This window comes from Sulfitobacter sp. 1A15299 (assembly GCF_043556915.1).
Lineage (GTDB): Bacteria > Pseudomonadota > Alphaproteobacteria > Rhodobacterales > Rhodobacteraceae > Sulfitobacter.
Window position 1 is genome coordinate 1 of sequence record NZ_JBIFFJ010000013.1, and the last position, 55,340, is coordinate 55,340.

Genomic DNA, 55,340 nt, shown 5'->3' on the forward strand with positions numbered 1-55,340 from the left:
AAAGCCTTGCTTCCGTCGCTCACGCTGGTGACATTTCTACTTTGCAAACCCAGTGACATTTCTGAATGGTGTTTACAGTACCTGTAGCCGGGTGGATTCACAAACGAAGTGCAAATTCTGTACGAATACAGAGAGTTGCATGGAGTATGAAGAATGGGAACCCACTATTGTCACCTGAAGCTGGACGAACGTCGCAAGCTTGCAAAGTGGCTTGAAGCCAAAATGCCGATTTCAGAGATCGCGGATCGACTGGGTCGCGACCCCTCCACGATCTACCAAGACATTAAGCGTAATCGGTACACGGACGGCGAACTGCCTGAGCTAAACGGGTATCACGCGCTCGTCGCTCAGGACAAATATGAGCAGCGCCGCGCGATCCCTCGCAAGATGATCATTCACCCTGATTTGAAAGCCGCCATCGAGGACCGCCTGAAGGCTGGCTGGTCGCCCGAACAGATAGCCGGCAGGATGCGGCTCGAACGGCACCCGATCCGCGTAAGCCACGAGACGATTTATCGCTTTGCCTATTCCAAAGACGGTCGCGAGGAACAGTTCTACCGCCATCTCCCTGAGCATCGCCGCCGCCGTCGGCCGCGTGGTTAACGCAGGCACAACAGACCCCACATATTCGACATTCAAAGCCTGTCACACAGGCCTGAGCGTGTCTCAGAACGCTTAGAATTCGGCCATTGGGAGTGCGACTTGATGATGTTCCGCAAGGAGCATGGGAAGGTAAACGTGACGTCACTGGTGGAGCGCGTCAGCCGCTATGCCGTCGTGATGCGTAATGAAGATCGCCAATCCAAACCGATCATGGAGTCCCTGATAAACGGGCTGGTTCCCCTGCCCGCCGACGCGCGCCAGTCGATCACCTTCGACCGCGGCACCGAGTTCTCGGCCTGGAAATATCTCAAGGCCGAGATCGGAGCGGATGCCTGGTTCTGTGACCCGCAAGCGCCCTATCAGAAAGGCACTGTTGAAAATACGAACAATAGGCTGCGTCGATACCTGCCAAGATCAACCGCACCGACGGCGCGCAAGTGCCTTGGCTACCGGACGCCCGCTGAGGTCTTTGAAAGCAACCTGATGGAAATACAGAACCGGTGGGAGTAAAGCGACATATCAGGAACTGCACTTCAGCGTGAGTTCACACATCTGGCCCTGTTGTTGCGATTTTCTCGCCACAGTAGCACCGCAATGCCACCTGACGCTGGACAGCGCCAGTTTTGCTCCGTTAACACTATCTAGATGATTTAATGTGAGTGATTATGGCGTCTGTAGTTATTTTGAACGGCCCGAACCTAAACCTTTTGGGCACGCGGCAGCCTGAAGTCTATGGCAAGACCACTTTGGCGGATGTTGAGGCACTCTGTGCCGAGGAAACCGCGCGGCTGGGTCTTGAGATGCAGTTTGCGCAGTCGAACCACGAAGGCGCGCTGATTGATATGATCCATGCGGCGCGCGGCCAACATGCCGGTATCATTCTGAATGCCGGCGCCTATACGCACACTTCTATCGCCTTGATGGACGCTATTGCGTCGGTCGAACTGCCTGTGGTCGAAGTGCATCTGAGCAACATTCACGCCCGTGAAAGTTTCCGCCACACGTCCTATATCGCGCCGGTGGCCCTTGGGCAGATTTGCGGCTTTGGCGTCCACGGTTATGTTCTGGCCATTCAAGCCCTTCAACGTCATATCGTAAGCTAATGAATTTGCGCGACTATCTTCATCAGATCGCGCATAGCCCGACAATCGAAGAACTCTGGGATGCCCATACGCGACAGATGGCTGACTATGGGTTCGACCGGCTGATTTACGGCTTTACGCGCTATCGCACACCGACCTCTTTGGGCGACCCGGCGGATTTCGTGATTTTGAGCAATCAAAGCACGGAATACCTCAATGGTTACCTCCACAGCGGGCTCTACTTCAACGCGCCGATGCTGCGTTGGGCGCTGAACAACGAAGGCGCCTGTAGCTGGGGTACTTTGGCGGAGGTGACGGCGCGCGATGGCCTGTCTGAAACCGAGAGACGGGTGATTGATTTCAACGCCAGCATGGGCGTAACCGCGGGCTATACGATCAGTTTCCGATCTATCTCGGCGCGGTCCAAAGGGGCGATCGCGCTGACGGCGCGGCGTGGTCTTTCCCAGGCCGAGGCGGATGCGATTTGGGCCGCTCATGGCACCGACATTCAACTGATGAATGAGATTGCGCATCTGAAGATCCTCTCCCTGCCCTATAGCAGCCCCAATCGCAGCCTTACACGCCGCCAGTTGGAGGTGCTGCAATGGGTCGGAGATGGCAAGACCACGCAGGATATCGCCCTGCTGATGGGTCTGACGGCGCCTACGGTCGAGAAGCACCTGCGCCTCGCGCGGGAGGCTTTGTCGGTCGAGACGACGGCTCAGGCGGTGCTGAAAGCGGCATTTGCGAACCAGATGTTTGTGATGGATTCGTAATATATTAGGGTATGGAATACCTTACTGGCACCTCAGGTAGTAGATGGCCATGGTCCGCCAGTATCGCGGGTGTTCGCACCGGCGGTACGACGGGCCCTTAATCCTTGTAATACCAAGGCGCTTTTTGGCTCGCCGGTCTCAGTCAGGTTTATTTTTCGCCTGGCTGGCCGGATCCTCCCCCTGCCCCTTCCAGACCCCGTTGTGATGTTTCGAGCCGCTGCATCTGTCGCCCATGAAAAAGGGCGGCGCATCGCGATGCACCGCCCCGTATTCATCATGTCGAGAGGGCTTAGCCCTTGGCGGCTTTCGCCACTTCCGCTGCGAAGTCTTCTTTGACGACTTCGATGCCTTCGCCAACTTCCAGACGCACGAAACCTGTGATGGTCGCGCCGGCTTCTTCGGCGGCCTTGCCGACGGTCAGGTCAGGGTTCACGACGAAGGACTGGTTTACCAATGTCACTTCGGACATGTACTTCTGCATACGGCCGGTGATCATTTTCTCGATCACGGCTTCGGGCTTGCCGCTTTCGCGGGCGATGTCCATCTGAACCTGCTTTTCTTTCTCGACCACGGCCGGGTCCAGATCAGCTTCGGAGAGCGACGCGGGGTTCACAGCGGCGATGTGCATCGCGATCTGCTTGCCCAGTTCCTCGTTGCCACCGTTCATGGCGACCAGAACGCCAATCTTGCCCATGCCGGGTGCGGCGGCGTTGTGGACGTAGGAGACCACAGTCTCGCCTTCGATGCTCTGCATGCGACGCAGGGACATGTTCTCGCCGATTTTGGCGATGGCGTCTGTCAGGATGGTTTCCACGGTCTTGCCGTCGATCTCAGCCGCTTTCAGCGCTTCGACATCGTCCACTTTCAGCGCGGCATCGGCGATGTTGCTGACCATGGATTGGAATTCGGCGTTCTTGCCGACGAAGTCGGTTTCGGAGTTCACCTCAACCGCGACACCATGGCCGCCTTCGACCTTAACAGCCACGAGACCTTCGGCAGCTGTACGGCCGGATTTCTTCGCCGCCTTAGCCAGGCCTTTGGTGCGCAGCCAGTCGACAGCGGCTTCCATGTCGCCGTCGTTTTCTGTCAGTGCCTTCTTGGCGTCCATCATGCCTGCGCCGGTGCTGTCGCGCAGTTCCTTGACCATGGATGCTGTGATTGCCATCTCTTGGTTCTCCTTTGGAAATCGGGTGCAGGCCCAAGGCCCGCCTCTGTTGGAAATCGGGGCAGGTTACCCTGCCCCGTGTTTCAGGTCCGTGACGCTTAGCCTTCGGCTTTGGCGACGGTCTCTTTCTTGGATTCGATGTCCAGCGGCGCGTCTTTGCCCATGGCATCGTCGTGCAGAGTCTCTTCGGACGCGTTGCCGATTTCGACGCCGGTGCTTTCTTCGCTCACGGCTTCTTCTTCGGGAGCTTCTTCCATGGCGCCCAGATCAACGCCTGCCGCACCCAGCTGAGCCGACATACCATCGAGAGCAGCGCGCGATGCCAGATCGCAGTAAAGCGCGATGGCGCGGGCCGCGTCGTCGTTGCCAGGGATGATGTAGTCAACGCCGTCGGGCGAGCAGTTGGTGTCGACAACGGCCACGACCGGGATGCCCAGCTTGTTGGCTTCTGCGATGGCCAGCGACTCTTTCTTCACGTCGATGACGAAGAGCAGGTCAGGACGGCCGCCCATTTCGCGGATACCACCCAGCGACGCTTCCAGCTTCGCCTGGTCGCGTTCCATGCCAAGACGCTCTTTCTTGGTCAGGCCTTCAAAGCCACGCTCGGACTGTTCGTCGATGTTTTTCAGACGGTTGATCGACTGCGAAACGGTCTGCCAGTTGGTCAGCGTACCGCCGAGCCAACGGTGGTTCATGTAATACTGTGCGCATTTCTCTGCGGCTTCGGCGATCGGCTGAGCGGCCTGACGCTTGGTGCCGACGAAGAGAACGCTGCCGCCCTTGGCGACGGTGTCACGGATCACTTTCAGCGCTTCGTCCAACATGGGGACGGTCTGCGTGAGGTCCATGATGTGGATGCCGTTGCGTGCGCCGTAGATATACGGGCCCATGCGGGGGTTCCAGCGCTGTGTCTGGTGACCAAAGTGTACGCCTGCTTCGAGCAGTTGGCGCATGGAGAACTCGGGAAGAGCCATGTCTTTATACCTTTCCGGTTTAGCCTCATCGGGGGTATGACAGCCTCATGCTGCCAACCGGCGGACGATCTGGGATTTCTCCCCAAAAGGCCCAACCCCGACTGCGGGTTCAAGTGGGGCGCGTATAGGCCAGCGCGCGGCGCAGCGCAAGGGGCTTATTGCAGGCGCGGCTCGCGGTCGGGCATGACTTTCGCATGGCCTGTGCGCACCATCGCTTCGCAGCGTTGCGCCAGCGCCTTGCGCCCGGTGAATTCGGCCACCGGCAGCGGCGGGTGATAGACCACCTCAACCGCGCCTTGCCGTGCCGCAGCCAATGTCGTCAGCAGATGCGCGCCAAAGGACATATCCCCCCACCAGCCATAAAACCGCGGATCTTCGCCCTCAGGCGCGTTGTAGATCACGCTGACCGGCTGGACCGCTATCTCATCCCGCAAGGCTGGGTCAAAGAAGGCCTCAAACAGCGTTGTCTTGAAGGGCAGCACCTGCAGCCCGTCGGTGCTGGTGCCCTCGGGGAAAAACAGCAGCTTATGCCCGGCCAAGAGCCGCGTCCGAAACACCTCTGTCTGGGTGCGCGCCTCAGCCCGGTCGCGGCGGATAAAGACGGTGCCCGTCGCCCGCGCCAACCAGCCGATGCCAGGCCAGCCCGCCACCTCGGATTTGGAGACGAAATAGATCCGTTTGGCTGCGTTCAGCGCGAAAATATCGAGCCATGAGGTATGGTTGGCCACCACCGCGCCGCGCCCTTCCATCGGGGTGCCGCGGCGGATAAAACGCATGCCCAGCACCCAGAACGCCGCGCGGCATACCGTCTGTGTGATATGCGGGGTAATGGGCCGATGCAGACCAAAGATCGGGCGCTCAATCACGCGCAGCAGCAGCAAGACCAGCAATCCGCCGAAGACCAGCAGCGCCAAGCCCGCACCGCGGAGCAGTACGCGCAGCATCCCGGCGGGCGTCAAACGCCGCTCTGGCGGCGGCTGATCGCTGTCCCACGTCGTGCTCATGCAGCACCCCCGCCATAAAAACGCATCTGCCGCGCGCTCATCTGTTTCGTATCAAGGATCAGGCAGACATCCGTGGTGTTGAAGGCGCGGTCGATATAAGCCCCCTCGCCCACGGTGCCGCCCAGCCGAAGGTAGGCTTTGATCAGGCTCGGCACCGCCAACATGGCTTTACGCCGGTCCAACTCGGCCTCGGGGATCAGGTCCATGGGCACGTATTCGCGCGCGCGGACGCGCAGGTCGGACGGTGCCAAATGCCGGTGGTGCAAAAGCGACAGCGGCCCGGCCAGAGCTGCGGTGTCGGTGCCGTGAAAGCTCGCCACACCAAAGAGAACCTCAATCTCATGTTCGGCGACATAGCCCGCAAGTGCGGCCCAAAGGTGGTGCATCGCCGTGCCGCCACGATAGGCTGGGTCAAGACAAGAACGACCCAATTCCAACAGCTTACGCCCCGACTGGACAAGCGGCGCCAGATCGTATTCCGCCGCCGAATAGAAGCCCCCTGCCCGCGCGGCCATATCGCCCCGCATCACCCGGTAGACACCCGCCAGTTTGCCACTGCGCCGGTCGGTCAAAAGCAGATGGTCGAAGTAGGGATCGAAGCGATCCCGCTCCAACCCGGCGGCGTGATCCACCATCGGCCCGCCGCCGCCCAACTCCCGCACGAAAACGTCGTAGCGCAGCCGCTGCGCCGCCTGCACATCGGCCTCCGTCTGTGCCAAGCTGACCTGAAAATCTGCTGCTACGCCCCGCGGCATCGGCCAATCCTATGCCCGAAATGAAAGTCTCCGCCTGATAGGCAATCGGCTGCGCGGGCGCAACAGTTGCGGGGAAAGCGGAAATCGGCTACTCTCCCTATGGTTGCTTTAAGAAAATTTTCTTCCACCGTTAAGGATTTGGAAAGGGTCATCCCTCATCAAAGACCGGCATTAATTCCAAACGAAAGCTGTCTATGACCACTTTGCCTTGGTCACGAAAGTTGACCGTCACCTTGCCGCCGATATTGCTTTGCACCTGCCCAGTGCCCCATTCGGGATGCTGCGGATGCATCACTAACATGCCCGGCGTCAGCAGCGCGTTCAGATCATCCATGCCGTCTCCAATCATTCTAAGGGGCCACCATGGACCAGCTTAACATCGACCTGCCCGCCCTGATCGGCAGCCGCATTTGCCACGACTTGATATCGCCAATCGGGGCCATCAACAACGGGCTTGAACTGCTTCAGATGTCGGGCACTGGGGCCGCCCCGGGGCCGGAGCTTGCCTTGATCGGCCAAAGCGTCGAAAGCGCCTCGGCCCGGATCCGCTTTTTCCGCATCGCCTTTGGGGCTGCGGGCGATCAGACCATGGGCCAGAACGAGGTGACCTCGATCCTGCGCGACCTCTATGCCGCCTCACGGGTTGAGATTGATTGGCAGATCACGAGCCCGCAATCGCGCAATGGCGTGCGGATGGCCTTCCTCGCGCTGCTCTGCATCGAGACGGCCCTGCACCACGGCGGGCGGATCACCATCGCCGAAGAGGCGGGCCGTTGGTCCCTAAGGGCCGAGGCTGACAAGATCGCGGTAGACCCTGAACTTTGGGCGCTGCTGACGCAGCCCGGGGCGGACAGGCGGCTACAGCCCGCGCAGGTTCAATTCGCACTTTTGCCGATTCTGGCCGAAGCACAGGGGAAAGAAATCACGCTCGACAGCGGCGAAACGGCACTGACCCTCTCGTTCTAAAGGTCAGCCGCGCACCGTCCCCTCGCCACGCACGAGGTATTTGAAGCTCGTCAGTTGCGCCGCACCAACGGGGCCGCGGGCATGAAGCTTGCCCGTGGCGATGCCGATCTCTGCGCCCATGCCGAACTCTCCCCCATCCGCGAACTGGGTCGAGGCGTTATGCATCAGGATCGCCGAATCCAGCCCGTTAAAGAACGCCGCGGCGGTCTCGGCATGCTCGGTCAGGATGCAATCGGTGTGCCCCGATCCATACTGGCGAATATGCGCCATCGCAGCATCCAGATCGGGGACAACCCGCGCCGCCACGATCATATCGAGGTATTCCTGCCCCCAATCCCCATCGCTGGCTGGCACCGTGCCAGGGACATCCTGCAAGGCTGCATCAGCGCGCACTTCGACGCCCGCGTCGATCAGCGCCCGGATCACGCCGTTGCCAATGGTCTTGGCGATATCCTCATGGATCAAAAGACATTCCGCCGCGCCGCAGATGCCGGTCCGCCGCGTCTTGGCGTTCAGCACGACCTTCAGCGCTTTTTCGGGGTCCGCTTCTGCGTCGATATAGATGTGCACGATGCCTTCCAGATGGGCAAAGACCGGCACCCGCGCCTCACGCTGGACCAAGCCGACAAGCCCCTTGCCGCCGCGCGGCACGATCACGTCGATGGTGTCGGTCATCGTCAGCATCTCTCGCACCGCCGCCCGGTCGCGCGTCGGAACCAGTTGCACCGCATCCTCAGGCATCCCCGCATCCCGCAGCCCCTGTTGCAGGCAGCCGTGGATGGCGCGCGATGAATGGAAACTCTCGGACCCGCCGCGCAGGATCACGGCATTGCCCGCTTTGAGACAGAGCGCGCCCGCATCCGCCGTCACATTGGGCCGCGATTCATAGATCACACCGATCACGCCGAGCGGCGTGCGCACGCGCTGAATGTTAAGGCCCGAGGGCTGGTCCCATTCCGCGATCACCTCACCCACCGGATCGACCTGTTCCGCGACCGAGCGCAGCCCGTCGACCATGCCACGAATGCGCTCTTCGTTCAGCATCAGCCGGTCCATCATCGCATCCGACAGCCCTTTGTCGCGGCCAAAGGCGAGGTCTTGCTCATTGGCGGCAATGATCTCGGTGCGGTTTTTCCAGACCGCATCCGCGGCACTGATCAGGGCGGCATGTTTACGCTCGGCCGTCGCGGTCGCCAGCTCGGCTGCCGCTGCACGGGCGCGGGCGCCGATATCGGCCATCAGTTCAGAGATATTCTCGATGTCGTTCATAGCCTTATGCCCCTGTCTTCATCTTTGCCTAAAGCGCCATGTCGTCGCGGTGAATCAAAGCCGCACGCCCCGGATAGCCCAAAAGCGCCTCGATCTCCGCGCTTTTGCGCCCCTTGATCTGGCCGATTTCCTCGGCGGAGTAGCGGCTGAGGCCGTGGCCCACGGCGTGACCGGCGGGGTCATACATGGCGATGCTGTCGCCCCGCTCAAACCGCCCTTCAACAGCGGTTACCCCGGCGGGCAAGAGCGACGTGCCCCGCGCCAAAGCCGCCACGGCTCCGGCGTCCAAGGTCACCGCCCCGCGCGGCTTCATCGCGGCGATCCAGCGCTTGCGCGCGGCCTGCGGATCGCTCTGCGCGCTGAACCAAGTGGCATTCGCCCCCCCTTCGAGCGCGGTGAGCGGTCGCATGACGAACCCATCGGTGATCGCCATCGCGCAGCCTGCCGCCGTCGCCGTGCGTGCGGCCATCAATTTGGTTTTCATGCCACCTTTGGACAGGCCCGACCCGGCATCACCGGCCATCGCCTCGATCTCGGGGGTGATGCTCTCGATCACATCGTAGCGTTTCGCAGTCGGATCCTGCGAGGGGTTGGCACTGTAGAAACCATCCACGTCAGAAAGCAAGATCAACTGATCCGCGCCCACTGTCACTGCGATCTGCGCGGCGAGACGGTCATTGTCTCCAAAGCGGATTTCATCGGTGGCGATCGTGTCATTCTCATTCACAATGGGCACCACGCCAAGCGAGAGCAGCTGCTCCAAGGTCGCGCGGCTGTTGAGGTAGCGGCGGCGGTTGGCGCTGTCTTCCAAGGTCACCAGAACCTGCGCCGTGGTGATCCCATAGGGGGCCAGCACCTCTTCATAGGCCCGGGCAAGGCGGATTTGCCCCACCGCCGCGGCGGCCTGCGCCTGTTCCAGCGCCAAAGCAGTCGGCGGGAGACCCAGAACACCCCGGCCAAGCGCGATTGAGCCCGAGGATACCAGCACAACATCGCAGCCCAAGCCCTTGAGCCACAAGACATCTTGCGCCAATCCGGTCAGCCAGTCCCGGCGCAGATTGCCGCTGTCGCGGTCCACCAAAAGGGCGGAGCCGATCTTGATGACGACGCGGCGCGCGGTGCTTAGGGTTGCCAAGGCGCTTCTTCCTCGGTGCTGCGGAAACGCAGGCGGTCTTCGTCGATGTTCTGGCGCAGGGTGCGCAATACGTCCGTCACGCCTTCGCCAGCCACACTGGACATCATCATCACGCTGCCGCCAGAGGCTTTTTCCAATTCTTTCAAACGACTTGCACGTTCTTCCTCATCCAAAGCGTCAACTTTGTTCAACACAGTGACACGCGGCTTTTCGGCCAGATCGCCGCCATAGGCCTCCAGCTCTCCGATGATGGTGTGGTAATCCTCCGCCACGGTTTCGGAAGTGCCGTCGATGAGGTGCAACAACACCGCGCAACGCTCGACATGGCCAAGGAAAAGATCGCCCAGACCGCGCCCTTCGGAAGCGCCTTCGATGAGGCCGGGAATATCCGCCACCACGAATTCAGTGTTATCCACACCGACCACGCCAAGGTTTGGGTGCAACGTGGTGAAGGGGTAATCAGCAATCTTGGGCCGCGCGTTCGACGTGCTTGCAAGGAACGTCGACTTACCCGCATTCGGCAGGCCCAGCAGGCCGACATCGGCGATCAGCTTGAGCCGCAGCCAGAGGGTCCGCTCAACCCCTTCCTGCCCGGGGTTCGAACGGCGGGGGGCTTGGTTGGTCGCGGATTTGAAATGCAGGTTGCCCCAGCCGCCATTGCCGCCGCGCGCAAGCTGCACGCGCTGGCCAAGCTCGGTCAGGTCGGCGATGACGGTCTCCTGATCTTCGTCGAGGATCTCCGTGCCCACGGGCACCCGCAGGATGATATCCTCACCGTCCTTACCCGTGCGCTGTTTGCCCATACCGGGCTGGCCGTTCTTGGCGAAGAAGTGTTGCTGATAGCGAAAGTCGATCAGCGTGTTCAACCCATCGACCGCTTCGGCCCAGACCGAGCCGCCGGTGCCGCCATCGCCGCCGTCCGGGCCGCCATATTCGATGTATTTCTCACGCCGGAACGATACACAGCCGCCGCCTCCGGCGCCGGATCGGATGTAGACTTTGCACAGGTCGAGAAACTTCATGGTCTTGCCTTTCAGGCACGGGAAACGGAGCTAGAGCTTGCGGCTATAGGTCCATGTGGGTACGGCAGCATCGCGGGCCAAGCAATAGGTTTCTGCGTCGCCAAGATAGACAAAACCCGCATTTGTCAGCACCTTGGCCGAGGCCGGGTTGTCATGGAAAACAGAGGCAAAAAGCGCGTCATTGCCCAAGGGGTTGGCGTTTACCAAAGCCTGCACCGCGTCCGAGGCCAGATGGGTGTTCCAGAACGCCGGGGCCACCCAATAGCCGATTTCGGATTGGTTGCGGTCCAGTCGGGTGAGGGAGATCACGCCCATCACTTCGGAACTGTCCGCCCGAGTGCCATCCATGACCCAAACATCTTCTTCACGGTCATCGGACATGGCGCGGGTGACATAGGCTTCGACACTGCCGGGCGGCAGCGGATGCGGGATCGAAGATGTGGCATTGGCGACCCTCGGGTCGCTGGCATACATCTCGATCATGCCCATGTCGGACCGGCGCACCGGGCGCAGATCAAACCGCTCTGTCTCAATAAGGGGTTGGTTCACAATCGCTTCCAACTGCATCGTCATGTTCCTCCTCCGAACAGACTGGATTGGGGGCCTTTGGCCAAACGGGCCGCCCCTGCCCCGATCACGCGCAGGCCGCGCACCGAGGCGTTGACACATTCGACATATTCCTCCCTGCCGAATGTAACGACTTTATCAAAATTCAGCCGCACCCCGCAAAGAGCGGAAAAACGGCCCGGCAGGCCAATGGGCCCTGAACTGGAAAACAAAAACATTGGGGGGTCTTCCCGAAAAGAAAAAGGGACCGGCGGTATCGCCGATCCCTGATTTTTTCAAACCCTTTGGGGTACGGCTTATTCAGCGGCCTCCGCGCGTGGCAGAACCGAAATGAACGTGCGGTTTTTCAGACCCTTGTGGAAGGTCACAGCGCCGTCGACGGTTGCAAAGATCGTGTGATCCTTGCCCATGCCAACGCCTTCGGCAGGCCAAAACTTGGTGCCGCGCTGACGCACGATGATGTTGCCGGGGATGACGGCTTCGCCGCCGTATTTTTTCACGCCAAGGCGACGACCAGCTGAGTCGCGCCCGTTACGGGATGAACCGCCTGCTTTTTTATGTGCCATCTCGGTCTCTCCTTAGCCTTTGGTCTTTTCTTTGGCCTGTTCGACCCAGCCTTCACGCTGGATACGGCCTTTGAAAGACAGTTTCTCGTCAACTTCAGCGATATCCGCTTCGGTCCATGCTGCGATTTGAGCGAAAGAGGTGATGCCCGCTTCGTGCAGCTTTTTCTCAAGTGCGGGGCCAACGCCGCTCAGCGCCTTCAGATCGTCCGCGCCGGCTTCCGACATTTTGTCGGCTTTCTCGGCTTTCGGAGCGGCCTTGGTGGCTTTCGCCTTCTTGGCCTTCTTGATCTGCGCAGCCTCATCGGTCTTGCCGGTGATCGCGGCCACGGCGGCGGCGCTCACGGAACCGGTGCCGACAGCTTCGGATACGCCCGACTTCTCTGCGCCGGAGGCGAGGATGTCGGTGATCTTGACCAGCGTCAGCTTCTGACGGTGCCCCTTGGTGCGCTTGGAAGAGTGCTTCCGGCGGCGCTTGACGAAGTTGATGACCTTTTCACCTTTGATCTGATCAACGACTTCGGCCTGAACGCCTGCATCTTTGACCGTGGGCGCGCCGAGCACGGGGCTGTCGCCGCCCAGCATCAGAACTTCGTTGAACTGGACTGTTTCGCCAGCATTGGCCGCAATACGTTCAACGCGCAGCATATCGCCTGCTTGAACCTTGTATTGCTTGCCGCCTGTCTTGATGACCGCAAACATGCGTCTTCCTTTTCTGTCATCCGCGTTCTGTGGCCCCCGCCTGGGAGTTTGTAGATGGCTTTCCGGCCGATCCGCCTCGAACAGCGCGCCCATGGGGCGTCATTAAAAAACAATCCCGAAAACGGATTACCCGCCGGGATGCGGGCTTATCTACGGAATGGCGGGGCAAGTCAAGCAGGTTTTCTTGGGCGCTGCCCTTGGACCTGTCAGAGGCTTTCGGCCACCATGTTCAGCGCCAGTGCCCGCCCCAGCCCGTAGGAGATATCCTCATAGGCCCGGCCAAACCCATCGAAAAGCCCGCGATTGAGCGCCCGGCCCGCGCCCGTCTCGGCAAAGGCCGCATATTGCGCGATCTCGGCATTGCTTAAAGGATGGTAGGCCAGCAGCATATAGGCGTGCAACCAGACGGAGGTGTCTTCGGTCACCGCATCCAGATCGCCCCCGACATCGGCCAGGAGGTTTTCGTCACTGTCCTCCAACGCACCGCCATCACGCATGCCGCGCAGGAATTGGAAATTGCTGTTCAGCGTCGTGCCGACATTGCGGTCGATCATATCGGAAGCGTCGATCAAACGGCGGATCAAAGCCACCCGCGGATCACCGTCCCCCGCCAGCACCCCGTAGTTCGCCCGCGCAATCTGCTCGACCTCAGGCTCGGCGATGGCGGCGCGGGCGGCATTCTCCAGCCCGACAATCCGCCGCCCCAGTTCGGTGGCATAGAAGGTGATCGCCTCTTCGACATCGTCCGTCGTCATCGTCTCCTCCATGGCGCGGCGCACCATTTCGACCATACGCTCGGGATCGTGGATGCTTTCGACCTGCATCTGCCAGCCCGGACCGCCCTGCCCGCCCAGCATCTCTTGATTCAGCACCTCCGCATGGGCCTGCCCTTCGTCGCTGAGGATCACCGCCGCTTGGCGAAGCTCCAACAGATCGACCAGCACGGTCATCCGCGCGTCGGCCCAAGCGGGCAGCGCCAGAAGCCATAGAAGCGGCGCGAAAACCCAAGCCCGCATCAGATGTCCTGACTGGGCTGCATGGCCGCAAGCCGTGCCGCCACGGCCTCGAACCGGTTGGCCATGATCTCATATTGAACGGCGTTCATCAGCGTGTAGACCTGCTGCATCTTGGGATGCTCCAACGCCTCGGCATAGGCGGCAAGGTCTTCGTCCGAGAAGGATTGATAGGTATAGGCGGCGTTGGCGAGTGCATTGGCGGCGATCTGCGCGCCCAGTTCATCCGCCTGCGCCCGCATCGCCTCGCGCAGGTCCGGCTCTTCCATCTGCAATTCGATCACCCCGGCCCCCGCGGCGGCCAGAAGGAAGCGGATCTGCACCTCTTGAATGGCCCGGACCGAGATTTCCTCGACATCGCTGGCCACGTTCAAGCGCCGCAGGGTCTCCAACCGGGGGGAGCCGATCCGCTCAAGCCCCGCAATGATGGCGGCACCGCTTTCGGCCTTCAACCCGTCATCCTCAGCCATATGCGCCTTGTTCTCGACCGCCACCAAACGCTGGCCCAGATCGGAGGCATAGAACCCGGCGGCATGATCCAACAGGTCATCGCTGAGCGTCTCGGCAAGGATATCCATCGCCATGTCGTGCATCAACGCAGTGTCAAAGACATCGCGCACCAGACGCGACCACTCCGAGCCGAAATCCTCGCTTTGCAGCCCCAACATTTCAGGCGCGGAATCGGCGGACAGGCGAATGCTCTCCAACGCCACGTCAAAGCCGGTCACTTCCAAGAACCGTTCCAGCGCGCCGCGATCCGCCGCCCGCAGCGGCAGAGCAAGCGCGACGAGCAGCATCAACGCGACAACAAAGGGGGCTGCAATCATTCGGTTTTGGCGAAACATGGGCGGTCCTTTCGCAGAATTCTGCCTTTAAACTTAGGCTCTACCAGCCTCGGCGCAATGAAAATCCCCAAACTTTCATGTATTGCGCAAAACCCCTCTTGCCACTGCCGGAAAAGGCGACTAAACGGACCCCCCAGACCCCCGCGGAGAGGTGCCGGAGTGGTCGAACGGGGCGGTCTCGAAAACCGTTGAGCCTTCACGGGTTCCCAGGGTTCGAATCCCTGTCTCTCCGCCACTCACGCCTTGGGCGTGGTGCCAATTTCCCCGATACGAAGACACAGGTCAGTCGCCGCGCAAGCCGCGACGTCACCTTCCTCCAAACCGATCCGCTTAAAGACTACGCACCTGGGTAGAAATCCAACGGCCCAGCCGACACCGTCCCGCTTTGACCAAATCCGCGCCTTGAACATTTCGGCGGATTGTCGCAACTATCCGCGCAGAGCAAGCAAGCGGTTTCATGAGTCCCAGCCAGCCACGGATTTCTACAAGGGACAATAAAATGAAAACCAACACCGCCAAGCGTGTCGCGCTTTCTTGGCTGATGTGCTCGACCGCTACTTTTGCTCATGCGCAAGACGACACGGCCTTCGATCTCGGCGTGCCGCGCATTCAGACCTCAGCCGCTCAGGCTGTTTTGGGCAATGACGAGATCACCGAAACCGAAATTGAACAGCGCAACCCGGCCACCGTGGCCGATGTCTTTGCCGGCGAATCTGCGATCACCGCCAGCGGCGGCGCCCCGATCGCGCAGAAGGTCTATGTGAACGGGATCGAGGAGAGCCTGCTTTCCGTCACCATCGATGGCGCACGGCAGAACAAATCGGCCTTCCACCATACCGGCAACGTCCTTTTGGATCCGGCCCTGCTGAAATCCGTCGAGGTCAGCGCGGGGCTTGCCCCGGCGGATCAGGGGCCAAACGCGCTGGCCGGCTCCATCGCCTATACCACAAAGGACGCCCGCGATTTGCTGGACGGGGATGATCCCTTTGGGGGCCGCTACACGCTGTCCTATGGCAGCAATGGCCAGGGCTTCCGCAATACCCTGACCCTTTTCGGGCAGAACGACGGTTTCGAATATCTGCTGAGCGGCACCCGGGCGACGGGCGACGATTATGAAGACGGGTCCGGCAGCACCATCACCGGCACGCGGGCGGACCTGACCGACTATATCGCGAAATTCGCCTATACCTCGCAAAGCGGCAAACGTCTGAGCTTTTCGGCCTCCGAGACCACTGACAGTGGCCTGCGCGCGTCTCAGGGTGGCTTCATCCGCCCCGACTTTGCCGATGTGATCGGGCGCGACACGGTGCTCTACGAAGCGCTGTCGCAGCGCACCTCCTATACGCTGACCTATGAGGATGAGAACCCCTCGGGCATCTGGGCGCCCTATGCGCAGCTCAGCTACAACGAGCAGGCGATGGACGTAGGCTCGCTCTATGGCGTGAACAAAAGCCTCAGCGGTGTGCTCAGCAACGACTTCACGCTCCGCAACGGCAGCGTGAATGTCGGTGTCGATTTCTTTGACGAAAGCGCCGAAGGCTATGACAACACGGTCAGCCCGCGCAGGTCGAGCGGCCGCGAAGAGCTTAGCAATATCGGCATCTTCGCACAGGCACGGCAGGATCTGTCAGACCGCATTTCCGTATCCTACGGCGGGCGCTATGATTGGGCATCCTTCGAAGGCGCGGATGGGACCGATTTCGACGCCAGCGGCGCCAGCGTCAACGGCTCGGTCGATTACGTCCTGAACGATCAATGGACCCTCAACGCCGGGGCCGCCTCCAGCTGGGGCGGGTATGAGTTGGGCGAGGCAGCATTGGTCAACTTCCGCACCCCGTGGACTTATGACGGCTTCACCACCTCGCGCGCCAATGCGGTGCGTCTGGGCCTGCGCTATGACAGCGGCCCTTGGGCGGTCAAAGGCGCGCTTTTCGACACTGAGATCGAAGACATCAACGCCGTTCTGCCTTCGAGCGGCGCACGCGGTGCCGTGGACGATCTGACATCGCGCGGCTTCGACGGATCGGTCACCTATACCGGCGCGCGCGGCTTCGCGACCTTGAACTACACCTATGCCGATGTGCAGACCAACGACGCCACCACCGCCACAACTGCCTATTACCTTGGCCGTCCGGTGGGCCATATCTTTGGCTTCGAAGCCGGCTATGACGTGACCGAGGAATGGCGCATTGGGGCGACCGCGCAGATCGCTTTGGAGAACGACGATACCGATGTGTCGCTCGACGGCTATGAGGTGGTCAATCTCTACGCGGAATACAAACCGCGGCGGATGCAGAACCTGAACCTGCGCATGGACGTGCAGAACCTGTTCGACGCGACCTATGCAAGCCGCAGCTCCGATGGGCTTGGGCTTGCCAATGTGGTGCCCTTGACCGAACCGGGCCGCACCGTCAGCCTGACCGCGTCGATCAGCTTTTAACGGACGCAGGTATCGCCCCCCTTTGCGCGGGGGCGATACCACATTCCCGCGCTTGCCGCCTGCCCCGGTTCTTTCCGCAGTCCTCCTCCCGCTTGATCCAGATCAATGCAGCCGCGCCCGGCCCGCCCCATAGTGGCCGTGGTCACATGAGGAGCGTCGCCATGCAAAATGCCACAATCACAGTCGTTCTGGGGGTCGAAGCCCGGCCCAATCAGCTAGAGCCCCTCGCCCGCGCGGCGCAGACCCAGGGCACCCATCTGATCGTTCTTTTGCTCAGCGAAACCCCTGCCCTCCCGGTCTATTCGATGGGGGTGGGCGAACTCAGCACCTATTCACTCCCGGCGGGCTGGCAGGCGGATGTGGACGCGGCCCGCGAGGCGGTCGAGAAACAGCGCGCGGAATTTTCGCAGTATCTCACCGATCAAGGCGCCAGCGCGGATGTGCGCGCGGTTTGTGCCGATGCCTCGGCCTTGCGCAACACGGTGGCGCGGGCGGGTCTGACCTGTGACGCTGTGCTTATCGGCACGGACCTGCGCGAGGACAGCCGCCTGTTCGAGGACATCGTGCATGCCGCGCTCTTCGAGACCGCCGCGCCTGTTCTGCTCAACACCGCGCAGGCCAAGGTGGCCCTGACCCCGCAATCGGTCTTCGTTGCATGGAAAGCAGGCATTCCCGCCACGCGGGCGATCCGCGCCGCTTTGCCGACCCTGCGCAATGCGCGCGAGGTAACGGTGGCGCTTTTCGATCCGATCTCGATCTCGGCCTATGACGGGGAAAACCCCGGCACCGATGTCGCCGCTTGGCTGACCCACCAAGGCTGCAACGTCGCGGTGCAGCAATATGCCAGCGGAGGCGAGGACATTGGCACCGCCATCCTGAAACGCGCCAAAGAAACCGGGGCCGATTTGATCGTCATGGGCGCCTATGACCACTCCCGCCTGCGCGAGATGGTTTTTGGCGGCACGACCCGCAGCCTGATTGAACAAAGCGCCTTTCCTGTGCTTCTGTCGCACTAAAACCCGTCGAAAGGAACCGCCCCTATGCGCCCTCACCTCGCTGCCCTCGCCGGGTTTTCCTGCGCCCTCCTCTCCGCCTGTTCGGAGGGGCCTTCTGAGGATACCGGCCGGCTGCGCGCGGGGCAGCGGGTCTATGCCAAGGAATGCGCCGCCTGCCACGGGGCGCAGGGCGAAGGGGGCGGTCCGATGTCCCTGCATCTGGATGTGGTGCCGCCGGACCTCGCCGGGCTGAAACAACGCAATGACGGCTATTTCCCGCGCGAGTTTGTCAGCCGCTTCGTCATGGGCCAGCTTGCGAAGGACGACCCCTCCTCGCCCATGCCGGACTTTTCCGCCGTCGGCCTGCGCCATGTCTACCCCAATGGCGGTGCGGATGGCGAGGTGCTGGAAACCGATTTCGCCAATCTGCTCGACTATCTCGAAGCGATCCAGTGGTAGGGCCGGCGTGGTCGAGGACGCAGTCCTCGGACACGTGACGCATCGCTCCGCATTGCGCCCCCGCCCCCTCTCACGCTATCGGATGCCCTGCCCCGCAGCCCCTACAGACGGACCCCTCGCATGAAGATCAACGACGAAAGCCCCGTTCTACTGGCCCTTCTGGACGCCGCCGTCGATGCCATGGTGGTGGCCGATCACGCAGGCAATATCCTGCGGGTGAACAAAGCGGCGGCCACGCTTTTCGGCCATCCGGTCGAGGATCTGGTGGGACAAAACGTGCGCATGTTGATGCCCGGGGACATGGCCGTTCAACATGACGGCTTTCTGCGCCACCATCTTGAGACCGGAGAGAAACGCATCATCGGCGTGGGCCGTGATGTGGAAGGGCTGCGCGCCGATGGCAGTGTCTTCCCGCTGCATCTTTCCGTGGGCCGCGCCGATATCGCGGGCGAGGTCGCCTTTGTCGGCATCATGCACGATCTGTCGCGCCGAAAAGCCGCCGAGGAGGCCACCGCCCGCTCGCAACGGATGGACGCCATCGGCCAGATGACCGGCGGCATCGCGCATGATTTCAACAATCTCCTGACGGTCGTGATCGGCAATCTAGAACTGCTGGAGATGTCGGAAACCTCGGCCAAAAGCGGCGCGTTGATCTCGGACGCGCTGGAGGCGGCAGAGATCGGGGCGGATCTGACATCGCGGCTGATGGTCTTTGCCCGCAAAACCACGCTGAACGCGGCGGAGATCGACCTCAATGCCGAAGTCTCAAAAGCCGTGGCGATGCTCAAACGCACCATCGGCGCGCATATCGCGGTCGAGACGGGTTTTGCCGAGGATCTGTGGCAGGCCAAGGTGGATGCCACCCAGCTTCAGACCGCCGTGCTCAACATCGCGCTGAATGCTCAAGACGCCATGCCTGGGGGCGGGAAGATAACGCTGGAGACGCGCAACATGCAGCTTGACGACACCTATGTCGCGCAGGAGATCGGCATCGACATGGGCAACTACATCCGCCTGTCGATCGCGGACACAGGCGAAGGCATGTCCGCCGAGACCCGCACCCGCGCGATGGAGCCGTTCTTTTCGACCAAACCGGTCGGCCAAGGCACGGGGCTGGGCCTGTCGATGGTATACGGTTTCATCAAGCAATCCGGCGGGCATATCGCGATCTACAGCGAGTTGGGCAAGGGCACGACGATCAGCCTCTATTTTCCCGCCCTCGTGGACAGCACCGGCACGCGGGCGGCATCCAGCGACGCGCCAGAGCCGCACGCCCAGATCGGCACCGGCCTGCGCGTTTTGCTGGTCGAGGATGATCCGATGGTCTTGCGCCTGTCAGAGCGACGGCTGGTATCGCTGGGGTTCGACTGCGTCACAGCGACCACCGGCGATGCGGCGTGGGACATCCTGCAAGACCGTGACGACATCGACGTGGTCTTTACCGATCTGGTGATGCCGGGGGAGCTCTCGGGCCATGCGCTGGCCAAACGGGTCGCGGCGGAAATGCCCGACCTGCGGATATTGATCACCTCGGGCTTTTCCGAAAACGTCCTGCGTGGCGAGGAAGAGAGCCACGCCTTCGCCCTCCTGCGCAAACCCTATAGGCAAGCGGATCTGGCCGAGGCGTTTCGCGCCTTGCTACAGGACTAACCCGAGGTGGCGGTGGGGCTTTCGGTCAGCACATAGCCCAGCCCGCGCACCGTTTTGATTAACAGCGGACGCGCCGGATCACGCTCGACCTTCTTGCGCAGCCGCGCCACTTGGTTGTCGATGGTGCGGTCCAGAGGCGCCCAATTCTGCCCGTCGATCAGATCCATCAACCGGTCGCGCGACAAGGGCTTTTTCGCGTGGTTCACGAAGGCGGCCAGAAGTTTGAAATCAGCCGTGGTCAGATCCCCCTCCTGCCCGTCACGGCCCACCAGCAGCATCCGGTCGAGGTTGATCTTCAGCCCATCAAGGGCAAGCCACGGCTCTGCATTTCGCGGTGCGGGCACCTCCGCCTCGCGCTTGCCGCTGCGCCGCAGGACGGATTTTACGCGGGCCAAGACCTCGCGCACATGGAAGGGTTTGGTCAGATAGTCATCCGCGCCCAGCTCCAGCCCGACAACGCGGTCGATCACATCGTCCTTGCCCGTCACCATAAAGATCGGCACGTCATGATCGCGGCGAAGGTCGCGCGCGATGTCCAACCCATCCTCCGCGCCGAGGTTCAGATCCAAGGTCACCAGATCGAAAGCCTCCGCCGCGAAGGCCGCGCGCACGCTCTGCGCGTCATGCGCCTCGGTCACAAGGTAGCCGTCGCTTTCAAGGCAGCGCCTCAGAAGCGTCCGGATCTTGGCATCGTCATCAACAACAAGGATCTTCTTCGCGGTCACGCCCATCACCCCAAAAGTTGCGTTTGTATAGTCCGCAACCCAAGCGAGCACCACCCGCCACGCCATCCCCTGCGACAAAGCGTTACAAACGGATACAAGACCACAGGTCGTTCTGCGACATGCGCCTGAGAATGTGACCGCGCCGCAGAAAGGACGATCGCATGTACGTGACGCTATCCAATGAGTTCACCCCCGCAACCAAAGTGCCCGAGGCGCAGCTTTGCCCCCGTACCCCCGCCGCGCAATCGCCGCGCAAACGGCAGGCGGTCGGCAGCCACCTGTTTCGCGAGGGCGATATCGCCAACCATATCTATGAGATCACCTCGGGCGTGTTTCGCCTGACCCGCGTGCTCGACAACGGGCGGCGGCAGGTCATCGCCTTTGGCCTGCCCGGCGACATCATCGGCTTTCCCAATGGCGCGCTGCATCACAGCGATTGCGAGGCGATCGGGGCGGCAGAGGTGATCGCCCACCGCCGCCATACGCTCGATGATTTCGAGGGGGATCACGAGACCCATAAGCGGCTGTTGAACGCCGCCCTGCGTGAGATTTCGGCGATGCAGGATCACTTCATGATGCTGGCACGCAAATCCGCGCTGGAAAAGGTTGCCTCCTTCCTGATCACCTTGGCGGAGCGGACCGGTAGGCCGATCGGCAATTACACCACCTGCGCCCTCCCGATGACCCGCAGCGACATTGCAGATTTTCTCGGCCTGACGATTGAGACGGTGAGCCGCACCCTGACCCGCCTGCGCAAGCAAGATATCATCGCGCTTGAGACCTCCCAGACCGTGCTGATCAAGGATATGGAGGCGCTGATCTCGGCCTCTCAGGCAACCGACTGAGGGCGGGCTTCCATTCAATTCAGAAAACGCGGGTCTCGGCCCGCGTTTCGCATTTTTAGGTCGCCTTTTCAGTATCCCGCTGGTGGGTCTCACCACTGGGGGCCCCATTCTCCAGCAGAATCCGCGCCGCGTCCCCTTCGAGGTCATCATATTGCCCGTTGCGCAGCGTCCAGAGACAGGCCGCAAGCCCTGCCGCACCCAGACAGACAGAGACGGGGATGAGAACGATCAGGATATTCATCGGCGCACCGCATTCAAAACCACGAGGATAGACGAGGAGGACATCACCGCCGCCGCCATCAGCGGGGTGGCGAAGCCCATGACCGCCACCGGGATCGCGACCGCGTTATAGGCGGCAGCCAGGCCGAGGTTCTGGCGAATGCGGCTGCGCGCCCGGCGGGCCAGCCGCAGGGTATCGGCGACCGCCGAGAGATCACCGCCCAGCATCACCCCGTCCGAGGCGACCCGCGCGGCATCCAGCGCCGTGGCAGGCGCGAGAGAGGCATGCGCCCCGGCAAGCGCCGCCGTGTCATTCAGCCCGTCGCCCACCATGAGCACCCGTCTTCCCCGCGCGGCCATATCGCGGACCAGACCGGCCTTGTGCTCGGGCCGAACGGCGGCATGAACCGTGTCAATCCCGAGGGTTTTGGCCAGCGCTTCTGCACGCTGCGCGGTATCGCCGGTGACCATCGCCACCGCCATCCCACCCCCGCGCAGGGCGCTGACAACTTCCGCCGCCCCGGCGCGGGGTGTTTCGGACAGGGGCAAAGGAATACGGCGATCAGGCAGATGCAGTTCCGGCCCCTCCTGCCCGCGACGCAAAGAGACCAGCGCGCCGTTCCACAGGCCGCAAACGCCCTCGCCCGGCACCTCTTGCAGGTCGTGCAGATCGGCGGGCATCTGCCCCTGCAACGCCGCCGCCAAGGCGCGCGAGGCCGGGTGGTCAGACGCCTGCGCAAGGGCAAGCGCGACCGATGCCACCTCTGCATCGAGCGCGGGCAGCCGCGCGACGCCCTCGGTCAGCGTGCCGGTCTTGTCGAAGAGAACCGTGTCGATCTCGGCCAGACGCTCCAACGCCGTGGGGGATTTCAGCAGCACGCCCGCGCGGAACAAACGCCCAGTCATCGCCGCCGTCACCGCCGGAATGGCCAAGGCCAGCGCGCAGGGGCATGTGATGATCAGCGTCGCCGTGGCCACGGCAATCGCGTGATAAAGGTCTCCCGTCAGCGCCCACCAGACCACGAAAGCCAGCGCCGCCAGCCCATGCACCACCGGCGCGTAAAGCCGCGCGGCGCGGTCCGCGATCCCGCTGTAACGGTGCTTGCCGGTCTCGGCGACCTCGACCAGAGCCGCGAGGCGGCGCAGGGTGCTGTCCTCGGCCCGGCGGGTGACCCTTAGGGTCAGCGGCGTGCCAAGGATCACCTCGCCCGCGCAGATCGGCCCGCCCGCTGCCACCGCGACGGGGTCGGCCTCCCCGGTCAGGGCGGAACGGTCCACCATCACCGCGCCCAAGGCGATGCCGTCCACCGGCGCGCGCGCGCCGGCAGCAAGGGCAATGCGGTCGTCGGGCATCAGGGCGCCCACGTCCACCGTCTCACGCCCCGTCGCGGTCAGCCGCGTCGCGCGGGGCAGTTCCAGCGCCGTCAACTCCGCCGCGGCGGAACGGGCCGTCGCCCGTGCGCGATGCTCAAGATAGCGGCCCACCAGCAGGAAGAAGGTCAGCGAGAGCGCCGCATCGAACCAAGTATGCGCCCCGGTGGCAGCGAAAGTTTCATAAAGCGAGGTCGCCGCCGCCAGCAGGATCGCCAGCGCAATCGGCACGTCCATATTCATCCGGCCCGCCCGCAGGGCGACCCATGCCGAGGCGAAGAACGGCACCGCGGAAAAGGCCAAGGCCGGCAGCGCGATGGCGGCAGAGACCCAGTGAAACATCTCGCGCGTGACATCGCCCGCGCCAGACCAGACCGCGACGGAAACCGCCATCACATTCATCATGGCAAAGCCCGCCACGGCGGCGCGGGCCAACAGACGGCGGCCCGTGTCATCCCCCGCAGGGCGCAGGGCGGTCGCGTCGAGTTCATGCGCCTCGAAGCCCGCGTCGTTCAACGCCTGAAGTGCGGCGCTGGCGTCATACCCGGGGCTGAGCACGATCCGCACCCGCTTGGCCCCAAGGTTTACCCGCGCGGCTTTGACCGAGGGCAAGCGGGCCAAGACCCCCTCGACCCCCGCAATACAGGCCGCACAGCGGATCTGCGGCAGGGCAAGGTGGATGGCCTTGTCGTTCTCCGCGATGTGCTGCGCCGCGGCCTCGGCCAAGGGGGTGCCTGCGATACAGCCGGGACAGGCGGCGACGGTCATCGTCTCACCTGCAACGGAATGCGGCGGCGAAAGAGCGTGCCATCGGCGGCGCGCATCTCCACCCGCAGGTTCCAGTTGCCCGGGCCTGCGGTGACCGGCGCGACCCACGCGCGGCCATCCCAAGCGAAGTCGGGCGTCATGTCATCCGCCACGGTGGTCGCCCGGCCCAATGTCGCCGCGATGATCTTGGGCTGCACCACGCCATTGGTATCCTCTACCGCCAAGCGGAGCGTCTCTCCCGTCAACTCGGTCTGCACCGCCCAGCCAAGCGCTTCCTGCGCCGCGCGGTCGCTGTCGAAATTCTGCGAGGCAACGTAGCTCGATTCGGTTTCCTTGCCCGGGAAGGTGCGCACCGCGTTGAAAGCGAGCGCGAGGTTCACCGCGATGATGATCGAAAACCCGCCCACGAAGATTGCCAGCACATGCCAGCCTGTCAGGGGGCGCTCCGGTTGCAATTGCGCTGCGGTCATTGGCTGTCCTTTCCGTTGAATATCGTGTCACCAAAGGCCCGCTCGCCCGAGCGGAGATCTTCGACCCAGAACCGCAGATCGCTGCGCGGTGCGGTGGCGGCGTCACTCTGCGGCGGGGCGATCACATAGACCCGTTGCAGGCGGGTGGTGTCTGCGGGGACGGAAACCACCGAGCCCGCCGCCCCCTCCGCGCTGAGGTCCAAACGACGGTCTCCGGCGAGAGACAGCCGGAAATCCCGCGCCTCCCCATGTTTGTTGCGCAGACGGATGTCATAGGCGTTGCGGATCGACCCGTCCGAGAGGGTGACGAAGGTCGGGTTGCGCACTGGCGCCACGGTCATGTCAATCTCGGGCCGGATGAAGAGCGCCACGACAAGCGCCACACCGATGGCGGCCCAAGCGGCGGTATAGATCAAGGTGCGCGGGCGGAAGACATGTTGCCAAAGCGGCTTGGGCTGCCATGGTGGCGCAGTGGCCCCGGCGACATCGCCCGCGGGCGCCTCGGCAAGGCCCGCCACGGCGGCGCTTTCTCTGGGCGCGGTGGGCGGCTCATCATCCAGCGCAAGGTAGTCGATCAGCCCGCGCGGGCGTCCGATCTTGGCCATCACATCGTCGCAGGCGTCGATGCAGAGCGCGCAGGTGATACATTCCATCTGCTGGCCTTCGCGAATGTCGATCCCCATCGGGCAGACCGCGACGCAGGCGTTGCAATCAATGCAATCGCCCAAGACCTCGCCCTCCCGCGATTGACGGACGCCCGCGGTATTCTTGTCCAGCGCCGCCCCATAACGCGCCACCGCATCGCCGCTGCCGATCGCCTCTGCCGCCGCTTTCTGGCGCTTGACCCCGCCCTTGCCGCGCGGCTCCCCCCGCCATTTGCGGTAGCCGACGGTCAGCGTGCCCGGGTCCATCATCGCGCCCTGGATGCGGGGCCAGGGGCACATGTAAATGCAGACCTGTTCGCGCATGAAACCGCCGAAGATAAAGGTCGTGGCCGTCAGCACGGCGATGGTGGCATAGGCCACGGGCGCGGCTTGCAGGGTCACGAGGTCGCGCGCGAGGCTTGGCGCATCGGCAAAGTAAAAGACCCAAGCCCCGCCCGTCGCCACCGCGATCAGCAACCAGACCAGCCATTTCGCCCCCCGCAACCGTGCCTTGCGCAGGTTCCACGGCGCATTGTGCAGGCGGATACGCGCATTGCGGTCGCCCTCAATCCAGCGCTCCACGGTCATGAAGAGGTCAGACCAGACGGTCTGCGGGCAGGCATAACCACACCAGACCCGCCCCAGGGCGGAGGTAAACAGGAACAGCCCCAGCCCCGCCATGATCAACAGCCCGGCCACGAAATAGAACTCATGCGGCCAGATCTCGATCCAGAAGAAATGGAAACGCCGGTTCGCAAGATCGACCAGAACCGCCTGATCCGGCAGGTTCGGCCCCCGGTCCCAGCGGATCCACGGGGTCATGTAATAGACCCCAAGCGTGAGGATCAGGATTACCCACTTGAGCCGGCGAAAGAACCCGCTCACCCGGCGGGGGAATATCGGCTCGCGCGCGGCGAAAAGCGGGGGGGCGGCGTTGGACATGGGCAGTAGGCTCCGGTGTTACGTCTTGCGGCCTACACCCGTGGGGCGCAGGCCGCTTTGATCTGCATCAATCCGCAGATTATTTGTCATCCGGTTCAGTCGGCAGCAGCGCCCTCGGCATCGACCGTGGCCTCGCCGCCGCCCAGACCGTGGACATAGGCGGTCACGGCGCGCACCTCGGCCTCGCCCAGACGGGCCTGCCACGGCGGCATCACCCCCATGCGCGGCGCTTTGAGCTGCCGCAGGATCGCCTCATGACTGCCGCCGCGCAGCCAGATCGCATCGGCAAGGTTCGGCGCGCCCATCTCACGGTCGCCAAGGCCACGCTCCCCATGGCAGGCGCTACAGTTGTCGGCATAGACCCCTGCCCCCGCCTGCGCCGCGCCCGCGTCATGCTCAAGCCCCGAGAGGCTGCGCACGAAATGCACGGTGGCGTCGAGGTCGGCCTCCTCCATCCAATCAAACGGCGGCATCTCCGAGAAACGCGCGTCGGGGTCATCCTCGTTGCGGATGCCGTGGCGCACGGTATAGGCGATCTCCTCCATCGTGCCGCCCCAGAGCCAATCGTCGTCCAGAAGGTTCGGATAGCCCGAGGCCACCACACCCCCTGCCCCGGCGCCATGACATTGCGAACAATTGGCCGCAAAGACCGAGCGCCCGGCCTGTGTCGCGAAACGGTGCAGCTCTTCGTTGTCCTTGAGCACTGCCAGATCGACGGTGACGAGGCTTTCGGTCAGATCGGCATTAGACAGGTCCACCCGCGCAATCTCGGCGGCGACTTCGCCCCGGGTGGAATAGCCGAGCAGCCCCGCCGTCGCGCCTGAGACCATCGGCCAGGCGGGATAGAAGATGGTATAGATCACGCCCCAGACGACGGTGGCGTAGAATGTCCAGAGCCACCAACGCGGCAGCGGCGTGTTCAGCTCTTCGATCCCGTCCCAACTGTGGCCTGTGGTCTCGGTCCCGGTGGCGGGGTCGATCTTGCGTTTATCGGTCATGTGCGGGCTCCGTCATTGCGGGCTTGATCGGGGTCGTCGTTGCGAAACGGGACGGCGGCGGCATCGTCGTGCAGGGCGCGCGAGCCGGGGCGAAAAGCCCAAGCGATGACGCCCAGAAAGATCAGCGTCAGGATCAACAGCGCCCAGCTATCCGCCAGTTCCCGCAGGAAGGAATAGGTGTCCATTGCGGGCTCCTCAGCGGCTGGCATCAGGCACGAAGGTCGAGAAATCGACCAGCGTTCCGAGCATTTGCAGATAGGCGATCAGGGCATCCATCTCGCTCACCCCCGGCTGGCCGTCGAAGTTGCGCACCTGCGCGCCGGGGTAGCGGTCCAGCAGCTCGTCGTAATCGCCGAAAGGATCGACCTGTACCCGGAAATCGCCACGGACATTCGCGATCATCTCATCGCTATAGGGCACGCCGACCGTGCGGTGGGTGGCCACCAGATCGGTCACATCCTCAGGCTCAAGCTTGGCCTCCATCAGGAAAGCGTATTTCGGCATGACGCTTTCCGGCACCACCGATTGCGGGTCCATCAGGTGGTCGACATGCCACTCGTCCGAATAGCGCCCGCCCACGCGCGCCAAATCCGGCCCGGTGCGTTTGGAGCCCCATTGAAACGGATGGTCGTACATGGATTCGGCGGCAAGGCTGTAGTGGCCGTAACGCTCCGTCTCGTCGCGCATCGGGCGGATCATCTGGCTGTGGCAGACATAGCAGCCCTCGCGCACATAGATCTCGCGCCCCGCCAGTTCCAGCGGCGAATAGGGGCGCATGCCCTCAACCTCTTCGATGGTATTCTCCAGCCAAAAGAGCGGCGCGATCTCAACGATCCCGCCGATGCTCACCACCCCGAGCGAGGCGATCAGCAGTAGCGTCGCATTGCGTTCAAACCGCTGGTGAAAGGTGATGGCCTCCGTCTCGGGTGGCAGCTCGTTGGGGATTTTGCCCGTCTTCAAGCCTTCGCTGGCGGTCACCACCTTGGGGTCGTCAGCGGGGTCATAGTTGGGGCTGTGGGGGTTCTTGGCCATTGATCTTACTCCGCTGGCAGGGCGACGGTGACGGGGCGGGCTTGCGGGGCGCGGATGGTCATCCACATGTTCCAGACCATCACCGCACCCCCCGCGAGGTAGAGCACCCCGCCCAGACCACGGACCACATACATCAGGAATTTCGCTTCGACGGTGTCGGCAAAGCTGTTGACGAGGAAGCCATTGGCGTCGACCTCGCGCCACATCAGCCCCTCCATGATGCCCGAGACCCACATCGACGCGGCGTAGAGCACGATCCCGAGGGTCGCGAGCCAGAAATGCAGGTTGATCGCCGACAGCGAATGCATCTGCGCCCGGCCCCAGAGCCGCGGGGTCAAAAAGTAGAGCGCCCCGAAGGTGATCAGCCCGTTCCAGCCAAGCGCGCCGGAATGCACATGGCCGATGGTCCAGTCGGTGTAGTGGCTGAGGCTGTTCACCGCCCGGATCGACATCATCGGCCCCTCAAAGGTCGACATGCCGTAGAAGGCGAGCGAGGCCACGAACATGCGGATGATCGGATCGGTGCGGATCTTGTCCCAAGCGCCTTCGAGCGTCATCAGCCCGTTGATCATGCCACCCCATGAGGGCATCCACAGGATAATCGAGAACACCATCCCCAGCGTCGCCGCCCAATCGGGCAAGGCGGTGTAGTGCAAATGGTGCGGACCGGCCCAGATGTAGAGGAAGATCAGCGCCCAGAAGTGGATGATGGACAGCTTGTAGCTATAGACCGGGCGGCCCGCCTGTTTCGGCACGAAGTAATACATCATACCCAGGAACCCGGCGGTCAGGAAAAAGCCCACGGCGTTGTGGCCGTACCACCACTGCGTCATGGCATCCTGCACGCCCGCGAAGACCTGCACCGACTTCGAGCCCCAGATCGACACCGGGATGGCGAGGTTATTGACCACATGCAGCATGGCCACGGTGATGATGAAGGCCAGAAAGAACCAGTTGGCGACATAGATATGACGCTCGCGCCGCTTCAGGATCGTGCCGAAGAAGACGGCGAGGTAGACCAGCCAGACGATGGTGAGCCAGATGTCGACGTACCATTCCGGCTCGGCATATTCCTTGGATTGGGTCGCGCCCAGCAGATAGCCCGTGGCCGCCAGAACGATGAACAGCTGATAGCCCCAGAAGACGAACCAAGCGGCATTACCCCCCCAAAGTCGCGCCGAAGAGGTGCGCTGCACGATGTAGAAAGAGGTGGCGATCAGCGCGTTGCCGCCAAAGGCGAAGATCACCGCACTGGTGTGCAGCGGACGCAGGCGGCCAAAGTTGGCATAGGGCTGCGCCCAGTCGATGTTCAGCGCGGGAAAGGCCAGTTGGAAGGCGATGAAGGTGCCGACCAAAAACCCCACCACGCCCCAAAAGGCGGTGGCGATGACGCCATAGCGAATAGGGCCATCCATATAGCCCTGCGGCGCCACAGCTGCGACAGGCACCGCGCCGTCGACAGGCATCCGGCGCAATTGCCAGAAAAACAACCCTGCGGCCACCAACATGACCAGCAGGGCGTGAACCATATAAGCCGGATCGCGCGCCCAATCCGCCCCGAGTGCTGCAAAGAACACTATAAGCGCAAGCACGATCAACTTGAGCGTATCGAACATATTCCGAATCCCTTCATCTTTGGGAGACGGATCGCATGGGCCCCAAGCCGCCGCTTTGATCTATGTCAAAACTCGGCGGATAAGCCTGCGAAGGGGGCGTTTTTCGTAGGGCGACGGCCTAGCTCTTGGACCGCGCCCCTCTGGGGTCATACATCGGTTTCAGACTGGCCTCGGCCTTGATCCGGCGGCCTGCCACGTCGATCTCATAGGTCGAGGCCAGCAGATCGGCGGGGCTTTCGCCCGCGCAGGGCACATAGCCCAGCCCGATCGCTCCGCCCAAGTGATGGCCATAGTTGCCGGAGGTGAGATAGCCCACGATCACCCCCTCCCGCAGGATCGGTTCGGCGTGGTAGAGCAATGGCTCTGGGTCTGTCAGGCGGAATTGCAGCATCCGCAGCTTCAGCCCCTCCTCCTTTTTGCGCAGCACCGCGTCGCGACCGATGAAATCGGGCTTGTCGGTCTTCACCGCAAAGCCCAAGCCTGCCTCCAGCACATGATCCTCGCAGGTTATGTCATGGCCGAAGTGGCGAAAGCCCTTTTCGATCCGGCAACTGTCCATCGCGTGCAGGCCGCAAAGCTTCAGGCCAAAGGCCGCGCCTGCGTCGATCAGCACCTCAAACACATGGCCCGCCATTTCGGCGCTGACGTAAAGCTCCCAGCCCAACTCGCCCACATAGGACACCCGATGCGCCCGGGCGAGGCCCATGCCGATCTCGATCTCGCGCGCCATGCAGAAGGGATGGCTGTCATTCGAGAAGTCATCGGGAGAGACCGCCTGCAAGACCTCCCGCGCCTTCGGCCCCATGAGGGCGATCACCGCCTCCCCCGCCGTCACATCCGTGATCACCACCATCCGGTCGCCCGTATGGCGGCGCAGCCAAGTCTCATCCGCAAGCCGCGTGGCCGCCGGGGTGACGACGAGGTAGGCCGTCTCGCTCAGCCGGGTCACGGTGACATCCGCCTCGATCCCGCCGCGCGGGTTGAGGAATTGGGTATAGACGATCTTGCCCACCGGCACCGCCATCTGCGCGCCGCAGACGTGGTTCATGAAAGCCTCGACCTCTGGCCCCTCGACGCGGATTTTGCCGAAAGACGACATATCGTAAAGCCCCACGCCCGCGCGAATGGCGGCATGTTCGGCGGCTTGATTGCCGAACCAATTCTGCCGGCCCCAGCTATAGCGATACGCGCGCGTTTGGCCGGGATCGGCGAACCAATTGGCCCGTTCCCAGCCTGCGAATTCACCCATGACCGCGCCATGCTCCAGCAGATGCGCATGGAGCGGGCTGCGCCGGATGCCCCGCGCGGTGGCCTTTTGGCGGTAGGGGAAGTGATCGGCATAGAGCAGCCCCAGCGTTTCGGTCGACCGTTCCGCCAGATAGGTCTTGTTGCCCTGAAACGGCTGCATCCGCGCGATATCCACATCACCCAGATCAAAGGGCCTCTGCCCGTCTTCCATCCATTGCGCCAGCGCCATGCCCGCCCCGCCCGCCGATTGGATGCCGATCGAATTGAACCCGGCGGCGACCCAGACATTATCCATCTCGGGCGCTTGGCCAAGGTGATAGGCATCGTCGGGGGTGAAACTTTCGGGACCGTTGAAGAAGGTATGAATCCCCGCCTCCGCCAGCAACGGCAGCCGTTTGACCGCCATTTCGAGGATCGGCTCGAAATGGTCGAAGTCCTCGGGCAGTTGATCGAACTCGAAACTCTCGGGGATGCCCTCCAGCGCCCATGGTTTGGCCACAGGCTCGAAAGCGCCAAGCAGGATCTTCCCCGCATCCTCTTTGTAATAGGCGTATTCATCGGGGATGCGCAGCACCGGCAACTCGCGCAAAGTGGGCACAGCCTCGGTGACGATATAGAAATGCTCACAGGCTTGCAGCGGCACGTTGCTGCCCAGCATCCGGCCCACGTCTCGCCCCCACATACCCGCGCAATTGATGACATGTTCGGTCTCGATCCGGCCCCTGCTGCCATCCTCCCCGGTCCAATCCACCGCCGTGATCCGACGCCCCGCACGGGCGACCCCCGTCGCCTTGACCCGCTCGGCCACCACCGCGCCACGCGCCCGGGCGCCCTTGGCCAGGGCCAGCGCGATATTGGAGGGATCGCCCTGCCCGTCTTTCGGCAAATAGACCGCGCCGGTCATGCCTTTGGTCTCCACATGGGGGTATTTCGCGCGGACCTCTTCGGGGGTGATCTCTTCGACCTCGACGCCAAAAGCGCGGGCCATGGCGGCCTGACGCAAGATCTCCTCGCGCCGCGCAGGCGTTAGGGCGGCGGTGATCGAGCCCACACGTTTGAAGCCTGTGGCGACCCCGGTTTCCCCCTCCAGCGCGCCGTAGAGTTCTTGGGAGTATTTCGCCAGCCGCGTCATGTTCTGCGTCGCGCGCAGCTGTGCGATCAGCCCCGCCGCGTGCCATGTGGTGCCCGAGGTCAGTTGTTTGCGCTCCAGCAGGACCACATCGGTCCAGCCGAGCTTGGTCAGATGATAGGCAACCGAACAGCCGATCACGCCACCCCCGATAATCACCGCGCGGGCTTGGGAAGGAAGCTGTCCCATCTCAAACCTCCTGCGCGCGGATGCGCGTGTTTTGGCTGTCCCAAAGCGGGGCGTCGGGCTGCACCGTGGCGCGGTAGCTTTGGCCATAGATTTCGACCGTAAGTTCGGTGCCCGGCACGGCAGCATCAGCCCGCACCACGCCGAGGGCGATGGAGGCATCGACCCGGTAGCCATAGCCGCCGCTGGTCACCTCGCCCACGGCATCTCCGTTCAGGCGCAGCGTGGCCATCGGCGGCGCGTCTTGCGGGTTGCCTTCGACCACCAGTGTCACGAAGCGGCGCTGCGGCCCTCGCGCCTGCTCTGCGATCAGCGCTGCTTTGCCGGGGAAATCCTTAGGCTTATCCAGACGCAGGAAACGGTCCAATCCGGCCTCAAGCAACGTATACTCCTGCAAGAGATCGCCCTTCCAGGTTCGATACCCCTTTTCCAGACGCATGGAATTGAGCGCGAACATCCCGAAAGGCGTGGCACCGCCCGCAATCACCGCGTCATAGATTGCAGGCATGTCTTCGGGGGCCGCGTGGATCTCCCAGCCCAACTCGCCCGCGAAACAGACCCGGGCGAGCAGCGCAGGCGCGCCCTCTACCGACGCCTCCTGATGGCTGAGCCACGGCAGCGTCAGATCGGCCTCCGGGGCCAGCGGCGAGAGCAACGCGCGGGATTTGGGGCCGCAAAGGATCAGGGTCGAGACCGCGTCGGTTCGGTCCGTCAGGCTGATCTCACCCCCTTGGGGCAGCGCATCGCGCAGCAGTTCAAAGTCATGCCATTGCGCCGGGGCGGCGGTGATCAGGGTGAAGTCATCTTCTGCATGGCGCAGGATCGACATCTCGGTCAGCACCCGGCCCCGGCTGTCGGGGAAATAGCCCAGCGTCATCCGCCCGACATTGGGAAGCGCCCCCGCAATCCGGCCCCGCAGCCATTCCGCCGCACCCGGCCCCGCAAGCCCAAAACGCGAGAACCCCGGCAGATCGAGCACGCCCGCATGATCACGCACCGCCGCGACCTCCTCACGAACCCGCGCCGCCCATGGCCCCTCGCGGTCCCATGTCTGGGTCGCGGCCTTCGAGGTGTCATCACCGGGTTTGGCAAACCAATTCGCCCGCTCCCACCCGTTGTAAGCGCCCATCTGACCGCCCGCGTCGCACAGACGGTCGTGCAGCGGCGACAGCTTTTTGTCGCGCCCGGCGGGCCATGCGTGATACGGGAAATGCATCGCGTATTCATGGCCATAGGTCTCAAGCGCCTTGGCGAGGGTGTAGTCGTGATCGGCATGGGCGGTGTAGCGGCGCGGGTCGACATCCCACATGTCCCATTCCGTTTCACCTTGCGTGATCCATTCGGCCATGACCTTGCCCGCGCCGCCGCCCTGCGCGATGCCAAAGGTAAAGCTATGCGCCTCAAAGGCGTTCGGGACGCCGGGCATCGGGCCCAGCATCGGCAGCCCATCGGGCGCATAGGGGATCGGCCCGTTGATCACCCGGCCGACACCGCTCTGGCCTAACAGCGGCATCCGCGCCATGGCGTCTTCGATATACCATTCCAGCCGATCCAGATCGTCGGGATAAAGCTGAAAGCTGAAATCCTCGGGCATGGGATCGTCGGGGGTGATCCAATGCGCCTTGCAGTTGCGCTCATAGGGGCCGAGGTTCAGCCCGTTCTTGTCCTGCCGCAGGTAGTAGGAACTGTCCACATCGCGGACCATCGGCATCTTATGGCCCTTCTCGGCGGTCCAAGCGGCAAGCTCGGGGATTTCCTCGGTCAGGAAATACTGATGGCTCATAACCACCGCGGGCACGCAGCGGCCCCCATGGGGGCGGAACCATTCGCCCACCCGCTGCGCATAGTATCCGGCGGCATTAACCACCTTCTCACAGCGGATCGCGCCCTTGTCGGTATGGACAATCCATTCATTCCCTTCACGATCAATGCCGGTCGCGGGGGTGAAACGGTGTATCGCCGCGCCCGCCTCCCGCGCCCCTTTGGCGAGGGCTTGGGTCAGCTGCGCCGGGTCGATGTCACCGTCCAAGGGATCCCACAGACCGCCCGCCAGATCGTGCAGCTCTATGAAAGGGTTGTGATCCTTCAATTCGGCGGGGGTGCACATCTCCATCCCCAGCCCCTGCGCGCGGGCCATGGAGGCGACATGCTCAAACTCCTGCATCCGCTCGCGGCTATGCGCCAGACGCAGCGCACCGGTGACATGGTAATTGATCGGATAGCCCACCGCCTCACCCAAACCGCGGTACATCTCAAGCCCGTAGCGCTGCATGTTCATCACCGCCCATGAGTTCGAGAAATTCGGACAGTTGCCCGCCGCATGCCAAGTGGAGCCTGCGGTGAGTTCGTTCTTTTCCAGCAGAACGCAATCGGTCCACCCCGCGCGGGCGAGGTGATAGAGGGTCGAGACCCCAACCACACCGCCGCCGATGATCACCACCCGTGCCGTTGTCGGAAAATCAGCCACATGCCCCTCCTATCGCCATGCATCACCAAGGGGCTGGCCAGAGGCACCCCCGGTCAGTTTGGCATTGTTTAAATTGATAAAAATTCGGCTCAGTAAACCGGGGGAGAGATCACCCAGACCACCACGGCGGGCGTGTCGTAGGGATTGTCCCAAGTATAGTAGTCGCCCCGAATGCGAAAGCTGTCGCCGGGGCCAACGGAAAAGCGGCGCTCCGCGATGGTGAGGTTCAACCGGCCCGAGATGACAAAGCCGACCTCCTGCGTTTCGCGTCTGACCGGCGCTTCCAACCCCGAATAGGCGGCAAAGGTCGAGTGGATCACTTCGAAACTGTCGGTGAGATCCGGGGAAAGCAGCTCTTCCGTCAAGCCATTGGCCGCGCTTCCCATGGCACGCCGCGCCCCGGCCCGCACGACATAGCCACGTTCTTCGGGGCTTACCGTCGCTTCGCCAAAAAGCAGCGAGATCGGCACCTCCAAGATCTCGGCGATGCGGCGCAGGTCGGCGATGGAGGGGGTCGAGATGTCGCGTTCGATCTGACTGACCCAGCCGACAGACCGGCCCAAAGCCTCGGCCAAATCCGTCAGAGTCAGTTTGCGCCCCTTGCGGATCGCCCGTAGGTCGGCCCCCAGAGAGCGTGGCCCCATGGCCTCCGCCCCGGGCCTTTTCGCTCGGGTCATGTGAAAATTTCCTCCATTTTTTCACTATGGCGCGGAATTCGGCGTCTGGCAAGGGGGGCTCCTTTTAAACAGAAGGGGATGGCGGGCGGGGTTAAGACCGCCCTTTCCAAGGCACCAGCAACCGCTCCGCCTTGCGCATTAGCATGTCGATGCCAAAGCCGATGATGCCGATCAGGATGATCCCCATGAGCACGATATCAGTCAGCTGAAATTTGGAAGCGACCATGATCATCATCCCCGCCCCCTTCTCGGCCGCGACCAGTTCGGCGGCGACCACCGTGCCCCAGCAGACCCCCATCGCGACCCGCGCGCCGGTAAAGATCTCGGGCAATGAGTTCGGCACAATGACATGGCGCATGATCTGCGCCTTGGACGCGCCCAGCGAATAGGCCGCATGGACCTTGGTGATATTCACCCCCGACACGCCCGACCGCGCGGCGATGGCCATGATCCACAGCGCCGCGAGGAACAGCAGGATGATCTTGCCCAGCTCACCGATCCCCGCCCAGATGATCACCAGCGGGATCAGCGCGAGCGGCGGCACCGGGCGCATGAATTCGACAATCGGATCGAACCAGCCGCGAAACCAGCCCGATAGCCCCATGGCATAGCCCAGCGGAATGCCCACCAGCGCTCCGAGGGCGAACCCCACGACCACGCGGAACAGCGAATAGCCCAGATGCTCCCACAGGGTGCTGTCGCGGTAGCCTTGGCTTGAAATTTCAGCAAGGCGCGACACCACGGCTTCGGGAGGCGGTAGCCAGATCGGCTCCATCTGCCAGCCTTTTGCAGGCTCGAAGTTCAGCGTGCCCTTGGGTGACATGCCGACGCGGCCAAACTCGGTCTGGACCTCACCCCCGGGCGCGATCTCTTGCCCGTTCACGGCGATGACCCGGTGCCCGAGATCGCGGCCCTTCTCGTCATTCTTATCAACACGCAACAGCCCCGAGCGCCAAGCGCCGATGGTGAAAGCGTCATTCTTGGCCCAGCCATCGCCCGGGTCGACCTGCGGCGTCTCGGCGTCTTCGCCCACCGGATGCACCAGCACCGTGATCGTGCCGTCATCGCGGGAGCCATCATCGGCCTCAGCGGTATAGGTCAGCTCGGCCAGCCCCTCGAACGGGCCGGGCGCGTGTAAAAATCGAGGCAGCAGGGACGAGCCGGTGAAAGCCCCCCACAGCAAGAAGATCGTCAGGATCGAGATCACGCTGGCGGTGCGGTTCGAGGTTACCGCGCTTTCGTCGCCGAAGGTTACCGTCTTGCGCGCCGCAAAGCCGCTGGCTGTCTGATCGACCACCAGACGAACAAGAAAGAAAGAAAGCGCGAAGATGACGATATAAATCAACAGGATCAGCATCATGCCCCCTCCGTCCGGCCCATGATCTCTTCCTCCATGTCCCAGATCATGCCGAGTATTTCCTCGCGCCTTTCGGCGAATTCCGGGTGTTTCTTGACCTCACGCAGGTCTTGGCCCACGCCCAGATCGGCAAAGGGCAGACGGTATTCGCGGTGAATGCGCCCCGGACGCGGCGCCATGACCAAAAGCCGCTCGCCGAGCAGCAGCGCCTCTTCGACCGAATGGGTGATCAGGATGATGGTCTTGCCGGTCTCTTTCCACAGTTTCAGCACGAGGCTTTGCATCTTTTCGCGGGTCAGCGCGTCCAGCGCGCCCAAGGGTTCGTCCATCAAGATCACATCAGGATCATTCGCCAAACAGCGCGCCAGCGCCACCCGCTGCTGCATCCCGCCCGAGAGCTCATAGATCGCCTTTTCCTTGAAATCGCCCAGCCCGACGATATCGAGCAGATGGTCGACCTCGGCCCCATATTGCTTTTCGCCCTGCCCCTTCATGCGCGGACCAAAGCTCACGTTTTCGCGCACCGACATCCACTCGAACAGTGCGCCCTGTTGAAAGACCATGCCACGCTCGGCATCCGGCCCCGTGACGCTATGGCCGTTCAGGACGATCTCGCCGGAACTCGGGGCAAGGAAACCGGCAACGATGTTGAGCAACGTCGTCTTGCCGCAGCCCGAGGGACCAAGCACCGACATCAACTCCCCCGCCGCGAGGTCAAGCGATACGTCCTCAAGCGCCTGCACATGACTGCCATTGGGCAAATCAAACCGCATCGACAGGTTTTCGATTTTCAATCCCGACATGCCGCCCCGCTGCTTTTTCGTTATCGGCGTGCCCCTGCTGCCCGGCGCCTCGCAATCAGGCACCGGGCTGCGGCGGGGCGGCCTATTTTTATGCCGCTCGGCTTACATATCGCTCGCGGCTTGCAGCGGGCCGGTGTTTACCGCGTCTTCATAGCTGTCGAGTGCGCCGTCGATCGCGCCGGCTTCGACAAAGACATCGGCCACGCCTTTCATGAACTCCTGCGCGCCCCCGCCGAGCCATTTCTCTCCCATCTGCTCATCGACCGACGGGAAGGAGAAGGTGGCGATGGTTTCCATCGTGGCGTCTTCGTCCATGCCCGCGTCCTTGGCGATGACGGGCAGCATCTTGTCGCGGTTGGCCTCATCCGCCCACATCGCATTTGCCTTGGCCGTCACGCTTAGGAAGGCGGCGACCGTGTCGGAGTTCTCGGCCACCCAAGAGGCTGGGCCGGAGGTCACGTCGAAGACCAGAATGCCCAGTTCTTCCTTCTCGGCACCGGTCAACAGAATATTGCCATGTTCCATCATCCGGCGCAGCGACCCGCCCCAGCCGCATGCCATATCGACCGATCCCTGCGCGATGGCCGCGGCCCCATCGGGTGGTGCCATATCCACCACGTCGAGCGATCCAACATCGACACCGAAGTGATTCATTTGCTTAAGAAAACCGTAATGCGCAGCCGTACCGAGCGGCACCGCGACCTTCTTGCCCGTCAATTCCTCGGCAGAGGATTTGTCGATCTCCAGCGCCTCGCGCACGACGCAATTGTCATTCTCGGAATAGCTGACCGCGACATCAAGAATTTGCAGGTCTTGCCCTGCCGAAGTGGCGACCACAAAGGGCGGCACGCCTTGGCTCAGCGACATCTGCACATCCCCCGAGGCCATCGCCGCCGACATGGCGGTGCCGGAATCGAAGCTTACCCAATTCACCGTCGTGCCGAGCGCTTCGTCATACATCCCTTCCGCTTTCGCGTATTGGAACGGCATCGGCCATTCGAGGAAATACCCAACGGTCAGATCCTGCGCGGCGGATTGACTGACCCCCAGCACAAGCAGGCTGGCGGCGGTGCCCATCAGTTTCACGGTCTTCATGATAGTCTCCCTTGGTTTGTTATGGTCGCGTCTTGCAGTCGAACTCCCGTTCACATGGATCGCGACCATCGGCCCAGTCAGAGATCAGGAAGGGCAAGCCCCGGGTCATGTGAAAAAATCCCTCACGATTTCACGATACGGGCGAAATCGAACTTTTCAACAATTTTCTCACGCCGCAGCGCAACATAATTTCAAAGTTAAGAGGTATACGTAAAAATGCATTAAAACGCGTGTTATCTGTGAGACATACGCGGAATTTCTAAACAGAAATTTAATGTTTCTGGCTGACCGTCAGCCTCAACCCAACGATTTGGGGAGTCTTAACCAGCAGGAATGCCCCGGCCCGTGCCTTGGGCGATCTTGACCCGCGCGAACGCGGGTCAAGTCTATCAATACCCCTTTAGAACAAGCGCTTACCAGGAGGTGATTACCGTGCCCTGATAGCTTTCTTCGATAAAGGCTTTGATCTCATCGGAGTGATAGGCCTTGAGCAATGTCTCAACCCATGCCGCTTCCTCGTCGCCTTTGCGGACGGCGATGACGTTCACATAGGGGTTTTCGGCACTTTCCATCGCGATGGAATCTTCCTTGGGGCTGAGGCCCGAAGCAATCGCGTAGTTGGTGTTGATCAAAGCCGCATCCAGATCGGCCAGCGAACGCGGCAGTTGCGCGGCGTCGAGTTCTTTAAAGGACAAGTCTTTGGGGTTTTCGGTAATATCGAGGACGGTCGGCACCAGACCTGCGGCCTCATCGACCTTGATCAGCCCAAGTTCCTGCAGAACCAACAGCGCGCGGCCACCGTTCGTGGGATCGTTCGGAATGCCGAATGTCGCACCGTCTTCGAGGTCGGCAAGATCGGTGATCTTGTCGGAATAGACGCCCATCGGGGTGGTGATCGTGTTGCCGACCACGCTCAGCTCAAAGCCGCGGTCCTTCATCTGCGCTTCGAGGTAAGGCACATGCTGGAAGGAGTTCGCCTGAATGTCGCCATCGGCCAGCGCTTGATTCGGCACCACATAGTCAGAGAATTCGACCACGTCGATTTCGAGCCCCATAGGCTCCGCGATGCGGGCAACTTCTTCCATGATTTCAGCGTGTTCGCCGGGCGAAACGCCGACTTTGATTTCCTCGGCGGCAAGGCCAGTGGCCATCAGCGCCAGAACGGAGGTGAGTGTTGTAAAACGAAGCATATTAGTCTCCTTATTTTGAGAGAGCGGATGGAAGGCGCGGCCTATTGGCCGCCACTTTTGGTGGCCCGTTTGTCCACGGCGCTGGCGATACGCTCGCCGATGGATTGCACAAGCTGCACCAGAACGATGAGGATGATCACGACAATCGCCATGACATCGGGCATAAAGCGCTGATATCCATAGCGGATACCCAGATCCCCCAAACCTTCGCCACCCACTGCGCCGACCATGGCGGAGTAGCCGATGAGGCTCACGATGGCGAGGGTGAGGCCCAGAGTGATGCCGGGCAGCGCCTCGGGCAGCAGCACCTTGCGGATGATTTGCAGCGGTGTCGCCCCCATGGCACGGGCGGCTTCGATCAGCCCGGAATCGACCTCGCGGATGGCGTTTTCCACCAGCCGGGCGATGAAAGGCACCGTGGCGATGGTCAGCGGCACGATTGCCGCCGTGGTGCCGATCGAAGTGCCTGCGATCATGCGGGTGAAGGGAATGATGGCCACGACCAGAATGATGAAGGGCACAGAGCGCGTGGCGTTCACGACCAGCCCCAGCACCTTGTTTACCCATGGGGACGACAGCAGTTCCCCGCGCTGCGATGTGGCCAGAAACAGCCCCAGCGGCAGGCCGAAGAGCGTGCCGAGGATGGCCGAAATCGCCACCATATAAAGCGTTTGACCGGTCGCTTCGATCAATAGGTTAATCAGATTAGCCGACATAGCCCAGCACCTCCGTCAGAAGCCCGTGTTGTTCCAAAAAGGCCCGCGCTTGGGCGGCCTGCGCGACGGGCATCGATACCAGCAGGTTGCCGAAGGGCCGCGTGCCGATCTCTTCCACCGCACCGGCAAGGATATTGACCGGGATGCCCATCTCTTGCGTCAGCCGCGCCAGCATCGGATCGGTGGCATGGGTGCCCGCGAATGTGACGCGGATGACCTCTTCGCCCCCCGCCGCGGGCGGGGTTTGGGTCAGGCGGTCTTTGACGAAGGCCGGCAGGGTGACGCCCGTCACACCCGACAGGAAGGACCGCGTCGTCGCATGTTGCGGCGCGGTAAAGATGTCATAGGTCTCCCCATGCTCGACGATGCGGCCCGCGTCGATCACCGCCACATGGCTCGCGATGTCGCGCACCACGGCCATCTCATGGGTGATCAGCAGAATCGTCAGCCCCAGATCGCGGTTAATGTCCTTCAAAAGCGCCAGAACCGTTTGCGTGGTTTCAGGGTCGAGCGCCGATGTCGCCTCATCCGAGAGCAGCACCTTCGGCCCGGTGGCCAAGGCCCGCGCGATGCCGATACGCTGTTTCTGCCCGCCCGAAAGCTCCGCCGGATAGCGCCCCGCCTGCGCGCTGAGACCCACACGGTCGATCAGGTCCGCCACCCGCGGCTTGATCTGCGCACTCGGCATTCCCGCCACTTCGAGCGGCAGCGCGATATTGCCCGCCACAGTGCGTGAAGACAGCAGGTTAAAGTGTTGAAAAATCATGCCAACATCCCGGCGGATCGCGCGCAGCTTGCCGCCTTTGGCAGTGCCGACATCCTCCCCCCCGACCAGCACCTTGCCGGTCGTCGGACGCTCCAACCCGTTGACCATACGCAGCAAGGTCGACTTGCCCGCCCCCGACCGCCCGATGATCCCGGTGATGGATCCGGGCGCCACATCTAGGGAGATCCCTTCAAGCGCGGTTACGGTCGCACCGCCCGCTTTGGTATAGGCCTTGCCGACCTTGTCAAAGCCGATCGAGGCGCCTTCTGTAGTGATATCAGTCATTTTCCGTCCGGATCGGGCTGGGTTTGGGGTGGTGCCCCCGTAGATAGAACCCCGGCGGGCGATGCAAGGCATGATCGTGCATAGCTGCCTTGTTTCTCGGGCCTATCTCGCGCAGCCGCATTCGGCCCTTGTGCCGCAAACCAATGGGGAAGATTATATTCACGAATCGGAATAAATACTGGGAGGGGAACGGATGAAGATTAACAGACGGATGGTGTTGGCCGGAATGGGGGCTGCCGCTCTCGCCCAAACGCCGCTGCGCGCTTTCGCGATGACCTCGGCCCAGATCGGCGGCTATGAGTTCATCAGCGTGAGCGACGGCAATCTGGTGCTGCCGCGCAGCTTTTTCTTTGAGGGTTTGCCGCAAGACGCGCTGGCGGAGGCTTTGGCGCCCTTCGACCTGCCCCAAGACCAGTTGAAGCCGCCCTGCAACCTGACGCTTTTGCGCAATGATGAGCGTGTGATCCTCTTCGACGCGGGCGCGGGCCCTGCCTTCATGCCCTCCGCCGGGGGTCTGCTCGACAGCCTTGATGCCGCAGGCGTCGCGCCGGAGGCGGTGACCGATGTGGTCTTTACCCATGGCCATCCCGACCACCTGTGGGGCGTGCTGGATGATTTCGACGACCTGGTCTTTCCCAATGCGCGCTACCATATGGGCCAAGTCGAATGGGACTATTGGCGCGATCCGGCGACGGTGGACCGGATTGGTGCGGCCCGCGCCGCCTTTGCCGTGGGGGCCGCGCGGCGGCTGGCCGCGATCGAGGGTCGGGTGAGCCATTTTGCCGATGGGGACGAAGTGCTGCCGGGCATCACGGCGCAGGCGAGTTTCGGCCATACGCCCGGGCATATGTCCTTCCTTTTGGGCACGGGCGATGATGCGTTGTTGATCGGCGGCGATGCCATTGGCAACCACCACCTTGCCTTTGCCCGCCCCGGCTGGGCCAGCGGATCGGACCAAGACCCCGAGCAAGGCGCGAAGACCCGGCAGCGCTTGCTGGATCGGCTGGCGCAGGAGCGGATCTGGCTGATGGGGTTCCACCTGCCGCAAGGCGGATTGGGCCGTGTCGAGCGCAATGGCGAGAGCTATCGCTTTCTGGGGGGCGCGCAATGAAACACTTGATTTGCGCTACCGCTCCTTGTTCGGCTCGCACGCTATGGCCAATGGGGCATTACCGGTAAATACCCCCGGCGCTCTGCGGCACGACAACGCCGGGGCCAAGGGGTTTATCGCTGAAGGATTGTTCGGGGATATTTGACAATCCTAACCCCGCTTTAGGGCGAATGACAGACCGCCCCGCCTGCCGGGACCGCTCTGCAAGGGCGGCCTCAAAAGAAAGCCGCCGCTTCCAGCTCAACCGTGATCACCCCGATGATCGCGCCGTTCGAAGGCTCCGTGATCGGCATGGAAACGCGACTTTGATGCGCTTTCGATGTCTCATCTATGGCCACCTGATCGACCACGAAAATCCCCGAGGGCGGCAAAAAACGGTTGCTGTTCTTGGGCTTGCCGCCCTTGAAATAGACCGAGGCGCTGCCGCTGGTGACAACGGTCAGCCCATAGGCATCCAGCAAAGTCACCTCGGCAATCTGACCCTCGGCGCGGGCGATCTGCGATTTGAGAAAGGCCGCGGCAATCGGCGCTTTCGACTGGGGCACCTCGGCGCCTGGCCCTGTAACTGCCGCCGGTGTGACCGCCAGCGCATTCATTTCGCGGTGCCGCGCGTTCTGCTGTGCGATCGCATCGACGATACGGGCGTCATTGACCCAAGACAGCAAGTCACGGTCGATGTAATCGTTCACGGCCCAAGGCACTTCGGAGGCGGAAACCTTGAGCCCGGAACAGAGGATGAAGATGAGCGATACAAGTGGCAGGTGTCGTAGCATCGGGGAGCCCTCATGAGGTAGGCGGCACAATACCGCGGGAGAGCTACACCCTAATCCTTGACTGGTTTACGCCCCATGAACGGCGATGGCGGGTTAGGCTTCTTCGCCCTTAAACCCTGTGGCCACCACGAATTTTTCCGACGAATCCGGGCGGCTGGCAGGTGGTTTGATATTGGCAACTTTGGCAAAACGGCGCTTGAGCAGCTTTTGCAACTCACCTTCCGCGCCGCCCGCCAGCACCTTGGCCACGAATGTGCCGCCCTCTTCCAGCACATCGAAAGCGAAATAGGCCGCCGCCTCGCAAAGCGCGATGATGCGCAGGTGGTCGGTCTGCTTATGCCCGGATGAGGCCGCGGCCATATCCGACATCACCACATCCGCCTTCCCGCCAAGCCACTCCTTGACCTTGAGGTCGGCGTCATCCTCCATGAAGTCGAGCTGGTGCAACTCGCAACCCGCAATCGGCTCCATCTCTTGCAGGTCGATGCCCAGAATGGTGCCCTGTGCCTTGCCCTTCTTCTCGCCCAATACGTTGCAGCGTTTGACGGCGACCTGACACCAACCGCCCGGTGCGGCACCAAGGTCAACCACCCGCGCGCCGGGGACGAGGAAGCGATATTTATCGTCCAACTCCATGATCTTATAAGCCGCCCGCCCGCGATAGCCCTCGGCCTGCGCGCGTTTGACATAAGGATCGTTCAACTGCCGCTGCAACCAGCGGGTCGAGCTAAGCTTGCGCCCGCGTGCGGATTTCACCTTGACCTTGAGGTCACGCTGACCGCGCCCCGAGGTGTTCTTTCCATCCGGTGTCTTGGCCATTAAAAGACCCCTTCTTCTAATACGCCATCGGCGCTCATCTGTGCATATAGCAGGCCTTCGCGCAGACCGCGATCCGCAACTGACAGCCTGTCGGTCGGCCAGCAGCGCATCAAGGCTTGCAAGATCGCGGCCCCCGACATGATCAGCGCTGCCCGGTCTTGCCCGATGCGCGGATCGGCGCGCCGCCCGCCCGGTCCCATGGCGATATAGGAATGGATCACCTTGTCGATCTGCGCGCTGGTCATGCTGAGGCCGTCGACCTTTGTCCGGTCATAGCGCTTCAGGTTCAGGTGGCTCGCCGCCACGGTGGTCACGGTGCCGGAGGTGCCGACGATCTGGAACCGCTTTTGCGATTGGATCGTCTGATAGGGCGTGAAATCGGTGAGGTTCTCTTCGAAAAACCAGCTCATCAGCGCAAAGCGCGCGGCATCGTCTTCGACGTCTGAGAATTGATCGCGCAGGGTCGCGACCCCCAATGGCACGCTGATCCAATCCACCACCCGTGCGGCGGGGACATCGGATTTCGCCTGATAGAACCCGCCCTGAAGCCGCATGATCGAGCGAGCGCGGTCGGCACGCGGCACCTTGGAGATGTCGATCCAGACCAACTCGGTCGAGCCGCCACCGATATCGACCACCAACAGATTTTCCGTCTTGCGGCTGACCAGCGGCGCGCAGGAAATCACGGCAAGCTGGGCCTCTTCCTCGGGGCGGATGATGTCGAGTTTAAGACCGGTCTCGCGCTGGATACGGCGCATGAATTCCGCCCCGTTCTGCGCACGGCGGCAGGCTTCGGTCGCTACAAGACGCATGTTCTGCACCTTGTTGCGCCGCAACTTTTGCTGACAGATGCGCAATGCCTGAATGGTGCGCGCCATCGAGCCGCGCGAGAGCCGCCCGGTCTTTTCCAAACCGGCACCCAATTGCACCGATTTCGAGAAACTGTCCACCACATGGAAACCGCTGCCCCGAGGCTGGGCGATCAACATGCGGCAGCTATTTGTACCCAGATCTAGGGCCGCATATAGCTCATTAGATCTGGGCGGAACTGGCGCGGGGCTCAGAGCCGGAATGTCTTTGTCGAGCGCACCCGCACCTTTGGGACGCTGTGGCGCCATGGTTACGCGCCTTTCATATCGAGTTGCCCCCAAGGTATTCCCTGCGCCCAGCCGGTGCAAGTGGTCGCGGTGCCTTGGGCCAATTTCCGCGGCGTCCGCGCGCCGTGCTCGCTCCGCCACCCGGACCGCCTCACAATCATCTTGAGAATAATGGGGGCGCCGCCCCCTCGTGATGGCAGGGCCAATGCGCTATCACCTCTCCCAAGTCGCGGATGGGTCGTGTTTCGTCGAAAAACGGCCCTGTCCTGACCGCGACGCTCGTTAGACAGGTTTAAACCGGAGGAATCGTCCCATGCCCGCAGTCACCATCGTTTACTGGCGCGACATTCCCGCTCAGGTGATCGTCGGCAAGGGCCGTCGCGGGTCAAAACGCCCCCTGCCCGAACGCTTTGAACAGGCGATCGACCGCGCGGCGATGAAGGTGGGGGCCGCCGATACCGACGCCTATCTCGCGGAATGGCGCAAGGCAGAGCCTTTTGAGGTTGAGGGTGATTCCGACAGCATCGCTGATGCCGAAGCCGCCCGCATCGACGCGGAATACGACCGCGACCGGATTAAGCAACTGATTGACAACGACGGCTGGGCATAGCCTGCCAGCCCTATGATCAAGGACACGCTCATGGCACTTTTGAACTTCCGCAAAAAGGAAACACCGGCCCCAGAGGCGCCGGTGGCCGAAGTCGAGGCGCTGTTGAAAGATTATTCGATCGAGGTGATGCCCCGCACCGCCGAAAAGGTCGAGGATTTCCGCGCGCTGCTGCCAGAGGGCACCCGTGTCTATATCGCCCATATCGACGGCACCCCGATCGAAGATATGGTCGCCACCGCCGCGCGGCTGAACGCCGATGGCTTCAAGGTCATGCCGCATTTCCCGGCCCGCATCATCAAAGACCGCGCCACGTTGGCCGATTGGATCGCCCGTTATCAGGGCGAGGCCGATGTGCGCCAAGCGCTGCTGCTGGCGGGCGGTGTCACCACCCCGGCGGGGGATTTCAGCGACTCGATGCAGTTGATGGAAACGGGGCTGTTCGACAAGGCGGGCTTTACCCGCCTGCATGTCGCCGGCCACCCCGAAGGCAACCGCGATATCGACGCTGACGGGGGCCGCCTGAATGTCGATGCGGCACTGAAATGGAAGAACGATTTCCAGACCCGCACCGACGCCGAAATGGCCATCGCCACGCAATTTGCCTTTGAGGCGCAGCCGATCATCGAATGGGCCGACAGCCTCAAGGCCGCTGGCATCACCCTGCCCATCCACATCGGCATCGCCGGCCCCGCCAAACTGCAAACGCTGATCAAATTCGCCATCGCCTGCGGCGTCGGCCCCTCGCTCAAGGTGCTGCAAAAGCGGGCGATGGATGTCACCAAGCTGCTGTTGCCCTACGAGCCGACAGATGTGATCAGCGAACTAGCCGCCCACAAAGCGGCGCACCCGGATTTTAACATCACCCATGTGCATCTGTTCCCGCTGGGCGGGATCAAGACCAGCGCCACATGGGTCCAAGAGAATGGCGGCGCCTCTGGGGTGCCCGCCGACGCAGCCTAAAGGAAATTACATGACCAGAACCGTCATCGAATCCAAGACCAAGACCGCCGTCATCGGCTTTGACGAGCCGTTTTGCGTGATCGGAGAGCGGATCAACCCCACGGGCCGCAAGATCCTCAGCCAAGAGCTTGAGCAAGGCGATTTTTCGCGGGTCGCGGCGGATGCCATCGCGCAGGTCGCCGCAGGCGCCAGGGTGCTCGATGTGAACTCGGGCGCGGTCTTCTCCAACAAAATGGCTGAAGACCCGCGCTATGCCGACAACAACTTTGTCGAGCCGATGCTGATGCCGGACCTGATCAAGGTCGTGCAAAACGCCGTCGATGTGCCGATCTGCATCGACAGTTCGGTCCCCGGCGCGCTGCAGGCGGGGCTTGAAGCCTGCGAAGGCCGCCCGCTGCTGAACTCCGTCACCGGAGAGGAAGAGCGGCTGGAGGTCGTGCTGCCACTGGTCAAGAAATATAACGTCCCCGTCGTGGCGATCTCGAATGACGACACAGGGATCTCCGAAGACCCGGATGTGCGCTTTGCCGTGGCGAAAAAGATCGTCGAACGCGCCGCCGATTTCGGCATCCCCGCCCATGACATCGTCGTCGACCCGCTGGTCATGCCCATCGGCGCCATGGCGACGGCGGGGCATCAGGTCTTTACCCTTGTTCGCCGTTTGCGCGAGGAGTTGGGCGTGAATACCACCTGCGGCGCCTCCAACATCTCTTTCGGGCTGCCCAACCGCCATGGCATCAACAATGCCTTCCTCCCCATGGCGATGGGTGCGGGCATGACGAGCGCGATCATGAACCCAGTGGCCGTGCCGCTGAGCGCCACCAAGATCGCCGAGAAACGCGCCGAGATTGCCGCCGCGGGGATCATCCTGCCCGAGGATATGGATGACGAGACCTTTGCGACGCTCTTCAACCTCGGCTCGACCAAACCCCGCCCAGGCAAGGAGATGGAGGCCATCCGCGCCGCCAACTTCCTCTTCGACCGTGACCCTCACGGCAGCGCTTGGATCGAGTTCAACAAAAGCGCGCCCAAAGCAGGGCAAGAAGGCCGTGGCCGCGCAGGCCGTTCCGGCGGTCGCCGCCGCCGCTAAGGTACCGCTTTAGAAATCGGAAAGCCCCGCCAGCATCGCTGTGCGGGGCTTTTTCTCGCGCAGGCGGATGATCGACGCATCGCGCGGCAGCAAATTTAACGATTGGGGAAAATGGCGGACCCTAGAGGATTCGAACCTCTGGCCTCTGCCTTCGGAGGGCAGCGCTCTATCCAGCTGAGCTAAGGGTCCACTGAGGGGCGGTATAGCCAGAGCGCGCCGCCCCTGCAATGGGAAATCCGGGGGCAAGGGCGGCGAAATTCACCTTAGGCGAAAAGATCATGCGCCAATTCGAGGGCGTCGACCAATGCGTCGACCTCGGCCCGGGTGTTATACATGCCAAAGGACGCCCGGCAGGTGGCCGACAGCCCGAGGTGGTTCATCAGAGGCCCCGCGCAGTGATGGCCCGCGCGCACCGCCACGCCCTTCTTGTCAAGCACGGTCGAAATGTCATGCGCATGGGCGGCGCCCTCCAGCGTGAAGCTAAAGATCGCCGCTTTGTCCGGGGTCGTGCCTTGCAGATTGAGCCAATTCAAACCGCCGAGCCGGGAGACCGCGTAGTCGCGCAGATCGTCCTCATGGGCGGCGATATTCTCCATCCCGAGGTCCATCATGAACTCCAGCGCCACGCCCAAGCCGATGGTGCCCACGATCCCGGGGGTGCCGGCTTCGAACATCATCGGCGGGTCGTTGTAGCTCACCGCGTCCTTGCTGACTTCGCGGATCATGTCACCGCCGCCGAGGAAGGGGCGCATTTCGGCCATGCGCTCGGACTTGATATAGATCGCACCGGAGCCGGAGGGGCCATAGAGTTTATGCCCGGTAACGGCGTAGAAATCACAGCCGAGATCGCGGACGTCGACCGGCATATGCACCGCCGCCTGAGAGCCGTCGACCAAGACCGGGACGCCCTTCTCATGGGCGGCTTCGGTGATCGTTTTTATATCAACTTTGGTTCCCAAGACGTTGGAAAGGTGGGATATTGCAACCAGTTTTGTCTTCGGCCCAATGGCGTCGATCACCGCCTGAGGGTCAAGCGCGCCGGTCGCGTCCACATCGACCCATTTCAGCACCACGCCCTGACGTTCGCGCAGGAAATGCCATGGCACGATATTGGCGTGATGCTCCATCACCGAAAGGACAATCTCATCGCCCGCTTGCATTCGGGGCATAGCCCAACCATAGGCCACGGTGTTGATGCCCATGGTGGCGCCGGTGTTGAGCACGATCTCATCTTCCGACCCGGCGTTGAGAAAGCGCGCCACGGTCCCGCGCACGCTTTCGTATTTGTCGGTCGCAAGATTAGAAAGGTAGTGCAAGCCCCTGTGAACGTTTGAATATTCATGCGCATAGGCTTGAGTGATCGCGTCGATCACCACCTGCGGCTTCTGGGCAGAAGCGCCATTGTCGAGGTAGACCAGCGGCTTGCCGTTCACCTCGCGGCCAAGGATCGGAAACTGCGCCCGGACGGCTTCAACGTCGAACATGACTTAAACTCCCTGGGCGGTTAGCCCGATCAAAGACAGCAGAAGGCCAAGCCCCAGCAAGACCCCAAGCGCGGCCCCCGCGAGCACCGCAGCGGCGTGGAACAGCCCCGGCAGATGCAAGAGTTCGGCCACGAAATTCAGCAGGATCCAAAGACCCCAAAAGGTAACGACAAATGAGGCCAGCAGCGCCACCGGCGGCAGGGCCAAGGTCAGCAGCAGGATACCCAATTGCGCACAAAGGCGAAGCGCCTGCAGCCACACCACGGCAGCTAAAAGCGGGGTTACCGCGCCCTGCCCGCCCAGTGCCCGGCCAACCCAAGTCAGCGCATGCACATAGAGCACCATCAACCCGGCCAGCAGCGCGAAAAGCACCAGCGGCGACTGGAAATAGCTCGGCAGCGCCATGGCGGGCGGCGCGATCACGAAGGTGGCCGAGATAACCAGCGCGTTCAGCGCGGCGACCAAAGCAAGAGACGTCCAGATGACATCATTGCCTAAGGGCAACTCCGCAATCTGGCGCGCCGCCACGCGGGGACTGCGCAGAGTGGTCTGCGCAAGCTGGATCAGGGCGCTGCTCATTTCAGCCCCGCTGCGCGGCGACAAGGCCCGCAATCCAGAACCAAAAGAACACGGCCAACCAGATCCCCCCGACGATCTGCGCCTGAACGCCCGGCCCGATAAACCCAAGCGCGAGGCCCAGCAACAAAAGGATCGGCGCAGAGGCAAGAAGCGACCAGACCAGGGTCAGCCGCACCGCATAACCGCTGAGCCGTTGCCCCGCGAGACGGCTGATGCCCCAAACCATCGCGGCCAAGCCATAAAGTAGGAAGGGCATCACGAAGATCCAGAAAAACGCGCTCCAATACTGGCGCACCGCGAGCGGCCCGTCCGGATCAAGATGCGCCGCGCGGGCTTGATACGGCGACAGGGCCACGAAGATCAGCAGCCCCGCCATCAGCGCGAACATGAGCACGCGCACCTCGTTGCGGCCCTGCGCAAGCAGCCCCGACATCACTTTGCCGGGGCCGCGGTAGGTTGCCACGATATCGCTGGTAACAGCCATCAGGCGCTACGACGCTCCAACCACGAGCTGAGGCGCCCGGTGATTTCCTCGCGCAGGCCCTCGGCCTCGATCTCCTCGACCGCTTCGGCAAGGAAGGCCAGCGTCAGAAGGTCGGTCGCTTCGGCGTGCGAGACACCGCGGGCGCGGAGGTAGAACAGCGCCTCCTCGTCGATCGCGCCCGAGGTGGAGCCATGCGAACAGGCCACGTCGTCGGCGTAGATCTCAAGCTCCGGCTTGGCGAGGAACTGGCTGTCGCCGTCCAGAAGAAGCGACTGGCTGATCTGGTAGCCATCGGTCTTCTGCGCGCCTTCCTTGACGAGGATCTTACCCTGGAACACGCCGGTCGCGCCATTGCGCAGCACCTTCTTGAAGACCTGACGGCTTTCGCAGTTCACCGCGTCATGGGTGATGAAGACCGTGTCATCGTGATGGAAGTCCCCATCGCCGACGCAGGCGCCCGCGACATGAGCCGAAGCATCGTCACCGGTCAATTCGATCACGCATTCGTTGCGCGTGAGCGCACCGTTGACGGTGACGGTGAAGCTCTTGAACAGCGACTCGGTCCCGAGACGGGTGAAGACATGGGTCGCGGCGCGGCGCTCGTGGTCGCGGCCCTGGGCGCGGACATGGTGGAAGCGCGCGGTGTCGGCGACCTCGACCTCCATCACGGTGTTGAAGCGCGCAGCGGCGGGGCCGTTTTCCAGAAGCGTCACCTCGGCGCCTTTGTCGAGCTTCACCACATGGTGCAACATCGCGTCAGAAGTCTCTGATTTATGGGTATAAACCAGATTGATCGGTTTGCTTGGCGTGCCAGTGACATGGATCAAGACACCATCGGTCGCGAAAGCGGTGTTCAGCGCGGCGAGCGGGCGCTGCACTGGGGTCTGGCCGTTCTTCTCCAACGTGCCGTAAAGGTCGCGCGCCCAGTGCAGGTCGCTGTCCGCAGTCGCCAGACGCTCGATGCTGACACCTTCCAGCGTGAGATCATCCGAGGCCTCCGCGTCGAAGACACCATCGACAAATAGGATGCGCAGACGGTCGGTGCCATCGAAGAGCGGCGCGTCGCCATGATCGAAGATCGCGGCGGGCTGCGCTTCGGGCTGGGTCAGCGTGTCGGGGCGGGTGAACTTCCAATATTCATCCCGGCGCTGCGGCAGGCCCATGGCGCGAAGCCGCGCCAGCGCGTCTTCCCGCGCCGGCAGTGCCCAGCCACCCTGCGGCAGGCTGTGACGTGCGATCATCGCCTCGGTCGGCGTTTCTTTCAGCTGTGCTTCGGCCATTATGCCACCTCGGCGAGGATGTCTGCGTAGCCGTTGTTCTCGACTTCGAGCGCCAGCTCGGGGCCACCGGTCTTGATGATGCGGCCATCATGCATGATGTGCACGACGTCGGGTTTGATGTGGTCCAGAAGACGCTGGTAGTGGGTGATGACGAGGAAACCACGGCCCTCGGTGCGCAGGGCGTTCACGCCTTCGGCCACCAGTTTCATCGCATCGACATCAAGGCCCGAGTCGGTCTCGTCGAGGATGCACATCTTGGGCTCGAGCATCGCCATCTGCAGGATTTCATTGCGCTTTTTCTCACCGCCGGAGAAGCCCATGTTGACGGGGCGCTTCAGCATTTCGGCGTCGATCTTGAGGTCTTTCGCCTTGGCGCGGATTTCCTTGAGGAAGTCGGCGGCCGAGATTTCCTCTTCACCGCGCGCCTTGCGCTGTGCGTTCACCGCGGTGCGCAGGAAGGTCATGTTGCCGACGCCGGGGATTTCCACCGGGTATTGGAAGGCAAGGAAGAGGCCCGCCGCGGCGCGCTCTTCCGGCTCGAGTTCTAGGATGTCCTCGCCCTCAAGCGTGGCGGAGCCGTCGGTGACCTCGTAGCCGTCCTTGCCCGAGAGCACGTAGCTCAGCGTGGACTTGCCCGAGCCGTTCGGCCCCATGATCGCGTGCACCTTACCGGCTTCGACTTCCAGATCGACGCCCTTGAGGATCTGCTTGTCCTCTTCTTCCAGTTTCACGTGCAGGTTCTTGATGCTCAGCATTTGGGTCTCCTTCTGGCGCGCCTTGCGCCGCATTCGTTTATTTCAGTTCTACGTCAGGGGTTTGCCCCTGTGTGTTAAAGTTCATGCCGCCCCCTGACGGGCGCAGAGCGCGGCGGGAAAACTGTCTTTCAGCGCGGCGCGGCAGGCATCGATGCCGTCCTGATAGGCGAGCGGCGCATCGGGCTTCGGCGCCTTGGGCACATCGGCCAAGGCAATCGGCGCGCGCATGTCGCGGCCTACAGAAGCGGCGTAGTCGTGAAACTTGAGCCGCCCCTGCCCCTCGGGCGCCACCCATGTGCTGGCCACGCCGTAAGCATCCGCAGTGATCAGCCCATGCAGTGACGAGGCAAAGACATGGGCACAGGCCCCGATGGCGGCGCAGACATGCTCCACCGGATCACGCGGGTCGATCAACACATAGGCGCTGTCCGAAGCCACGAGATCCAGCAGTTCCGGGTCGTCCGCCAGCGTGTGATGCGGCACGATGCCGATCTTGTCGCCGCGCGGTGCGTCGCTCGGCAGCACCTCGTTCACCAAAAGCCCCGGATCACCGAAAACGTCTGTCTCCACCCCCAGAAGCGCCGCCGTCACCGGCCCGCGCAGCAGGGCGATCTCGATGTTCTTGAGGAACGCACGCCCGCCGGCAGGACGCAGCAGACCGCTGCCCCAGATCACCGGTTTCGCGCCCGCTCGCGGGCTGTCGAAGTTGCGCCGCACGACCTGCAACAGCGAGCCAAGGCCGAAGACCTCGGCCTCATCCACCGACGCATGTTCCACCCGCCGCCCCGAGACATGGCTCAGGACCAGCGGGCTCAGCGCATCGCCGAAATTCGGCTGCGCCTTCCACCAATGCAGGCGGAGGGGGGTATGCGCCGCATCAAAGCTCATCAGCCGACGGAGCCTTCCAGCGAGATCGCCACCAGCGCCTGCGCTTCCATGGCGAACTCCATCGGCAGCGCCTGCAGCACGTCCTTGCAGAAGCCGTTCACGACCAGCGCCACGGCCTCTTCCTCGTCCATGCCACGCGAGCGGCAGTAGAACATCTGGTCGTCGTCCACTTTGGAGGTCGTCGCCTCATGCTCCACCCGGCTCGAGTTGTTCTTCACCTCGATGTAAGGCACCGTATGCGCCCCGCATTCCGAGCCGATCAACAGGCTATCGCACTGGGTGTAATTGCGCGATTCCCTGGCCTTGGGGTGCATCGAGACAAGGCCGCGGTAGGTGTTCTGCGCCTTGCCCGCCGAGATGCCCTTGGACACGATCCGCGACTTCGTGCGCTTGCCAAGGTGCACCATCTTGGTGCCGGTATCGGCCTGCTGCATGTTGTTGGCGATGGCGATGGAGTAGAACTCGCCCTGGCTGTCATCGCCGCGCAGGATGCAGGAGGGGTATTTCCAGGTCACGGCGGAGCCGGTCTCGACCTGCGTCCACATCACCTTGGCACGGTCGCCGCGGCAGTCGGCACGCTTGGTCACGAAGTTGTAGATCCCGCCCTTGCCGTTCTCGTCGCCCGGATACCAGTTCTGGACGGTGGAGTATTTCACTTCCGCGTCCTCTTCGATGATGATCTCGACCACGGCGGCATGCAACTGGCTCTCATCGCGCTGCGGGGCTGTGCAGCCTTCAAGGTAGCTCACGTAGGAGCCCTTGTCGGCGATGATCAGCGTCCGCTCGAACTGGCCGGTGTTCTCGGCGTTAATGCGGAAATAGGTCGAGAGTTCCATCGGACAGCGCACGCCCGGCGGCACGTAGACGAAGGAGCCGTCGGAGAAGACGGCAGAGTTCAGCGTGGCGTAGAAGTTGTCCGACACCGGCACGACCGAGCCGAGGTATTTCTTCACCAGATCGGGATATTCGCGGATCGCCTCGGAGATCGAGCAAAAAATCACGCCCGCCTTCTTCAACTCTTCCTGAAAAGTGGTGCCGACGGAGACGGAATCGAATACCGCGTCGACGGCCACCTTGCGGCCTTCGGCGGGCGCCTCCTCGGCGCCTTCGACACCGGCAAGGATCATCTGCTCTTTCAGCGGGATGCCGAGCTTTTCATAGGTCGCCAGCAGCTTGGGGTCGACCTCGTCGAGCGACTTGGGTTTTTGCGCCATGCTCTTGGGACGGGCATAATAATACTGCTCCTGAAAGTCGATTTCAGGATAGTCGACCATGGCCCAATCGGGTTCTTCCTTGGTGAGCCAGCGGTTATAGGCTTCCAGCCGCCATTCGGTCATCCACTCGGGCTCACCGTTCTTTTCCGAGATCAACTTCACGATCTCCGGCGTCAGCCCCTTGGGGGCATATTCCATCTCGATATCGGTGGACCAACCGTATTTGTACTTGCCGCCGACTTCGCGCACGGCATCCACGGTTTCCTGATCAACGCCTTCCTTGACGCCATCATTCTCTTTCAGGGTCATATTTTCCAAGGTCAAGTTCCTTTCCGTGGCGGCGCTCAGGCGGCCCGCGTTTCGTGCTTTTTCAATTTGGCGGTCCAGCTCGTGGCGAACCGCAGGATATCTTCCCGGGTGGTGTCAAGGCCCAGCGACACCCGGATCGCGCTGGCGGCCTGTGTTTCATCAAAGCCCATGGCGCGCAATACGGCACTGGCGCGCACCTTGCCGCTGGAACAGGCCGACCCCGCCGAAATGGCAAAACCGGCAAGGTCCATCTGCATCACTTGGGTCTCGCCCTTCCAGCCGGGCGTGACGATACAAGAGGTGTTGGGCAGGCGTTGAGCGCCTTTTCCTACAAAAATAGTCAGACTTGCAGC

The 55,340-nt window shown here is 62.4% G+C and carries 55 protein-coding genes, 2 tRNA genes and 1 pseudogene (1 of these 58 running past the window's edge); 14 read left to right on the forward strand and 44 right to left on the reverse strand.

What is annotated here, in order from left to right; translation table 11 throughout:
* Window positions 1-153 precede the first annotated feature (153 nt).
* From ACGYK7_RS12870 to ACGYK7_RS12880, 3 genes and pseudogenes are all read left to right on the forward strand, one after another.
* Window positions 154-1,113, forward strand: a pseudogene (locus tag ACGYK7_RS12870) (IS30 family transposase).
* Between the two features lie 155 nt (window positions 1,114-1,268).
* The gene (aroQ, locus tag ACGYK7_RS12875) at window positions 1,269-1,706 is read left to right on the forward strand and encodes a type II 3-dehydroquinate dehydratase (RefSeq protein ID WP_394402703.1); all 438 of its coding nucleotides are present in this window, start codon (window positions 1,269-1,271) and stop codon (window positions 1,704-1,706) included.
* A complete protein-coding gene (locus tag ACGYK7_RS12880; protein ID WP_394402705.1) occupies window positions 1,706-2,461 on the forward strand; it encodes a LuxR family transcriptional regulator in 756 nt (251 codons plus the stop codon). The genes aroQ and ACGYK7_RS12880 overlap by 1 nt, the downstream gene beginning before the upstream one ends.
* A gap of 289 nt (window positions 2,462-2,750) precedes the next feature.
* Here the strand turns inward: ACGYK7_RS12880 and tsf are convergent, their stop codons facing one another.
* The 5 genes from tsf to ACGYK7_RS12905 all read right to left on the reverse strand — a co-directional run bounded on the left by tsf (window position 2,751) and on the right by ACGYK7_RS12905 (window position 6,693).
* Window positions 2,751-3,626 carry a translation elongation factor Ts gene (tsf, locus tag ACGYK7_RS12885; protein ID WP_394402707.1) on the reverse strand — a complete coding sequence of 292 codons (876 nt, stop codon included), beginning with the start codon at window positions 3,624-3,626 and terminating at the stop codon, window positions 2,751-2,753.
* Window positions 3,627-3,724: 98 nt separating this feature from the next.
* A complete protein-coding gene (rpsB, locus tag ACGYK7_RS12890; RefSeq protein ID WP_394402709.1) occupies window positions 3,725-4,600 on the reverse strand; it encodes a 30S ribosomal protein S2 in 876 nt (291 codons plus the stop codon).
* Window positions 4,601-4,755: 155 nt separating this feature from the next.
* The gene (locus tag ACGYK7_RS12895; RefSeq protein WP_394402711.1) at window positions 4,756-5,604 is read right to left on the reverse strand and encodes a lysophospholipid acyltransferase family protein; all 849 of its coding nucleotides are present in this window, start codon (window positions 5,602-5,604) and stop codon (window positions 4,756-4,758) included.
* Complete coding sequence (locus tag ACGYK7_RS12900; RefSeq protein ID WP_394402712.1) at window positions 5,601-6,359, reverse strand: GNAT family N-acetyltransferase; 759 nt, start codon at window positions 6,357-6,359, stop codon at window positions 5,601-5,603. The genes ACGYK7_RS12895 and ACGYK7_RS12900 overlap by 4 nt, the downstream gene beginning before the upstream one ends.
* A gap of 148 nt (window positions 6,360-6,507) precedes the next feature.
* Window positions 6,508-6,693, reverse strand: coding sequence for a DUF3553 domain-containing protein (locus ACGYK7_RS12905; RefSeq protein WP_067262087.1), 186 nt, complete (start codon window positions 6,691-6,693; stop codon window positions 6,508-6,510).
* Window positions 6,694-6,722: 29 nt separating this feature from the next.
* Here ACGYK7_RS12905 and ACGYK7_RS12910 point away from each other — a divergent pair, with 29 nt between their 5' ends.
* The gene (locus ACGYK7_RS12910; protein WP_394402714.1) at window positions 6,723-7,325 is read left to right on the forward strand and encodes a histidine phosphotransferase family protein; all 603 of its coding nucleotides are present in this window, start codon (window positions 6,723-6,725) and stop codon (window positions 7,323-7,325) included.
* 3 nt (window positions 7,326-7,328) lie between these two features.
* Here the strand turns inward: ACGYK7_RS12910 and ACGYK7_RS12915 are convergent, their stop codons facing one another.
* The 9 genes from ACGYK7_RS12915 to ACGYK7_RS12955 all read right to left on the reverse strand — a co-directional run bounded on the left by ACGYK7_RS12915 (window position 7,329) and on the right by ACGYK7_RS12955 (window position 14,441).
* A complete protein-coding gene (locus ACGYK7_RS12915; protein ID WP_394402715.1) occupies window positions 7,329-8,594 on the reverse strand; it encodes a glutamate-5-semialdehyde dehydrogenase in 1,266 nt (421 codons plus the stop codon).
* A 28-nt stretch (window positions 8,595-8,622) separates the two neighbouring features.
* Window positions 8,623-9,729, reverse strand: coding sequence for a glutamate 5-kinase (gene proB, locus ACGYK7_RS12920; RefSeq protein WP_394402716.1), 1,107 nt, complete (start codon window positions 9,727-9,729; stop codon window positions 8,623-8,625).
* Window positions 9,717-10,751 carry a GTPase ObgE gene (obgE, locus tag ACGYK7_RS12925; protein WP_394402718.1) on the reverse strand — a complete coding sequence of 345 codons (1,035 nt, stop codon included), beginning with the start codon at window positions 10,749-10,751 and terminating at the stop codon, window positions 9,717-9,719. Before obgE ends, proB begins: the two co-directional genes overlap by 13 nt.
* A gap of 30 nt (window positions 10,752-10,781) precedes the next feature.
* Window positions 10,782-11,318 carry a GNAT family N-acetyltransferase gene (locus ACGYK7_RS12930; RefSeq protein ID WP_067262104.1) on the reverse strand — a complete coding sequence of 179 codons (537 nt, stop codon included), beginning with the start codon at window positions 11,316-11,318 and terminating at the stop codon, window positions 10,782-10,784.
* A gap of 2 nt (window positions 11,319-11,320) precedes the next feature.
* A complete protein-coding gene (locus ACGYK7_RS12935) occupies window positions 11,321-11,536 on the reverse strand; it encodes a hypothetical protein (protein ID WP_394402720.1) in 216 nt (71 codons plus the stop codon).
* 78 nt (window positions 11,537-11,614) lie between these two features.
* Window positions 11,615-11,884 (reverse strand): 50S ribosomal protein L27, encoded by a 270-nt coding sequence (gene rpmA / locus ACGYK7_RS12940; protein WP_067262095.1) that lies wholly within the window; start codon window positions 11,882-11,884, stop codon window positions 11,615-11,617.
* 12 nt (window positions 11,885-11,896) lie between these two features.
* The gene (locus ACGYK7_RS12945) at window positions 11,897-12,583 is read right to left on the reverse strand and encodes a 50S ribosomal protein L21 (RefSeq protein WP_394402721.1); all 687 of its coding nucleotides are present in this window, start codon (window positions 12,581-12,583) and stop codon (window positions 11,897-11,899) included.
* A 206-nt stretch (window positions 12,584-12,789) separates the two neighbouring features.
* Window positions 12,790-13,599, reverse strand: a complete 810-nt coding sequence (locus ACGYK7_RS12950; RefSeq protein WP_394402722.1) for a DUF2059 domain-containing protein — start codon at window positions 13,597-13,599, stop codon at window positions 12,790-12,792.
* Entirely contained in the window at window positions 13,599-14,441 is an 843-nt protein-coding gene (locus ACGYK7_RS12955; protein WP_394402724.1) for a DUF2059 domain-containing protein, read from the reverse strand. The genes ACGYK7_RS12950 and ACGYK7_RS12955 overlap by 1 nt, the downstream gene beginning before the upstream one ends.
* Before the next feature lie 145 nt (window positions 14,442-14,586).
* Here ACGYK7_RS12955 and ACGYK7_RS12960 point away from each other — a divergent pair.
* The 5 genes from ACGYK7_RS12960 (at window position 14,587) to ACGYK7_RS12980 (ending at window position 19,985) form a co-directional block, all read left to right on the forward strand.
* Window positions 14,587-14,676, forward strand: a tRNA-Ser gene (locus ACGYK7_RS12960).
* 264 nt (window positions 14,677-14,940) lie between these two features.
* Entirely contained in the window at window positions 14,941-16,881 is a 1,941-nt protein-coding gene (locus ACGYK7_RS12965; protein WP_394402726.1) for a TonB-dependent receptor domain-containing protein, read from the forward strand.
* Between the two features lie 161 nt (window positions 16,882-17,042).
* Complete coding sequence (locus ACGYK7_RS12970) at window positions 17,043-17,897, forward strand: universal stress protein (RefSeq protein ID WP_394402728.1); 855 nt, start codon at window positions 17,043-17,045, stop codon at window positions 17,895-17,897.
* A 24-nt stretch (window positions 17,898-17,921) separates the two neighbouring features.
* Window positions 17,922-18,335 (forward strand): c-type cytochrome, encoded by a 414-nt coding sequence (locus tag ACGYK7_RS12975; protein WP_394402730.1) that lies wholly within the window; start codon window positions 17,922-17,924, stop codon window positions 18,333-18,335.
* A 120-nt stretch (window positions 18,336-18,455) separates the two neighbouring features.
* Entirely contained in the window at window positions 18,456-19,985 is a 1,530-nt protein-coding gene (locus ACGYK7_RS12980) for a PAS domain S-box protein (protein ID WP_394402732.1), read from the forward strand.
* Here the strand turns inward: ACGYK7_RS12980 and ACGYK7_RS12985 are convergent.
* A complete protein-coding gene (locus ACGYK7_RS12985; RefSeq protein WP_394402733.1) occupies window positions 19,982-20,716 on the reverse strand; it encodes a response regulator in 735 nt (244 codons plus the stop codon). The two genes, ACGYK7_RS12980 and ACGYK7_RS12985, sit on opposite strands and share 4 nt — an antisense overlap.
* A 155-nt stretch (window positions 20,717-20,871) precedes the next feature.
* On the opposite strand from ACGYK7_RS12985, the gene ACGYK7_RS12990 reads away from it, so the two are divergent.
* Window positions 20,872-21,555, forward strand: a complete 684-nt coding sequence (locus ACGYK7_RS12990; RefSeq protein ID WP_394402734.1) for a helix-turn-helix domain-containing protein — start codon at window positions 20,872-20,874, stop codon at window positions 21,553-21,555.
* 55 nt (window positions 21,556-21,610) lie between these two features.
* On the opposite strand, the gene ccoS is transcribed toward ACGYK7_RS12990, so the two are convergent.
* The 17 genes from ccoS to ACGYK7_RS13075 all read right to left on the reverse strand — a co-directional run bounded on the left by ccoS (window position 21,611) and on the right by ACGYK7_RS13075 (window position 41,534).
* Window positions 21,611-21,796, reverse strand: coding sequence for a cbb3-type cytochrome oxidase assembly protein CcoS (gene ccoS / locus ACGYK7_RS12995; RefSeq protein WP_394402735.1), 186 nt, complete (start codon window positions 21,794-21,796; stop codon window positions 21,611-21,613).
* Window positions 21,793-23,913, reverse strand: a complete 2,121-nt coding sequence (locus ACGYK7_RS13000) for a heavy metal translocating P-type ATPase (protein WP_394402737.1) — start codon at window positions 23,911-23,913, stop codon at window positions 21,793-21,795. The genes ccoS and ACGYK7_RS13000 overlap by 4 nt, the downstream gene beginning before the upstream one ends.
* Window positions 23,910-24,383, reverse strand: a complete 474-nt coding sequence (locus tag ACGYK7_RS13005) for a FixH family protein (RefSeq protein WP_394402739.1) — start codon at window positions 24,381-24,383, stop codon at window positions 23,910-23,912. Before ACGYK7_RS13005 ends, ACGYK7_RS13000 begins: the two co-directional genes overlap by 4 nt.
* Entirely contained in the window at window positions 24,380-25,969 is a 1,590-nt protein-coding gene (gene ccoG, locus ACGYK7_RS13010) for a cytochrome c oxidase accessory protein CcoG (protein WP_394402740.1), read from the reverse strand. Before ccoG ends, ACGYK7_RS13005 begins: the two co-directional genes overlap by 4 nt.
* A gap of 95 nt (window positions 25,970-26,064) precedes the next feature.
* Complete coding sequence (gene ccoP / locus ACGYK7_RS13015) at window positions 26,065-26,967, reverse strand: cytochrome-c oxidase, cbb3-type subunit III (RefSeq protein ID WP_394402742.1); 903 nt, start codon at window positions 26,965-26,967, stop codon at window positions 26,065-26,067.
* The gene (locus ACGYK7_RS13020) at window positions 26,964-27,152 is read right to left on the reverse strand and encodes a cbb3-type cytochrome c oxidase subunit 3 (RefSeq protein ID WP_136720504.1); all 189 of its coding nucleotides are present in this window, start codon (window positions 27,150-27,152) and stop codon (window positions 26,964-26,966) included. The genes ccoP and ACGYK7_RS13020 overlap by 4 nt, the downstream gene beginning before the upstream one ends.
* A 10-nt stretch (window positions 27,153-27,162) precedes the next feature.
* The gene (gene ccoO, locus ACGYK7_RS13025) at window positions 27,163-27,999 is read right to left on the reverse strand and encodes a cytochrome-c oxidase, cbb3-type subunit II (protein WP_394402744.1); all 837 of its coding nucleotides are present in this window, start codon (window positions 27,997-27,999) and stop codon (window positions 27,163-27,165) included.
* A gap of 5 nt (window positions 28,000-28,004) precedes the next feature.
* Window positions 28,005-29,615 (reverse strand): cytochrome-c oxidase, cbb3-type subunit I, encoded by a 1,611-nt coding sequence (ccoN, locus tag ACGYK7_RS13030; RefSeq protein WP_394402746.1) that lies wholly within the window; start codon window positions 29,613-29,615, stop codon window positions 28,005-28,007.
* Window positions 29,616-29,733: 118 nt separating this feature from the next.
* Complete coding sequence (locus ACGYK7_RS13035) at window positions 29,734-32,181, reverse strand: FAD-dependent oxidoreductase (RefSeq protein WP_394402747.1); 2,448 nt, start codon at window positions 32,179-32,181, stop codon at window positions 29,734-29,736.
* Between the two features lies 1 nt (window position 32,182).
* The gene (locus ACGYK7_RS13040; RefSeq protein ID WP_394402748.1) at window positions 32,183-34,645 is read right to left on the reverse strand and encodes an FAD-dependent oxidoreductase; all 2,463 of its coding nucleotides are present in this window, start codon (window positions 34,643-34,645) and stop codon (window positions 32,183-32,185) included.
* Between the two features lie 89 nt (window positions 34,646-34,734).
* Window positions 34,735-35,322: a helix-turn-helix domain-containing protein gene (locus ACGYK7_RS13045; protein ID WP_394402750.1), complete on the reverse strand. Its 588-nt coding sequence runs from the start codon at window positions 35,320-35,322 to the stop codon at window positions 34,735-34,737.
* A 91-nt stretch (window positions 35,323-35,413) separates the two neighbouring features.
* Complete coding sequence (locus tag ACGYK7_RS13050; RefSeq protein ID WP_394402790.1) at window positions 35,414-36,679, reverse strand: ABC transporter permease; 1,266 nt, start codon at window positions 36,677-36,679, stop codon at window positions 35,414-35,416.
* Entirely contained in the window at window positions 36,679-37,482 is an 804-nt protein-coding gene (locus tag ACGYK7_RS13055; RefSeq protein ID WP_394402751.1) for a taurine ABC transporter ATP-binding protein, read from the reverse strand. Before ACGYK7_RS13055 ends, ACGYK7_RS13050 begins: the two co-directional genes overlap by 1 nt.
* A gap of 102 nt (window positions 37,483-37,584) precedes the next feature.
* The gene (locus tag ACGYK7_RS13060; protein ID WP_394402752.1) at window positions 37,585-38,577 is read right to left on the reverse strand and encodes an ABC transporter substrate-binding protein; all 993 of its coding nucleotides are present in this window, start codon (window positions 38,575-38,577) and stop codon (window positions 37,585-37,587) included.
* A gap of 413 nt (window positions 38,578-38,990) precedes the next feature.
* Window positions 38,991-39,767, reverse strand: a complete 777-nt coding sequence (locus ACGYK7_RS13065; protein ID WP_394402754.1) for a MetQ/NlpA family ABC transporter substrate-binding protein — start codon at window positions 39,765-39,767, stop codon at window positions 38,991-38,993.
* 41 nt (window positions 39,768-39,808) lie between these two features.
* Window positions 39,809-40,483 (reverse strand): methionine ABC transporter permease, encoded by a 675-nt coding sequence (locus ACGYK7_RS13070; protein WP_067266255.1) that lies wholly within the window; start codon window positions 40,481-40,483, stop codon window positions 39,809-39,811.
* The gene (locus ACGYK7_RS13075; protein WP_394402755.1) at window positions 40,473-41,534 is read right to left on the reverse strand and encodes a methionine ABC transporter ATP-binding protein; all 1,062 of its coding nucleotides are present in this window, start codon (window positions 41,532-41,534) and stop codon (window positions 40,473-40,475) included. The genes ACGYK7_RS13070 and ACGYK7_RS13075 overlap by 11 nt, the downstream gene beginning before the upstream one ends.
* Window positions 41,535-41,727: 193 nt before the next feature.
* On the opposite strand from ACGYK7_RS13075, the gene ACGYK7_RS13080 reads away from it, so the two are divergent.
* Complete coding sequence (locus tag ACGYK7_RS13080) at window positions 41,728-42,645, forward strand: MBL fold metallo-hydrolase (protein ID WP_394402756.1); 918 nt, start codon at window positions 41,728-41,730, stop codon at window positions 42,643-42,645.
* Window positions 42,646-42,860: 215 nt separating this feature from the next.
* Here ACGYK7_RS13080 and ACGYK7_RS13085 read toward each other — a convergent pair whose 3' ends face one another.
* From ACGYK7_RS13085 to ACGYK7_RS13095, 3 genes are all read right to left on the reverse strand, one after another.
* Window positions 42,861-43,418, reverse strand: coding sequence for a hypothetical protein (locus ACGYK7_RS13085; protein WP_394402757.1), 558 nt, complete (start codon window positions 43,416-43,418; stop codon window positions 42,861-42,863).
* Window positions 43,419-43,511: 93 nt separating this feature from the next.
* Window positions 43,512-44,237, reverse strand: coding sequence for an RlmE family RNA methyltransferase (locus ACGYK7_RS13090; protein WP_394402758.1), 726 nt, complete (start codon window positions 44,235-44,237; stop codon window positions 43,512-43,514).
* Entirely contained in the window at window positions 44,237-45,355 is a 1,119-nt protein-coding gene (locus ACGYK7_RS13095; protein ID WP_067266266.1) for a Ppx/GppA phosphatase family protein, read from the reverse strand. The genes ACGYK7_RS13090 and ACGYK7_RS13095 overlap by 1 nt, the downstream gene beginning before the upstream one ends.
* Window positions 45,356-45,647: 292 nt before the next feature.
* Here ACGYK7_RS13095 and ACGYK7_RS13100 point away from each other — a divergent pair, with 292 nt between their 5' ends.
* The 3 genes from ACGYK7_RS13100 to ACGYK7_RS13110 are packed head-to-tail and all read left to right on the forward strand — an operon-like array spanning window position 45,648 to window position 47,994.
* Entirely contained in the window at window positions 45,648-45,944 is a 297-nt protein-coding gene (locus ACGYK7_RS13100; RefSeq protein ID WP_394402759.1) for a virulence factor, read from the forward strand.
* Between the two features lie 12 nt (window positions 45,945-45,956).
* A complete protein-coding gene (locus ACGYK7_RS13105) occupies window positions 45,957-46,904 on the forward strand; it encodes a methylenetetrahydrofolate reductase (RefSeq protein WP_394402761.1) in 948 nt (315 codons plus the stop codon).
* A gap of 10 nt (window positions 46,905-46,914) precedes the next feature.
* On the forward strand, window positions 46,915-47,994 hold the full coding sequence (locus ACGYK7_RS13110; RefSeq protein WP_394402762.1) for a dihydropteroate synthase: 1,080 nt from the start codon (window positions 46,915-46,917) through the stop codon (window positions 47,992-47,994).
* Between the two features lie 112 nt (window positions 47,995-48,106).
* Here ACGYK7_RS13110 and ACGYK7_RS13115 read toward each other — a convergent pair.
* The 9 genes from ACGYK7_RS13115 to ACGYK7_RS13155 form a co-directional block, all read right to left on the reverse strand.
* Window positions 48,107-48,183 (reverse strand) — tRNA-Arg (locus tag ACGYK7_RS13115).
* Between the two features lie 74 nt (window positions 48,184-48,257).
* A complete protein-coding gene (locus tag ACGYK7_RS13120; RefSeq protein ID WP_394402763.1) occupies window positions 48,258-49,478 on the reverse strand; it encodes a cysteine desulfurase in 1,221 nt (406 codons plus the stop codon).
* 3 nt (window positions 49,479-49,481) lie between these two features.
* Entirely contained in the window at window positions 49,482-50,057 is a 576-nt protein-coding gene (locus ACGYK7_RS13125; RefSeq protein WP_394402764.1) for a YIP1 family protein, read from the reverse strand.
* Window position 50,058: 1 nt separating this feature from the next.
* Complete coding sequence (locus ACGYK7_RS13130) at window positions 50,059-50,541, reverse strand: YIP1 family protein (protein ID WP_394402765.1); 483 nt, start codon at window positions 50,539-50,541, stop codon at window positions 50,059-50,061.
* Entirely contained in the window at window positions 50,541-51,821 is a 1,281-nt protein-coding gene (gene sufD / locus ACGYK7_RS13135; RefSeq protein ID WP_394402766.1) for a Fe-S cluster assembly protein SufD, read from the reverse strand. Before sufD ends, ACGYK7_RS13130 begins: the two co-directional genes overlap by 1 nt.
* Window positions 51,821-52,576 carry a Fe-S cluster assembly ATPase SufC gene (gene sufC / locus ACGYK7_RS13140; RefSeq protein WP_394402768.1) on the reverse strand — a complete coding sequence of 252 codons (756 nt, stop codon included), beginning with the start codon at window positions 52,574-52,576 and terminating at the stop codon, window positions 51,821-51,823. The genes sufD and sufC overlap by 1 nt, the downstream gene beginning before the upstream one ends.
* An 81-nt stretch (window positions 52,577-52,657) precedes the next feature.
* Window positions 52,658-53,464, reverse strand: coding sequence for a polysaccharide pyruvyl transferase family protein (locus ACGYK7_RS13145; protein WP_394402770.1), 807 nt, complete (start codon window positions 53,462-53,464; stop codon window positions 52,658-52,660).
* Window positions 53,464-54,987: a Fe-S cluster assembly protein SufB gene (gene sufB / locus ACGYK7_RS13150; RefSeq protein ID WP_394402791.1), complete on the reverse strand. Its 1,524-nt coding sequence runs from the start codon at window positions 54,985-54,987 to the stop codon at window positions 53,464-53,466. The genes ACGYK7_RS13145 and sufB overlap by 1 nt, the downstream gene beginning before the upstream one ends.
* A 35-nt stretch (window positions 54,988-55,022) precedes the next feature.
* Window positions 55,023-55,340, reverse strand: partial view of a cysteine desulfurase family protein gene (locus ACGYK7_RS13155; protein ID WP_394402771.1) — the end only. The gene runs 783 nt beyond the window's last position; only the last 318 of its 1,101 coding nucleotides appear in the window; the start codon falls outside the window, past its right edge; its stop codon occupies window positions 55,023-55,025.

Excerpts from the sequence above, each read along its gene's own strand:
- aroQ (WP_394402703.1), top strand. The coding sequence starts at position 1,269 with ATGGCGTCTGTAGTTATTTTGAACGGCCCGAACCTAAACCTTTTGGGC.
- ACGYK7_RS12880 (WP_394402705.1), top strand. The coding sequence starts at position 1,706 with ATGAATTTGCGCGACTATCTTCATCAGATCGCGCATAGCCCGACAATC.
- tsf (WP_394402707.1), bottom strand. The coding sequence starts at position 3,626 with ATGGCAATCACAGCATCCATGGTCAAGGAACTGCGCGACAGCACCGGC.
- rpsB (WP_394402709.1), bottom strand. The coding sequence starts at position 4,600 with ATGGCTCTTCCCGAGTTCTCCATGCGCCAACTGCTCGAAGCAGGCGTA.
- ACGYK7_RS12895 (WP_394402711.1), bottom strand. The coding sequence starts at position 5,604 with ATGAGCACGACGTGGGACAGCGATCAGCCGCCGCCAGAGCGGCGTTTG.
- ACGYK7_RS12900 (WP_394402712.1), bottom strand. The coding sequence starts at position 6,359 with ATGCCGCGGGGCGTAGCAGCAGATTTTCAGGTCAGCTTGGCACAGACG.
- ACGYK7_RS12905 (WP_067262087.1), bottom strand. The coding sequence starts at position 6,693 with ATGGATGATCTGAACGCGCTGCTGACGCCGGGCATGTTAGTGATGCAT.
- ACGYK7_RS12910 (WP_394402714.1), top strand. The coding sequence starts at position 6,723 with ATGGACCAGCTTAACATCGACCTGCCCGCCCTGATCGGCAGCCGCATT.
- ACGYK7_RS12915 (WP_394402715.1), bottom strand. The coding sequence starts at position 8,594 with ATGAACGACATCGAGAATATCTCTGAACTGATGGCCGATATCGGCGCC.
- obgE (WP_394402718.1), bottom strand. The coding sequence starts at position 10,751 with ATGAAGTTTCTCGACCTGTGCAAAGTCTACATCCGATCCGGCGCCGGA.
- ACGYK7_RS12930 (WP_067262104.1), bottom strand. The coding sequence starts at position 11,318 with ATGCAGTTGGAAGCGATTGTGAACCAACCCCTTATTGAGACAGAGCGG.
- ACGYK7_RS12935 (WP_394402720.1), bottom strand. The coding sequence starts at position 11,536 with ATGTTTTTGTTTTCCAGTTCAGGGCCCATTGGCCTGCCGGGCCGTTTT.
- rpmA (WP_067262095.1), bottom strand. The coding sequence starts at position 11,884 with ATGGCACATAAAAAAGCAGGCGGTTCATCCCGTAACGGGCGCGACTCA.
- ACGYK7_RS12945 (WP_394402721.1), bottom strand. The coding sequence starts at position 12,583 with ATGTTTGCGGTCATCAAGACAGGCGGCAAGCAATACAAGGTTCAAGCA.
- ACGYK7_RS12950 (WP_394402722.1), bottom strand. The coding sequence starts at position 13,599 with ATGCGGGCTTGGGTTTTCGCGCCGCTTCTATGGCTTCTGGCGCTGCCC.
- ACGYK7_RS12955 (WP_394402724.1), bottom strand. The coding sequence starts at position 14,441 with ATGTTTCGCCAAAACCGAATGATTGCAGCCCCCTTTGTTGTCGCGTTG.
- ACGYK7_RS12965 (WP_394402726.1), top strand. The coding sequence starts at position 14,941 with ATGAAAACCAACACCGCCAAGCGTGTCGCGCTTTCTTGGCTGATGTGC.
- ACGYK7_RS12970 (WP_394402728.1), top strand. The coding sequence starts at position 17,043 with ATGCAAAATGCCACAATCACAGTCGTTCTGGGGGTCGAAGCCCGGCCC.
- ACGYK7_RS12975 (WP_394402730.1), top strand. The coding sequence starts at position 17,922 with ATGCGCCCTCACCTCGCTGCCCTCGCCGGGTTTTCCTGCGCCCTCCTC.
- ACGYK7_RS12980 (WP_394402732.1), top strand. The coding sequence starts at position 18,456 with ATGAAGATCAACGACGAAAGCCCCGTTCTACTGGCCCTTCTGGACGCC.
- ACGYK7_RS12985 (WP_394402733.1), bottom strand. The coding sequence starts at position 20,716 with ATGGGCGTGACCGCGAAGAAGATCCTTGTTGTTGATGACGATGCCAAG.
- ACGYK7_RS12990 (WP_394402734.1), top strand. The coding sequence starts at position 20,872 with ATGTACGTGACGCTATCCAATGAGTTCACCCCCGCAACCAAAGTGCCC.
- ccoS (WP_394402735.1), bottom strand. The coding sequence starts at position 21,796 with ATGAATATCCTGATCGTTCTCATCCCCGTCTCTGTCTGTCTGGGTGCG.
- ACGYK7_RS13000 (WP_394402737.1), bottom strand. The coding sequence starts at position 23,913 with ATGACCGTCGCCGCCTGTCCCGGCTGTATCGCAGGCACCCCCTTGGCC.
- ACGYK7_RS13005 (WP_394402739.1), bottom strand. The coding sequence starts at position 24,383 with ATGACCGCAGCGCAATTGCAACCGGAGCGCCCCCTGACAGGCTGGCAT.
- ccoG (WP_394402740.1), bottom strand. The coding sequence starts at position 25,969 with ATGTCCAACGCCGCCCCCCCGCTTTTCGCCGCGCGCGAGCCGATATTC.
- ccoP (WP_394402742.1), bottom strand. The coding sequence starts at position 26,967 with ATGACCGATAAACGCAAGATCGACCCCGCCACCGGGACCGAGACCACA.
- ACGYK7_RS13020 (WP_136720504.1), bottom strand. The coding sequence starts at position 27,152 with ATGGACACCTATTCCTTCCTGCGGGAACTGGCGGATAGCTGGGCGCTG.
- ccoO (WP_394402744.1), bottom strand. The coding sequence starts at position 27,999 with ATGGCCAAGAACCCCCACAGCCCCAACTATGACCCCGCTGACGACCCC.
- ccoN (WP_394402746.1), bottom strand. The coding sequence starts at position 29,615 with ATGTTCGATACGCTCAAGTTGATCGTGCTTGCGCTTATAGTGTTCTTT.
- ACGYK7_RS13035 (WP_394402747.1), bottom strand. The coding sequence starts at position 32,181 with ATGGGACAGCTTCCTTCCCAAGCCCGCGCGGTGATTATCGGGGGTGGC.
- ACGYK7_RS13045 (WP_394402750.1), bottom strand. The coding sequence starts at position 35,322 with ATGACCCGAGCGAAAAGGCCCGGGGCGGAGGCCATGGGGCCACGCTCT.
- ACGYK7_RS13050 (WP_394402790.1), bottom strand. The coding sequence starts at position 36,679 with ATGCTGATCCTGTTGATTTATATCGTCATCTTCGCGCTTTCTTTCTTT.
- ACGYK7_RS13055 (WP_394402751.1), bottom strand. The coding sequence starts at position 37,482 with ATGTCGGGATTGAAAATCGAAAACCTGTCGATGCGGTTTGATTTGCCC.
- ACGYK7_RS13060 (WP_394402752.1), bottom strand. The coding sequence starts at position 38,577 with ATGAAGACCGTGAAACTGATGGGCACCGCCGCCAGCCTGCTTGTGCTG.
- ACGYK7_RS13065 (WP_394402754.1), bottom strand. The coding sequence starts at position 39,767 with ATGCTTCGTTTTACAACACTCACCTCCGTTCTGGCGCTGATGGCCACT.
- ACGYK7_RS13070 (WP_067266255.1), bottom strand. The coding sequence starts at position 40,483 with ATGTCGGCTAATCTGATTAACCTATTGATCGAAGCGACCGGTCAAACG.
- ACGYK7_RS13075 (WP_394402755.1), bottom strand. The coding sequence starts at position 41,534 with ATGACTGATATCACTACAGAAGGCGCCTCGATCGGCTTTGACAAGGTC.
- ACGYK7_RS13080 (WP_394402756.1), top strand. The coding sequence starts at position 41,728 with ATGAAGATTAACAGACGGATGGTGTTGGCCGGAATGGGGGCTGCCGCT.
- ACGYK7_RS13085 (WP_394402757.1), bottom strand. The coding sequence starts at position 43,418 with ATGCTACGACACCTGCCACTTGTATCGCTCATCTTCATCCTCTGTTCC.
- ACGYK7_RS13090 (WP_394402758.1), bottom strand. The coding sequence starts at position 44,237 with ATGGCCAAGACACCGGATGGAAAGAACACCTCGGGGCGCGGTCAGCGT.
- ACGYK7_RS13095 (WP_067266266.1), bottom strand. The coding sequence starts at position 45,355 with ATGGCGCCACAGCGTCCCAAAGGTGCGGGTGCGCTCGACAAAGACATT.
- ACGYK7_RS13100 (WP_394402759.1), top strand. The coding sequence starts at position 45,648 with ATGCCCGCAGTCACCATCGTTTACTGGCGCGACATTCCCGCTCAGGTG.
- ACGYK7_RS13105 (WP_394402761.1), top strand. The coding sequence starts at position 45,957 with ATGATCAAGGACACGCTCATGGCACTTTTGAACTTCCGCAAAAAGGAA.
- ACGYK7_RS13110 (WP_394402762.1), top strand. The coding sequence starts at position 46,915 with ATGACCAGAACCGTCATCGAATCCAAGACCAAGACCGCCGTCATCGGC.
- ACGYK7_RS13120 (WP_394402763.1), bottom strand. The coding sequence starts at position 49,478 with ATGTTCGACGTTGAAGCCGTCCGGGCGCAGTTTCCGATCCTTGGCCGC.
- ACGYK7_RS13125 (WP_394402764.1), bottom strand. The coding sequence starts at position 50,057 with ATGAGCAGCGCCCTGATCCAGCTTGCGCAGACCACTCTGCGCAGTCCC.
- ACGYK7_RS13130 (WP_394402765.1), bottom strand. The coding sequence starts at position 50,541 with ATGGCTGTTACCAGCGATATCGTGGCAACCTACCGCGGCCCCGGCAAA.
- sufD (WP_394402766.1), bottom strand. The coding sequence starts at position 51,821 with ATGGCCGAAGCACAGCTGAAAGAAACGCCGACCGAGGCGATGATCGCA.
- sufC (WP_394402768.1), bottom strand. The coding sequence starts at position 52,576 with ATGCTGAGCATCAAGAACCTGCACGTGAAACTGGAAGAAGAGGACAAG.
- ACGYK7_RS13145 (WP_394402770.1), bottom strand. The coding sequence starts at position 53,464 with ATGAGCTTTGATGCGGCGCATACCCCCCTCCGCCTGCATTGGTGGAAG.
- sufB (WP_394402791.1), bottom strand. The coding sequence starts at position 54,987 with ATGACCCTGAAAGAGAATGATGGCGTCAAGGAAGGCGTTGATCAGGAA.